Source organism: Streptomyces sp. NPDC058291 (assembly GCF_042880855.1).
In the GTDB taxonomy this organism is placed as follows: Bacteria; Actinomycetota; Actinomycetes; order Streptomycetales; family Streptomycetaceae; genus Streptomyces.
In genome coordinates, this window is record NZ_JBHVYK010000004.1 from 40,823 (window position 1) to 91,093 (window position 50,271).

General features: G+C 70.9%; 35 protein-coding genes, 2 tRNA genes and 2 pseudogenes. 32 read left to right on the top strand and 7 right to left on the bottom strand.

Going from position 1 to position 50,271, the window contains the following annotated elements; genetic code table 11:
- Positions 1 to 144 precede the first annotated feature (144 nt).
- Together ACFVYK_RS03215 and ACFVYK_RS03220 are read right to left on the bottom strand one after the other, a co-directional pair.
- A pseudogene (locus ACFVYK_RS03215) lies at positions 145 to 507 on the bottom strand (LPXTG cell wall anchor domain-containing protein); the annotation flags it as partial.
- A 134-nt stretch (positions 508 to 641) separates the two neighbouring features.
- Positions 642 to 2,213 (bottom strand): amino acid permease, encoded by a 1,572-nt coding sequence (locus ACFVYK_RS03220; RefSeq protein ID WP_389767903.1) that lies wholly within the window; start codon positions 2,211 to 2,213, stop codon positions 642 to 644.
- 215 nt (positions 2,214 to 2,428) lie between these two features.
- Between ACFVYK_RS03220 and ACFVYK_RS03225 the strand changes: the two genes are divergently transcribed.
- The 3 genes and pseudogenes from ACFVYK_RS03225 to ACFVYK_RS03235 form a co-directional block, all read left to right on the top strand.
- Positions 2,429 to 2,914, top strand: coding sequence for a ribose-5-phosphate isomerase (locus ACFVYK_RS03225; protein ID WP_389767905.1), 486 nt, complete (start codon positions 2,429 to 2,431; stop codon positions 2,912 to 2,914).
- Positions 2,915 to 3,021: 107 nt separating this feature from the next.
- Entirely contained in the window at positions 3,022 to 3,828 is an 807-nt protein-coding gene (locus ACFVYK_RS03230) for an Fpg/Nei family DNA glycosylase (protein ID WP_389767907.1), read from the top strand.
- A gap of 18 nt (positions 3,829 to 3,846) precedes the next feature.
- A pseudogene (locus tag ACFVYK_RS03235) lies at positions 3,847 to 4,005 on the top strand (PT domain-containing protein); the annotation flags it as partial.
- Here ACFVYK_RS03235 and ACFVYK_RS03240 read toward each other — a convergent pair.
- A complete protein-coding gene (locus tag ACFVYK_RS03240) occupies positions 4,002 to 5,243 on the bottom strand; it encodes a GNAT family N-acetyltransferase (protein ID WP_389767908.1) in 1,242 nt (413 codons plus the stop codon). The pseudogene ACFVYK_RS03235 and the gene ACFVYK_RS03240 overlap by 4 nt on opposite strands.
- Before the next feature lie 163 nt (positions 5,244 to 5,406).
- Between ACFVYK_RS03240 and ACFVYK_RS03245 the strand changes: the two genes are divergently transcribed.
- Positions 5,407 to 6,591, top strand: coding sequence for a PP2C family protein-serine/threonine phosphatase (locus tag ACFVYK_RS03245; RefSeq protein ID WP_389767910.1), 1,185 nt, complete (start codon positions 5,407 to 5,409; stop codon positions 6,589 to 6,591).
- Between the two features lie 41 nt (positions 6,592 to 6,632).
- Entirely contained in the window at positions 6,633 to 7,082 is a 450-nt protein-coding gene (locus ACFVYK_RS03250; RefSeq protein WP_389767912.1) for an HD domain-containing protein, read from the top strand.
- Here ACFVYK_RS03250 and ACFVYK_RS03255 read toward each other — a convergent pair.
- Positions 7,070 to 8,362 carry an acyltransferase family protein gene (locus ACFVYK_RS03255; protein ID WP_389767914.1) on the bottom strand — a complete coding sequence of 431 codons (1,293 nt, stop codon included), beginning with the start codon at positions 8,360 to 8,362 and terminating at the stop codon, positions 7,070 to 7,072. The two genes, ACFVYK_RS03250 and ACFVYK_RS03255, sit on opposite strands and share 13 nt — an antisense overlap.
- 387 nt (positions 8,363 to 8,749) lie before the next feature.
- On the opposite strand from ACFVYK_RS03255, the gene ACFVYK_RS03260 reads away from it, so the two are divergent.
- Entirely contained in the window at positions 8,750 to 8,944 is a 195-nt protein-coding gene (locus ACFVYK_RS03260) for a hypothetical protein (RefSeq protein WP_108999428.1), read from the top strand.
- 20 nt (positions 8,945 to 8,964) lie between these two features.
- Here ACFVYK_RS03260 and ACFVYK_RS03265 read toward each other — a convergent pair whose 3' ends face one another.
- Together ACFVYK_RS03265 and ACFVYK_RS03270 are read right to left on the bottom strand one after the other, a co-directional pair.
- On the bottom strand, positions 8,965 to 9,450 hold the full coding sequence (locus ACFVYK_RS03265) for a DUF6083 domain-containing protein (protein WP_389767916.1): 486 nt from the start codon (positions 9,448 to 9,450) through the stop codon (positions 8,965 to 8,967).
- A gap of 420 nt (positions 9,451 to 9,870) precedes the next feature.
- Positions 9,871 to 9,941, bottom strand: a tRNA-Gly gene (locus ACFVYK_RS03270).
- Between the two features lie 165 nt (positions 9,942 to 10,106).
- Between ACFVYK_RS03270 and ACFVYK_RS03275 the strand changes: the two genes are divergently transcribed.
- From ACFVYK_RS03275 to clpX, 5 genes are all read left to right on the top strand, one after another.
- Positions 10,107 to 10,183: transfer RNA gene (locus tag ACFVYK_RS03275), tRNA-Pro, on the top strand.
- Between the two features lie 236 nt (positions 10,184 to 10,419).
- On the top strand, positions 10,420 to 11,811 hold the full coding sequence (gene tig / locus ACFVYK_RS03280) for a trigger factor (protein ID WP_389767918.1): 1,392 nt from the start codon (positions 10,420 to 10,422) through the stop codon (positions 11,809 to 11,811).
- A 250-nt stretch (positions 11,812 to 12,061) separates the two neighbouring features.
- Positions 12,062 to 12,667, top strand: a complete 606-nt coding sequence (locus tag ACFVYK_RS03285; protein ID WP_389768103.1) for an ATP-dependent Clp protease proteolytic subunit — start codon at positions 12,062 to 12,064, stop codon at positions 12,665 to 12,667.
- 234 nt (positions 12,668 to 12,901) lie between these two features.
- Positions 12,902 to 13,582, top strand: coding sequence for an ATP-dependent Clp protease proteolytic subunit (locus ACFVYK_RS03290; protein WP_389767920.1), 681 nt, complete (start codon positions 12,902 to 12,904; stop codon positions 13,580 to 13,582).
- Positions 13,583 to 13,763: 181 nt separating this feature from the next.
- Positions 13,764 to 15,053, top strand: coding sequence for an ATP-dependent Clp protease ATP-binding subunit ClpX (gene clpX / locus ACFVYK_RS03295; RefSeq protein WP_389767922.1), 1,290 nt, complete (start codon positions 13,764 to 13,766; stop codon positions 15,051 to 15,053).
- Positions 15,054 to 15,144: 91 nt separating this feature from the next.
- On the opposite strand, the gene ACFVYK_RS03300 is transcribed toward clpX, so the two are convergent.
- Positions 15,145 to 16,134: a hypothetical protein gene (locus ACFVYK_RS03300; protein WP_389767924.1), complete on the bottom strand. Its 990-nt coding sequence runs from the start codon at positions 16,132 to 16,134 to the stop codon at positions 15,145 to 15,147.
- Positions 16,135 to 16,270: 136 nt separating this feature from the next.
- On the opposite strand from ACFVYK_RS03300, the gene ACFVYK_RS03305 reads away from it, so the two are divergent.
- The 21 genes from ACFVYK_RS03305 (at position 16,271) to ACFVYK_RS03405 (ending at position 50,199) form a co-directional block, all read left to right on the top strand.
- Positions 16,271 to 18,922, top strand: a complete 2,652-nt coding sequence (locus tag ACFVYK_RS03305) for a valine--tRNA ligase (RefSeq protein ID WP_389767926.1) — start codon at positions 16,271 to 16,273, stop codon at positions 18,920 to 18,922.
- Positions 18,923 to 19,030: 108 nt separating this feature from the next.
- Complete coding sequence (locus ACFVYK_RS03310; RefSeq protein WP_389767928.1) at positions 19,031 to 20,563, top strand: bifunctional folylpolyglutamate synthase/dihydrofolate synthase; 1,533 nt, start codon at positions 19,031 to 19,033, stop codon at positions 20,561 to 20,563.
- 7 nt (positions 20,564 to 20,570) lie between these two features.
- Positions 20,571 to 20,936, top strand: a complete 366-nt coding sequence (locus ACFVYK_RS03315; RefSeq protein ID WP_389767930.1) for a DUF4233 domain-containing protein — start codon at positions 20,571 to 20,573, stop codon at positions 20,934 to 20,936.
- A 94-nt stretch (positions 20,937 to 21,030) separates the two neighbouring features.
- Positions 21,031 to 21,444 carry a nucleoside-diphosphate kinase gene (gene ndk, locus ACFVYK_RS03320; protein ID WP_356771090.1) on the top strand — a complete coding sequence of 138 codons (414 nt, stop codon included), beginning with the start codon at positions 21,031 to 21,033 and terminating at the stop codon, positions 21,442 to 21,444.
- A gap of 234 nt (positions 21,445 to 21,678) precedes the next feature.
- Positions 21,679 to 22,698 (top strand): rod shape-determining protein, encoded by a 1,020-nt coding sequence (locus ACFVYK_RS03325; RefSeq protein ID WP_389767932.1) that lies wholly within the window; start codon positions 21,679 to 21,681, stop codon positions 22,696 to 22,698.
- 223 nt (positions 22,699 to 22,921) lie between these two features.
- Positions 22,922 to 23,860: a rod shape-determining protein MreC gene (mreC, locus tag ACFVYK_RS03330; RefSeq protein ID WP_389767934.1), complete on the top strand. Its 939-nt coding sequence runs from the start codon at positions 22,922 to 22,924 to the stop codon at positions 23,858 to 23,860.
- Between the two features lie 15 nt (positions 23,861 to 23,875).
- Entirely contained in the window at positions 23,876 to 24,547 is a 672-nt protein-coding gene (mreD, locus tag ACFVYK_RS03335) for a rod shape-determining protein MreD (protein ID WP_389767936.1), read from the top strand.
- Between the two features lie 155 nt (positions 24,548 to 24,702).
- A complete protein-coding gene (gene mrdA, locus ACFVYK_RS03340; protein ID WP_389767938.1) occupies positions 24,703 to 26,952 on the top strand; it encodes a penicillin-binding protein 2 in 2,250 nt (749 codons plus the stop codon).
- Positions 26,949 to 28,148, top strand: a complete 1,200-nt coding sequence (rodA, locus tag ACFVYK_RS03345) for a rod shape-determining protein RodA (RefSeq protein ID WP_389767940.1) — start codon at positions 26,949 to 26,951, stop codon at positions 28,146 to 28,148. The genes mrdA and rodA overlap by 4 nt, the downstream gene beginning before the upstream one ends.
- Before the next feature lie 102 nt (positions 28,149 to 28,250).
- Positions 28,251 to 29,819, top strand: a complete 1,569-nt coding sequence (locus ACFVYK_RS03350; protein ID WP_389767942.1) for a CHAD domain-containing protein — start codon at positions 28,251 to 28,253, stop codon at positions 29,817 to 29,819.
- Between the two features lie 132 nt (positions 29,820 to 29,951).
- A complete protein-coding gene (locus tag ACFVYK_RS03355) occupies positions 29,952 to 31,892 on the top strand; it encodes a TIGR03960 family B12-binding radical SAM protein (RefSeq protein ID WP_389767944.1) in 1,941 nt (646 codons plus the stop codon).
- A gap of 78 nt (positions 31,893 to 31,970) precedes the next feature.
- On the top strand, positions 31,971 to 33,197 hold the full coding sequence (locus ACFVYK_RS03360) for a hypothetical protein (protein WP_389767946.1): 1,227 nt from the start codon (positions 31,971 to 31,973) through the stop codon (positions 33,195 to 33,197).
- 48 nt (positions 33,198 to 33,245) lie between these two features.
- Complete coding sequence (locus ACFVYK_RS03365; protein ID WP_389767947.1) at positions 33,246 to 34,010, top strand: TIGR03936 family radical SAM-associated protein; 765 nt, start codon at positions 33,246 to 33,248, stop codon at positions 34,008 to 34,010.
- Between the two features lie 277 nt (positions 34,011 to 34,287).
- Entirely contained in the window at positions 34,288 to 38,508 is a 4,221-nt protein-coding gene (locus ACFVYK_RS03370; RefSeq protein ID WP_389767949.1) for an Rne/Rng family ribonuclease, read from the top strand.
- 456 nt (positions 38,509 to 38,964) lie between these two features.
- Complete coding sequence (locus tag ACFVYK_RS03375) at positions 38,965 to 40,080, top strand: DegT/DnrJ/EryC1/StrS family aminotransferase (protein WP_389767951.1); 1,116 nt, start codon at positions 38,965 to 38,967, stop codon at positions 40,078 to 40,080.
- Positions 40,077 to 41,096 (top strand): Gfo/Idh/MocA family protein, encoded by a 1,020-nt coding sequence (locus ACFVYK_RS03380; RefSeq protein WP_389767953.1) that lies wholly within the window; start codon positions 40,077 to 40,079, stop codon positions 41,094 to 41,096. The genes ACFVYK_RS03375 and ACFVYK_RS03380 overlap by 4 nt, the downstream gene beginning before the upstream one ends.
- Before the next feature lie 100 nt (positions 41,097 to 41,196).
- Complete coding sequence (locus ACFVYK_RS03385) at positions 41,197 to 43,785, top strand: glycosyltransferase family 4 protein (protein WP_389767955.1); 2,589 nt, start codon at positions 41,197 to 41,199, stop codon at positions 43,783 to 43,785.
- Between the two features lie 71 nt (positions 43,786 to 43,856).
- Positions 43,857 to 45,389: a glycosyltransferase family 4 protein gene (locus ACFVYK_RS03390; protein ID WP_389767957.1), complete on the top strand. Its 1,533-nt coding sequence runs from the start codon at positions 43,857 to 43,859 to the stop codon at positions 45,387 to 45,389.
- Positions 45,386 to 47,026: a glycosyltransferase family 2 protein gene (locus ACFVYK_RS03395; protein WP_389767959.1), complete on the top strand. Its 1,641-nt coding sequence runs from the start codon at positions 45,386 to 45,388 to the stop codon at positions 47,024 to 47,026. The genes ACFVYK_RS03390 and ACFVYK_RS03395 overlap by 4 nt, the downstream gene beginning before the upstream one ends.
- Positions 47,027 to 47,035: 9 nt before the next feature.
- The gene (locus tag ACFVYK_RS03400; RefSeq protein WP_389767961.1) at positions 47,036 to 48,319 is read left to right on the top strand and encodes a nucleotide sugar dehydrogenase; all 1,284 of its coding nucleotides are present in this window, start codon (positions 47,036 to 47,038) and stop codon (positions 48,317 to 48,319) included.
- A gap of 425 nt (positions 48,320 to 48,744) precedes the next feature.
- Positions 48,745 to 50,199 carry a glycosyltransferase family 4 protein gene (locus ACFVYK_RS03405; protein ID WP_389767963.1) on the top strand — a complete coding sequence of 485 codons (1,455 nt, stop codon included), beginning with the start codon at positions 48,745 to 48,747 and terminating at the stop codon, positions 50,197 to 50,199.
- Positions 50,200 to 50,271: the final 72 nt, after the last annotated feature.

A 50,271-nucleotide genomic window follows, 5' to 3' on the forward strand; every position in this document is an offset into this window, starting at 1 on the left:
CTTTTATGATAGATCGTTTGATCGATGAATCAGTATAAACGCCTACGTTTGCTCGAGCAGCCCCGACCGCGCCCCCCCCCCCCCTCCTCTGCGTCCGCCCGGGCCGTCGTCACGCCGCTCCCGTCGTCGAGCCGCTCCCCGTCGTCAAGTCGTGCCGTCCCGCGCGGGCCGTCGGCCCGACCACCACAGTCCGGCCGCGCCCGCCGCGAGCAACGCGACCCCGGCCGCCCCGAGCGGGAGCACGTCCCGTTCGACGCCGGTCCTGGGCAGTTCGTCGCCGTCGGGAGCCGCGGGCGTGTTGTCGGTGCCGAGGAGCAGTGGGGTGGCGGGCGTGTTCGGCGACGGGTTCGTCGTGCCGAACGGCACCGGGCCCTGCTGCCAGAACGGCTTCTCGCCGTCGCTCGTCTGGACCGGCAGACAGGTCTTCCCGGTCTTGCTCAGATCGAAGGACGCGTCGACGGCGTACGACTTCGACGCCCCGGCCGCGAGGCGGCCCACGGGGCACGAGCCCGGGGCCTCCGCGCGGTCGTCTGGGAGGGGGACGACGGAGGGGAAGAGGCCCGCCGAAGCGGACCTCTTCCCCTTTGTTCTCTCGTCTGTTCTGTGTCCTCGCGCCCCGGAGCGGCGAGTCCGGACCGGACTCAGACCTTGGTCTGCGCCGGAGCCTCGGGCCCCGCGTCCGCTCCCGTCCCGGCCCCGGTCCCGGCCCCGGTCCCGGCCCCGGTCTCGACCCCGGTCCCGGTCCCGGTCTCGACCCCGGTCCCGGCCTCAGCGGTGACGGAGCCCCGCCGGCCCTTCCCGGCTTCCTTCACGAAGGCGACGGCGACCACGATCGCCGCGACGAGCAGCGACAGCAGGACGGTCGTCCGCCCGCTGCTCTCGCCCTCGGTGTCGGTCAGCATGTAACCGAGCACGAAGACGATCAGCGCGGCGGTCGCCCAGGTCAGATAGGGGTACAGCCACATCTTCACGACCAGCTTCTCCGGCGCCTCGGCCTGGATGATCTTCCGCATCCGCAGCTGGGAGAAGCAGATCACCAGCCAGACGAACAGGGCCACGGCCCCGCTGGAGTTCACCAGGAAGAGGAAGACGGAGTCGGGGAAGCGGTAGTTGAAGAAGACCGCGACGAACCCGAAGACCACGGAGGAGACGATCGCCGCGAGCGGGACGCCCCGGTTGGTCGTCCGGGCGAAGGCCTTCGGCGCGTCGCCCCGCTGGCCGAGCGAGAAGGCCATGCGGGAGGCCGTGTAGAGCCCGGAGTTGAGGCAGGACAGCACCGACGTCAGGACGATGAAGTTCATTATCTGACCGGCGTGCGCGATGCCCAGGGAGTCGAGGGCGGCCACGTAGGAGCCCTGGTCCTTGATGGACGGGTCGTTCCAGGGGAGCAGCGTGACGACGATGAAGATCGAGCCGAGGTAGAAGACGCCGATCCGCCAGATGATGCTGTTGGTCGACTTGGTCACGGCCTGCTGCGGGTTCTCCGACTCGCCGGCCGCCAGGGTCGCGATCTCGCTGCCCATGAAGGAGAAGACGACGAGCAGCACGCCGGTCAGGATGGCGCCGGGTCCGTGGGGCAGGAAGCCGCCGTGGCCGGTGAGGTTGTTCAGGCCCGCCTTGTCGCTGTCGACGCCCGGCAGCACGCCGAACACGGCGAGTGCGCCCACGACGATGAACGCGCCGATGGCGACGACCTTGATGCCCGCGAACCAGAACTCGAACTCGCCGTAGGAGCCGACGGAGACCAGGTTGGTGGCCGTCAGCACCACCATCACGATGAGGGCCCACCCCCACTGCGGCACGGCGGGGATCCACCCCTCGAGGATCTTGGCCCCGGCGGTGGCCTCCACGGCGAGCACGACGACCCAGAAGAACCAGTACAGCCAGCCGATGGAGAACCCGGCCCAGCGGCCGAGCGCCCGGTCGGCGTGCGCGGAGAACGAGCCGGAGGTCGGATTGGCGGCGGACATCTCTCCGAGCATGCGCATCACCAGCACCACAAGCGTGCCGACGAGAGCGTAGGAGAGCAGAATGCCCGGCCCGGCGGTGGCGATGCCGGAACTGGATCCGACGAACAGTCCCGCGCCGATGACACCGCCGATGGCGATCATCGACAGATGCCGGTTCTTGAGACCGGCCTGAAGCCCGGAACCGTTCTCTCCGGGTGCTCCAGGGCCGCGTTCGGCCTTCGAAAGGGTCGGCTGCGAAGTCATGGGGAGGGTCTTCCTTTGCGCCGCGTGGGGAATCTGGTGCGTCGTACGTGGGGAGGCGTACGAGCCGGTCCAGTGAATCCGAGGCTAATGAATTCGGGAACCTTTGATTCCGGATTGTTACTTGAGGTTTACCTGAGCTTCTACGGGGCTGTTCAGGCTTTCCGGACGCGGCACCCCGCGCTGCTACCCCGCGCCGCCCGTGTCACACTCATCCCATGCGCGTGTATCTCGGCTCGGACCATGCCGGCTTCGAACTCAAGAATCACCTCGTGGAATGGCTCAGGGCGGCGGGTCACGACCCGGTCGACTGCGGGCCGCACATCTACGACGCCCAGGACGACTACCCGCCGTTCTGCCTCCGCGCCGCGGAGCGGACGGCCGCGGACCCCGAGGCCCTCGGCATCGTCATCGGCGGCTCCGGCAACGGCGAGCAGATCGCGGCGAACAAGGTGAAGGGCGTCCGTGCCGCCCTGGCCTGGAGCGAGGAGACCGCGTCGCTCGGCCGCCAGCACAACGACGCCAACGTCGTCGCGGTCGGCGCCCGCATGCACACCCAGGACGAGGCGACCAAGTTCGTCGAGACGTTCCTGGCCACCCCGTTCTCCGAGGACGAGCGGCACATCCGCCGCATCGACATGCTCGCCGCGTACGAGACCACCGGCGACCTCCCGGAGATCCCCGCCCACCACCCCCAGCAGTAACCCCCGAAGCCGGAGCCCGGCTGCCCCGCGCGGCAGCCGGCGCCCGGACGCGGGGCCGTCCGCCCGACCGGATCGGGTCAGCGGGCGGTGCGGAAAGGAACGCGCCGGTGCCAGAAGGGCACACCATCCACCGGCTGGCACAGGACTACGCCCGTTTCGTCGGCCGCCCCGTCGAGGCGACCAGCCCCCAGGGCAAGTTCGCCGACGCCGCCGCCCTCCTCACCGGCTCCCCGCTCACCCGTACCGAGGCGCACGGCAAACACCTCTTCCTCGGTTTCGGCGGCGGACGGTGGATCCACGTCCACCTCGGCCTCTTCGGCAAGGTGACCTTCGGCGACGCCCCCGCGCCCCCGCCCACCGGGACGGTCCGCCTCCGCCTGGCCGGCCCCACCGCGTACGTGGACCTCCGGGGCCCCACCACCTGCGCGCTGATCACGGACGTCGAGAAGCAGGCCGTGCACGCCCGCCTGGGTCCGGACCCGCTGCGCGACGACGCCGACCCGCTGCTCGCCTACGCGCGCGTCGCGCGCAGCCGTACGACGATCGCCGCCCTCCTCATGGACCAGAAGGTCATCGCCGGCGTGGGCAACGTCTACCGCGCCGAGGTCCTCTTCCGGCACGGCATCGACCCCTACCGGGCGGGCCGGACCATCACGCCCGCCGAATGGGATGCGATCTGGACCGACCTCGTCGCCCTCATGCGCGAGGGAGTCCGCCACAACCGCATCGACACCGTCCGCCCCCAGCACACTCCCGAGGCGATGGGCCGGGCGCCCCGCGTCGACGACCACGGCGGCGAGGTGTACGTCTACCGCCGTACCCACCAGCCCTGCCACCTCTGCGGCGACGCCGTCCGCACCGCCGACCTGGCCGCCCGCAACCTCTTCTGGTGCCCCACCTGCCAGAAGAACTGACGCCCCCGGACCGACCGACCGACCGCCCAGCCGACCGCCCAGCCGACCGCCCAGCCGACCGACCAGCCGACCGACCGGCCGACCGGCCGGCCGACCGGCCGGCCGACCGCCCGCTCGGGTTCCGCACGGACGCCGTCCCGGTTCCGCCCCGGGCCGCGCGAACCGGTCGCGCCCTAGAAGCCGTGGGGCAGCCAGGGCGCCGAGACCGATCCGAACCCCACCGCGGCCTCCGCCAGCGCACCCTGCCGCACCTCACGCACCCGGCCGGCCGCCGCCAGCGACGCGAGGCTCACTCCGCCGAGATAGGCGGCCCCCAACTCCCGTACCGACAGAGCGAGATCGGGCACGTCCGTGGTGCGCGCGCAGACCGCGCCCTTGGCGTCCCCGCTCAACCGCCAACGCCCCGTGTTCCAGGGGCAGAACGCGTCCTCCACCTCCAGCACCACGTCCACCGGCGTCTGGTACGTCCGCGCCTCCAGCGCCGCGCCGACGTCCACCAGCCGTACGTACAACGAGTCCCGCACCCGCAGTCCGCACCGCCGGACGTCGGAGACGAGATGCTGCCACGCGTCGTCCAGGGGCCGCCCGCGCAGCCTCAGCGAGGCGGTGAGGTCGATCCCGAACAGGAACCGCCACAACGCCGCCTGCGACGACGCGTCCAGCCCGGCCAGATCCTGCAGCTGCACCTGCCCGTCGTGCCCGCTGTCCGTCCACTGCGGCCGCACCCGGAAGCGGGCGTACCCGGTGACCTCACCGCCGCGCTCGGCGAGCACGCACTGCAGCGGCGACGCGCCGCCCCGCGAGCTCTCCGGGTCGAGCAGCCCCAGCCGCTCCCAGCCGGGCCGCCGCGCCAGCATGCCGGGCCTGCCGGACGCCGTCCGCGCGTACACGCCCTCGCACGCCGCGAGTTCGGCGCCCGGGTCGGCGTACCGCACCCGTACGCCGTCCGTCCCGGCCGGGACGGACAGTTCCACCCGGGTGGTGTCGATCTCGGCGTCCAGCGCGAAGGTCGCCGTGGCATACCCGAACCGACCGTAGATCGCCGGCTCGGAGGCGGTGAGCGCCGCGAGCGGCTCGCCCCACGCCCGCACGTCGTCCAGCAAGCGCCGCATCATCGAGGTCAGCATCCCGCGCCGCCGGTGCGTCGCGCTGACGGAGACCATCGTCACACCCGCCGTCGGCACCGAGGCCCCGCCCGGCACGGTCATCCGGAAGTCGTAGGCCCCGGCCGTACCCACACACATGTCGCCGTCCCACACGCCCACGGACCGCTCGTACGGCGTGAGCTCTCTGAAGAGCGCCCGCTCCTCGGCCGGTTCCCCCACCCCGCCGAAGGCCCGCAGGAGAGCGTCGTACCACTCGTCCCACTCGTCCCGTCGCAGGCCTCGCATCCGCCCTGCCGCCTCGCTCGTCATGGACTCATGCCTAGCAGCCCGATGCGGGACGGGCCAGGGAATTTCGCCCACCTTGCGGCGCGAGCGCTTTCCTTGACGTTCACTGTGAAGTTGAGCCTCGCAGGGGGGACAAGTAGGACCTCCCGTGCCAAGCGGCGGGTTCGATGGATAGGGTCCCGAACTAATGGCAGCAGGACGACAGCGGCGCGCGGAAGCCGAGACGTTCACGGCCCGGATGAAGCACTTGTGGCACCGGGTCCGCACCGGCGTGCGCAGAAGCGCCGTGGACTACTTCCGCGGCGACGGCTCGGACTGGATCGCGCTGGCCTTCCTCCTGCTCACCGTCCCGCTGATCGCCCTCACCACGCTCGCCAACTCGGTGTGGTGCTCCCCGGCCGCCCTCGTCCTGCCGATCGTCGCCGGCGGTCTGCTGCTGCGCCCGTCGAGCCTGCTCGGCCTGTACGCGGCGGCGGCCTCGGCGCTCATCGTGGAGTCGGTGCGACTGGGCCCCTACACCGAGGGCCCGTCCCGGGTCACGCCCGGCGTGGTGCTCGTGGTGGCCGCATGCGGTTTCTTCGGCCTCCTCATCGCCCAGTTCCGCAGCCGCGTCGGCGTGCCGTGGCGGCGCGGTGGCACCATGCTCTTCGACCTGCGCGAACGCATCCGCGTGCAGAGCAAGCTGCCGGGCCTGCCGACCGGCTGGCACCGCGAGATGGCGCTGAGGCCCGCGGGCGGCCAGTCCTTCTCCGGCGACTTCGTCGTCGCGGCCCGCACGAACGGCGGCCGCACCCTGGAGGTCGTCCTCACCGACGTGTCCGGCAAGGGCATGGACGCCGGCTCGCGCGCCCTGCTGCTGTCCGGCGCCTTCGGCGGGCTGCTCGGCTCCCTGCCCCCGCATGCCTTCCTCCCGGCCGCCAACGGCTATCTGCTCCGGCAGGACTGGGACGAGGGCTTCGCGACCTCCATCCATCTCGTCCTCGACCTCGACTCCGGCGACTACGAGCTCTACTCGGCCGGCCACCCGCCGGGCCTCCAGCTCAGCGCGGGCAGCGGCCGGTGGGAGGAGAAGGCCGCCGAGGGCCCCCTGCTCGGGGTGTACGACGGCGCCCAGTTCGACCCGGTGAAGGGCTCGTTGCGCCCCGGCGACGTGCTGATGCTCTTCACCGACGGCCTGGTGGAGACGTCCGAACGGGACATCGTCGAGGGCATCGACCGCCTCACCGGCGAGGCCGACCGCTATGTGGCCGGCGGCTTCCAGGGCGCCGCCTGGCACCTGATCGAGGCGGTGGCGAAGGACGTCAACGACGACCGGGCCCTGCTGCTCATCTGCCGCGAGGGCCCCACGGCCGCGTCGGCGTCGCTGTCGTGAGCCCGGCGAAGCCCGCCGGCCCGGTCCGAGGGGAACCCGCCGTGCTCACACTGTCCGAGATCGAGGCCCTGGCCCGTGCGGCCCACGCGGGGCAGACCGACAAGGCGGGCCGGCCCTATGCCGAGCACCTCCAGGCGGTCGCGGACGGCGTCCGCGCGCGGGGCGGCGACGACGACCTGATCGCGGCCGCCTGGCTGCACGACGCCGTCGAGGACGACGCCCTGTCCGAGGCCTGGCTGGACGGAGCCCGCCTGAGCGACCGCACCAAGGCGGTCGTCCTGGCGGTGACCAAGCGGGCGGGGGAGACGCCGGAGGCGTACGCGGGGCGGGTCCTGGCCACGCCGGGCGCGCTGCTGGTCAAGGAGGCCGACCTGGCGCACAACGCGGACCCGGCGCGCCTGGCGGTCCTGGACGCCCCGACCCGCACCCGGCTGACCGAGAAGTACGCACGGATGCGCGCGCTGCTCGGCCTCACGGGTCAGCGCTCCTGAACCCCGACCCGCTCGCGCCGCGCATCGCTCCGCACCTCGTCCCGCTTCCCATCCCGCTCCTGCGCCTGCCCCGGCTGCCGCCCCGGCTCCTGCCGGGCGCGTTCCCGGGCGAGTTCGGCGGCGTCCGGCCTGAAGGCCCATGCCATCTTCGGCTCCATCACGAAGCGGAAGACACGCCGGACGGGCGGGGTGCACAGCGCGGTGACGGCGAGGGCGATCGCGAGGCTGACGCCGATCTCGCCCAGCGGCCGGTGCAGCGCGGGGTGGGCGAACCAGCCGCGGTAGTCGGCGCCCTTGATCAGGAAGCCGTGCAGCAGATAGCCGTAGAGCGTGCCCGCGCCGAGCACGGTGAACCACATTTTGCGGCCCGGCACCCACGAGAAGAAGCAGGCCGTCAGCAGCAGCGAACAGCCGAACAGCGCGAGCTGCATGAGCGGACCGGCCCACCACGGCTGGCCCAACTCCTGTGCCGCGGACCGGTGGTAGAGCCACCCGGTGTCCACCTTCGACGCCGCCCACCAGCAGAAGGCCAGGGAGAGGGCGAACACCGGGACCGCCGCGATCCGCACCGAGCGTCGACGGACCATCCGGAAGTGCTCGGGCCTGAGACACAGTCCGAGCACGAAGTACGGCAGGAACTGCAGGACGCGCTGCAGGTCCAGGTCGCCGCCGAAGTCCGGGGTGAGGGACGCCAGCATCGCCATGACCAGCGCGACCGGCAGCGGGTGGCGGACCATCTTCCAGACCGGTGTCGTCAGCCGCCAGATGAACAGGGCGCACAGGAACCAGGTCAGGTAGTACGGATCGAGGAGGGTGACGGCGGCCTGGGAGTCGTGGTCGACGAGGCGCTTGAAGAGCGGATACGCGCTCTCGAACACGACGTACGGCACGGCGACCCCGGTGACCAGCCGCTTCAGCCGCGCGGGACTGCCGTCGAAACTGCGCGAGAAGAACCCGGAGATGACGATGAACGCCGGCATGTGGAACGTGTACACGAGCATGTACGCGGCCTGCAGCACCCGGCTGTCGCCCTTGAGGGGCTCCCAGGAGTGACCCAACGCCACCAGCACGATCGCCAGGTACTTGGCGTTGTCGAAGAACGCGTCACGCCGGGCGCCGGGCCGTGACGACGGCCGCTCGGCGGATCCGTCCTCGGGGCGGCCGAGCCCGGACCGGCCGGGGGACCCGTCGTCGTGATCGTCCGGTGGACCGTTGTGCTGATCGTTCCGGTTCTTGGGCGAGCGGGAGCCCGGAACGAGAGACGAGGCGGCGTGGAACATTCGATGCACCCTAGCCGCGTGCCCGCGTATGCGTAAAACACCTCTGGTCGTTCCTCGTTATTCGGCATCCGCGCCGGTGATCGACGGGTGGAGGTGACACCTGAGCGACCGTGATGTCATGATTCATCCCGAAGGAAAGGTGCATAACGTCCGTTGTGGGGCCGCAGTTGACGTGACGGCGGTCATTATTCGAATTACCTGCGCACACAGTGTGTGGATGAGGAAACCAGCCGCCCAATTCCTGTGCGGACAGGGCCCGAATTGCCGTGCGGCGCGCCCGGATCCACGGACGACCGCACGATGATGCGTCACGGGCCGCATAGGGAGGCCGCGTTGGTGGCACGATGGTCTCGGGAGTGCGGACCGACCGAGGGCGTGTGATCAGTTGTGGCCATTTCACTGTCAGTGGTGCTGCTGTTGGCGATCATTCTGGTCGTCCTGATCCGAGGGGGCTCGATCAAGGCCGGCCCGGCCATCGTCGCCATCCTGTTCGGCTTCTTCCTCGCCTCGACCGGCATGGCCCCGTCGATCAACCGCTTCCTCAACTCCCTCGCCGACACGATCAACTCGATCAGCTTCTGAGGCGCACAGAGCGCACCCGCTCATGCCGGCGCCGTGGGCTGCGGAACGCCCCACCCGGGGACGCACGTCATGCGGTGGGCCGGCACGACGGCTTCGCTCGGTAGCGGATCGGTTCCACGGACCCGTACGGCCACGATGTCCGTGGGGACGGGGGGCCGCCCCGAAAGCCTCGTCAAACGCCACCGGAAGACCTCCGGAACGTCCTTGGCGGGCAGCTCCAGCGTGGAGAGGCTCACCCACCGGTCGTAGGTGGTCGGGTACACGCGCACTGAAGCGCCGCATTCCGGACATACCGTCGGTTCGATCCACGCCACGTCGTCGGGGCCGGGATCCGCTCTGGGGGCCGCTGTCGCCCCGTCGGCCTCGGCCATCGCGTTGGCGAAGACGTGCCAGCACGGTGCGCAGGAGCTCGCCATGAGGCCGAACCGCCCGCGCCCCCGCACGCAGTGGCCTTCCTCTCCGCAGCGATGGCACGCCACCTGGTCACGTTCCCGAATCGCCCCCATGTGTTGGAGTGTGAGCGAATCGGACCGGATGCGAGTAGGGCGCGATGTGGCCGTATTCGGCGAGCGGGGGCGGACAGGCCCGTGCCCGGTGCGCACTCGCGCTGAGCGGAGGTTCCGAGGTTCGCAGGCGAGGGCCTGAGGCGGCCTGCCCACAAAGAGCCGGGCGCGCCGATCCGTGCGTCAGTGCCGTCCGTCCGGCCCGAGTCGTTTCGGCGGCCAAGACGCCGCACTCGGGTTCGACCCGATGCGGAAACCCCGGTCCGTGTCCGGGCCGTGGCCACCCTCGGCCCTCCCGGAAGGGCACGCGAGGGGCGCCGGAAGGGCACGCGAGGGACGTAGGGACGACTGACGCGCGGCGCCGGAGAACGATCAGGGCCAGGTCCGAGGAATCTTCCTCCGACCTGGCCCTGAGCCGTACAGAGCGGGCGACGGGAATCGAACCCGCGTAGCTAGTTTGGAAGACTAGTGCTCTACCATTGAGCTACGCCCGCACACGACGCGCCGCAGGTCAGCCGACCGCGGCACTGCAGGCATCGTAGCGGGTCGGCGGCCCGTGGCGCACACCGCCTTTCCCGGACCCGTCGCGGCCCGCGCGGGGCTCGGCGAATGCGGCGGTCACGGGGCCTGCGGGCATGTACCCTACGTCTCGCACCAGACGGGGTGTGGCGCAGCTTGGTAGCGCGTCCGCTTTGGGAGCGGAAGGCCGTGGGTTCAAATCCCGCCACCCCGACCACCGACCGCCGATCGCCGACCATCGAGCGGCCGCCGGGCGCGGTCGTGCCGACCGTCGCCGGGCCGGATGTGCGGACACCTCGCTTGATCGCCTTTGGGGCGTGTCGTCGCTGCCGTTACTATGCAAGCTGCACGCCCGTGTGTCCTCATTCTCTGAAGTCCTCCGGGCGGCGAATCCGCCGGAGCCGGTCTGGCTCCGGCAGAAACCAAGAAGTCAGCCCCCAAGGAGACCGAACCGTGAAGAGCGCCGTGGAGACCCTGAACCCGACCCGGGTTCGGCTCAGCATCGAGGTGCCCTTCGAGGAGCTCAAGGACAGCCTCGACGCGGCGTACAAGAAGATCAACCAGCAGGTCACGGTGAAGGGCTTCCGCAAGGGCAAGATCCCCGCCCGGGTCATCGACCAGCGCTTCGGCCGTGGCGCCGTGCTGGAGGAGGCCGTCAACGACGCGCTGCCGAAGTTCTACACGGAGGCGGTCAACGAGGCGGAGATCGACGTCCTCGGCCAGCCCGAGGTCGACATCACGGAGCTGAAGGACGGCGAGACGCTGAACTTCACCGCCGAGGTCGACGTGCGTCCCGCCCTGGAGCTCCCGGAGGACTTCTCCTCCATCGAGGTCGAGGTCGACGCCGTCGAGGTCACCGACGAGGACATCGACAAGTCGGTCGAGCAGCTCCGCGAGCGCTTCGCCTCGACCACCCCGGTCGAGCGTGCCGCCGAGGACGGCGACGTCGTGACGGTGGACCTGGAGGCCAAGGTCGACGGCGAGGTCCTGGAGGACGGCGTCGCGAGCGGCGTCTCCTACACCATCGGCTCCGGCGAGCTGCTGGAGGGCATCGACGAGGCCGTCAAGGGCCTGGAGGCCGGTGGCGAGACCACCTTCACCTCCGAGCTGAAGGGCGGCTCCGCGGCCGGCAAGGAGGCCGAGGTCACCGTCAAGGTCACCCAGGTCGCCGCCCGCGAGCTCCCCGAGCTGGACGACGAGTTCGCCCAGCTCGCCTCCGAGTTCGACACCCTCGACGAGCTGAAGGCCGACAGCCGCAAGCGCCTCGAGAACATGAAGCAGTACGACCAGGCCACGCAGGCCCAGGAGCGCGTCCTGGAGAAGCTGCTGGAGCTCGTCGAGGTGCCCGTCCCCGAGAAGCTGCTCGAGGACGAGATCAACACCCGCAAGCACAACCTGGAGCACCACCAGCTCGGTCAGATGGGCCTCGACCTCGACAAGTACCTGGAGATCCAGGGCAAGACCGCCGAGGAGTTCGAGACCGAGACCCGTGAGGCCGCGGTCAAGGGCATCAAGACCCAGTTCGTGCTCGACGAGCTGGTCAAGCGCGAGAAGCTGAACGTCAACCAGGAGGAGCTCACCGAGCACCTCATGCGCCGTGCCGCCTCCTCCGGCATGTCCCCCGACCAGTTCGCCCAGGCGGTCGTCGAGGGCGGCCAGGTCCCGCTGCTGGTCGGCGAGGTCGCCCGCGGCAAGGCGCTGGCCACGGTCGTCGAGTCCGCCACGGTGAAGGACACCAACGGCGAGGTCGTCGACCTGGACGACGAGGACGAGGAGTCCGCGGAGGCCGCTGCGGAGACGGAGTCCTCCGAGACGGAGTCCTCCGAGGAGAAGACCGAGAGCTGAAGGCCCTCGCGTCGCCTCTGACGCACGCCTGAGGGGCCCCGGAGCGGCGATCGCTCCGGGGCCCCTCTGCCGTTCGCGTCGCCGCTCGACTACGCCCCCGGCGAACACTCTCCTCTCCGGGATTCCCCGAAGGGACCCGCGCGTTAGGGTCCATGAGTACGAGGGCAGGGGAGTCCCCGAGCCCCAGGCAGTACACGTGAGACGGCCCGGCGCCGTCGTAAGACGAGCAGGTGGATACGTGACGAATCTGATGCCCTCCGCCGCCGGCGAGCCTTCCATCGGTGGCCTCGGCGACCAGGTCTACAACCGGCTGCTCGGCGAGCGGATCATCTTCCTCGGCCAGGCGGTCGACGACGACATCGCCAACAAGATCACCGCACAGTTGCTGCTCCTTGCCGCCGACCCGGACAAGGACATCTACCTCTACATCAACAGCCCCGGCGGCTCCATCACGGCCGGCATGGCGATCTACGACACCATGCAGTTCATCAAGAACGACGTGGTGACCATCGCCATGGGCCTGGCCGCCTCCATGGGCCAGTTCCTGCTCAGTGCGGGCACCCCCGGCAAGCGCTTCGCGCTGCCGAACGCCGAGATCCTGATCCACCAGCCCTCCGCGGGCCTGGCCGGATCCGCCTCGGACATCAAGATCCACGCCGAGCGGCTGCTGCACACCAAGAAGCGCATGGCGGAGCTGACCTCGCAGCACACCGGCCAGTCGATCGAGCAGATCACCCGCGACTCGGACCGCGACCGGTGGTTCGACGCGTTCGAGGCCAAGGAGTACGGCCTCATCGACGACGTCATCCCGACGGCCGCCGGCATGCCGGGCGGCGGCGGTACCGGGGCGGCCTGAGAGTCACCCCTGACGGCGCCAGGGCCGCCCAGGGCCGCTCCCCTGAGCCACCTGGGCTCTCTGTCCCTCGGAGGCCCCAGGAGCCCGCTGAGGCCTCCCGGAGGCCCGGGAAGCCCCTTGGGGCTCCCCGGCCGCTCGGAGCCTCCCAGCGGGGGCCCGAGGCCCTCGGAAGCCGTCAGAGCCCCTCTTCAGCCCCTCCAGTCCACCGCCCCAGCCCCCTCTTCAGGAGACATCGTGAACGACTTCCCCGGCAGCGGCCTCTACGCCCGCACCGAGGCCGAGTACACCGGCCCCCGCGCCGAGTCCCGCTACGTCATCCCGCGCTTCGTCGAGCGCACCTCCCAGGGCATCCGCGAGTACGACCCGTACGCGAAGCTCTTCGAGGAGCGCGTGATCTTCCTCGGCGTGCAGATCGACGACGCCTCCGCCAACGACGTCATGGCGCAGCTGCTGTGCCTGGAGTCGATGGACCCCGACCGGGACATCTCGGTCTACATCAACAGCCCCGGCGGCTCCTTCACCGCGCTGACCGCGATCTACGACACGATGCAGTTCGTGAAGCCCGACGTCCAGACGGTCTGCATGGGCCAGGCGGCGTCCGCCGCCGCGATCCTGCTGGCCGCCGGCACGCCGGGCAAGCGCATGGCGCTGCCGAACGCGCGCGTGCTGATCCACCAGCCGTACAGTGAGACCGGCCGCGGTCAGGTCTCCGACCTGGAGATCGCCGCCAACGAGATCCTCCGGATGCGCGCGCAGCTGGAGGACATGCTGGCCAAGCACTCGACCACGCCGATCGAGAAGATCCGCGAGGACATCGAGCGCGACAAGATCCTCACGGCCGAGGACGCGCTGGCGTACGGCCTGATCGACCAGATCATCTCCACCCGGAAGATGAACAACGAGTCTCTGCGTTGACGTTCGGGGTCGTCCCGTTCGAGCTCCCTCGGCACGGTGTGACACGGTCCACGTCGCAGTGAACCGTGCCAAGGGGGGCCCGAACGGGGGGCCAGGCAAGGTACCGTCGGAATAAGGCAGCACCAGGAGCCGCTGGACTCGTAAGCGTCCAGTCGTCTCCCAGGCGAAGGGGAAGCACACCGTGGCACGCATCGGTGACGGCGGCGATCTGCTCAAGTGCTCGTTCTGCGGCAAGAGCCAGAAGCAGGTCAAGAAGCTCATCGCAGGGCCCGGTGTGTACATCTGCGACGAGTGCATCGACCTCTGCAACGAGATCATCGAGGAAGAACTCGCGGAGACGAGCGAGGTCCGCTGGGAGGAACTCCCCAAGCCGCGCGAGATCTACGAGTTCCTCGAGGGCTACGTGGTGGGCCAGGAGCCCGCCAAGAAGGCCCTGTCGGTAGCGGTGTACAACCACTACAAGCGCGTCCAGGCCGGCGAGAACGCCGGCGCCCAAGGGCGCGAGGACGCCATCGAGTTGGCGAAGTCCAACATCCTCCTGCTGGGCCCCACGGGCTCGGGCAAGACGCTCCTCGCGCAGACCCTGGCGCGCATGCTGAACGTCCCGTTCGCGATCGCGGACGCCACGGCCCTCACCGAGGCGGGTTACGTCGGCGAGGACGTGGAGAACATCCTGCTGAAGCTGATCCAGGCGGCCGACTACGACGTCAAGAAGGCCGAGACCGGGATCATCTACATCGACGAGATCGACAAGGTCGCGAGGAAGAGCGAGAACCCTTCCATCACCCGCGACGTGTCGGGCGAGGGCGTCCAGCAGGCGCTGCTGAAGATCCTGGAGGGCACCACCGCCTCGGTCCCGCCGCAGGGCGGCCGCAAGCACCCGCACCAGGAGTTCATCCAGATCGACACCACGAACGTGCTGTTCATCGTGGGCGGCGCCTTCTCGGGTCTGGAGAAGATCATCGAGACCCGGGCCGGCGCCAAGGGCATCGGCTTCGGCGCGACGATCCGCTCCAAGCGCGAGCTGGAGTCCAAGGACCAGTTCGAGGCCGTCATGCCCGAGGACCTGGTCAAGTTCGGCATGATCCCGGAGTTCATCGGCCGTCTGCCGGTCATCACCTCGGTCCACAACCTGGACCGCGAGGCGCTCCTGCAGATCCTGATCGAGCCGCGCAACGCGCTGGTCAAGCAGTACCAGCGGCTCTTCGAACTCGACGGCGTGGAGCTGGACTTCGAGCGCGAGGCCCTGGAGGCCATCGCGGACCAGGCCATCCTCCGCCAGACCGGCGCCCGTGGCCTGCGCGCCATCATGGAGGAGGTCCTCCAGGCGGTGATGTACGAGGTCCCGTCCCGCAAGGACGTGGCGCGTGTCGTCATCACGGCGGACGTCGTGCTCTCCAACGTCAACCCGACGCTGATCCCCCGCGACGCCCGTGGCGGCCGCGGTCCGGGCGAGGCCAAGACCGCGTAGGCGAGGCCGACACCGCCCAGGCGGCACCCCGTACGGCGAAGGGCCCCGGTCGACCGACCGGGGCCCTTCCGCGTACGCGCGGTCCGGGTCGTCACATCGCGACACGGATCTGGTCGCGCAGCTTCGTGGCGATGTCGATCGCCACGTCCTTGGTGACGCCCTTCGTGGCGTCGCCCGGCGACACCATGGCGATCGTGCTGTAGTCCGCCCACGCGCAGAACCAGTCGGTCTTGTCCTGCTTGGTGAGGGCGTTCTTCCCCTCGGCCGCCTGGCACTTCATGACCGCGCCGTCGAGGTCGGCCGCCTCGGGCTTGCCGACCAGCTTGCCCTTGGGCTCGCCGGCAGAGCTGCTGGAGCTCTCCTCGGACGACTTCTGGAAACTGGTGAAGAACAGGTCGAGCGTCGCCTTCGGGTCGGCGATCTTGCCGTAGGCGCCGGCGAAGGTGATGGTCTTCGAGGTGGCCAGTTCGGACGCGTCGGGCGCGGTGCTCGGGTCGGCCGGGTCGTAGCCGCTCAGGTCCGCCGTCGTGTAGAGGCCGATCACGGACTTGCCGTTCTCGACGCCGGTCTTGGCCAGGTCGGCGGTCGAGTCCTTGCCGGCGCTCGCGCCGTCGTCCGTGACCCGTTTGTAGTCGGTGAGGGCGGTCCCCGGGGTGGTCAGCTTGTGCGCGCCGTCGTCCTTCAGGCCGCCCGCGCCGCCGCCTCCACCGATCACGAAGTAGGCGCCCACGCCGAGCGCGGCGACGACCGCGACCGCGCCGACGACGATGGCCGCCGTCTTCTTGCCGCGACCGCCCGCCGGCGGCTGCGGGACGCCGTAGGGAGGCTGGCCGTACGGCGGCTGCTGCCCGTACGGGGGCTGGCCGTACGGCGGCTGCTGGCCGTAGGGCGGGGCCTGCGGCGGGACGCCCTGCACGGGCTGCGCCGGGTAGCCGTAGCCGGGCTGCGGGGCGGCGGGCTGCTGGGGATACCCGTAGCCGGGCTGCGGCGCCTGCGGCGGCTGGCCGTACGGACCGGGCTGGCCGTACGGGCCCGGCTGCTGGGGCTGCCCGCCGTACGGGCCCGGCTGCTGGTGACTCATTCCTGGGTTCCCCTCCACATGCTTATGCGTTTTTCACATCCTGACCCAAAGCCCGCACCCGCACGGCGGCGGGGGCCCCACCGTTACAGAGGAAACACGTTTCGGGACGGCGCTGTGACACCCCTAAACTGGGCCCGTGACCGACAACGCTCAGCAGCAGCCATCAGCGCCCCACACCGAACTGCCGACCCAGTACGCGCCGGCCGACGTAGAGGGGCCGCTGTACGAGCGCTGGGTGGAGCGGGGCTACTTCGAGGCCGACGCCAAGAGCGACAAGCCTCCGTACACCGTCGTCATCCCCCCGCCGAACGTCACCGGCAGCCTGCACCTGGGGCACGCCTTCGAGCACACGCTCATCGACGCCCTCACCCGCCGCAAGCGCATGCAGGGCTTCGAGACGCTCTGGCAGCCCGGCATGGACCACGCCGGCATCGCCACCCAGAACGTCGTCGAGCGGGAACTGGGCAAGGAGGGCAAGTCCCGTCACGACCTGGGCCGGGAGGCCTTCGTCGAGCGGGTCTGGCAGTGGAAGGGCGAGTCCGGCGGCCAGATCAGCGGCCAGATGCGTCGCCTGGGGGACGGCGTCGCCTGGTCGCGTGAGCGCTTCACCATGGACGAGGGTCTCTCCCAGGCCGTCCAGACCATCTTCAAGCGGCTCTACGACGACGAGCTCATCTACCGCGCCGAGCGCATCATCAACTGGTGTCCCCGCTGCCTCACCGCGATCTCCGACATCGAGGTCGAGTACCAGGACGACGACGGTGAGCTCGTCTCCATGAAGTACGGCGAGGGGGACGACACCATCGTCGTCGCCACCACGCGCGCGGAGACGATGCTCGGCGACACGGCCGTCGCCGTCCACCCGGACGACGAGCGCTACAAGCACCTGGTCGGCAAGGAGATCCGCCTCCCGCTGACCGAGCGCTCCATCCCGGTCGTCGCCGACACCCATGTCGACCCCGAGTTCGGCACCGGCGCGGTCAAGGTGACCCCGGCGCACGACCCGAACGACTTCGAGATCGGCCAGCGCCACAACCTGCCGTCCCTCACGATCATGGACGAGCACGCCGTCATCACCGCCCACGGTCCTTTCCAGGGTCTGGACCGGCTGGAGGCCCGCTCCGCCATCGTCGCCGCCCTGCGCGCCGAGGGCCGGATCGTCGCCGAGAAGCGCCCGTACGTCCACTCCGTCGGCCACTGCTCGCGCTGCAAGACGACCATCGAGCCGCGCCTGTCCATGCAGTGGTGGGTCAAGGTCGGCCCGCTGGCCAAGGCCGCCGGCGACGCCGTCCGCGACGGCCGCGTCAAGATCCACCCGCAGGAGATGGAGAAGCGCTACTTCGACTGGGTCGACAACCTGCACGACTGGTGCATCTCACGCCAGTTGTGGTGGGGCCACCGCATCCCCGTCTGGTACGGCCCGAACGGCGAGGTCGTCTGCGTCGGCCCCGACGACGAGGCCCCCACCGGCGAGGGCTGGCGTCAAGACACCGACGTCCTCGACACCTGGTTCTCCTCCGGCCTGTGGCCGTTCTCCACACTCGGCTGGCCCGAACAGACCGAGTCGCTCGCGAAGTTCTACCCGAACTCCGTCCTGGTCACCGGCTACGACATCCTCTTCTTCTGGGTCGCCCGGATGATGATGTTCGGCCTGTACGCGATGGACGGCACCCCGCCGTTCCACACCATCGCCCTGCACGGCATGGTCCGCGACCAGTTCGGCAAGAAGATGTCGAAGTCCTTCGGCAACGCGGTCAACCCGCTGGACTGGATGGACGAGTACGGCTCCGACGCGCTCCGCTTCACCCTCGCGCGCGGCGCCAACCCCGGCGTCGACGTCCCGATCGGCGAGGCCTGGGTCCAGGGCTCCCGCAACTTCGCCAACAAGATCTGGAACGCGACGCGCTTCGCGCTGATGAACGGCGCCACGGTCGACGGCCCGCTGCCGGACGCCGGGAAGCTGTCGGCGACCGACCGCTGGATCCTCTCCCGTCTCAACTCGGTCGTCGCCGAAGTCGACGCGCTCTACGAGGACTTCCAGTTCGCGAAGCTCTCCGACGCTCTGTTCCACTTCGCCTGGGACGAGGTCTTCGACTGGTACGTCGAGCTGTCCAAGACGACGTTCATGGCCGGCGGCGAGCCCGCGAAGGTCTCCGGCCGTGTCCTCGGCGAGGTCCTCGACGTCACCCTGAAGCTGCTGCACCCGATCGTCCCGTTCGTCACGGAGACGCTGTGGACCACGCTCACCGGCGGCGAGTCCGTCGTCATCGCCGAGTGGCCCACGGCTGTGTCCGTCCCTGGTGCTGACGCACCGGGCGGCTTCCGGGACGCGGCGGCCGAGAAGGAGATCGAGAGCCTCCAGTCGGTCATCACCGAGGTCCGCCGCTTCCGCGCCGACCAGGGGCTGCAGCCCGGTCAGCGCGTCCCGGCCCGCCTGACGCTCGACGGCACGCCGTTCGCGGCGCACGAGGCCGCCGTCCGCCAGTTGCTGCGCCTGCAGCCGGAGGGCGAGGACTTCTCCGCGACGGCGACCCTGCCCGTCGCGGGGGCCACGGTCGCGCTGGACCTGTCCGGCACCATCGACGTGGCCGCCGAGCGCAAGCGCCTGGCGAAGGACCTGGCCGCCGCCGAGAAGGAGAAGGCCCAGGCGGGCGCCAAGCTGGGCAACGAGGCGTTCCTCGCGAAGGCCCCGGACAACGTGGTCGACAAGATCCGCGGCCGCCTCGCCAAGGCGGACGAGGACATCGCCCGCATCCAGAGCCAGCTGGAGCGCCTGCCGCAGGCGTGAGGCGCCCCAGGGCGCCACGACGACGAAGGCCCCCGGGACCGGCACGGTCGCGGGGGCCTTCGCCCACCTCCGCCCACCTCTGTCACCGGCCGTCCGTAGACTGGCCCCGTGAGCGAGCTCCCCCCGAACGGCAACCACGACGACCTGCCCGCCCCCTTCGACCCCCTCGATCCCTTCGACGAGATCATCGCCGAGGAGACCGACCGCGACCCCGATCTCGCGGTCATCGAGGCCGGCAGCCGCACCCTGCGCACCCAGGGCGGCGCACCGCAGGCCGATGTGCCCGCGCGCCCCGAGGACCCCGAGGTCGACAAGGCCCTGCGCGAGGTCGAGGCGGAGCTGGCCACCCGCTGGGGCGAGACCAAGCTGGAACCCTCCGTCGGCCGGATCGCCGCGCTGATGGACGTGCTGGGGGAGCCGCAGCGCTCCTACCCCTCCATCCACATCACCGGGACGAACGGCAAGACGTCCACGGCCCGCATGGTCGAGGCCCTCCTCGGCGCGTTCGAGCTGCGCACCGGCCGCTACACGAGCCCGCACGTGCAGTCGATCACCGAGCGGATCAGCCTCGACGGCGCCCCGATCTCCGCCGAGCGGTTCATCGAGACGTACCACGACGTCAAGCCGTACGTCGACATGGTCGACGGCATGCAGGAGTACCGGCTGTCCTTCTTCGAGGTGCTCACCGGTATGGCGTACGCCGCCTTCGCCGACGCGCCCGTCGACGTCGCCGTCGTGGAAGTGGGCATGGGCGGCTCGTGGGACGCCACCAACGTCATCGACGGTGACGTGGCCGTCGTCACCCCCATCGACCTGGACCACACGGACCGGCTGGGGGAGACGACCGCCGAGATCGCCGGCGAGAAGAGCGGGATCATCAAGCAGGGCGCCACCGTCGTCCTGGCCCAGCAGCCGGTCGACGCGGCGCAGGTGCTGCTGAAGAAGGCCGTCGAGGTGGACGCGACCGTGGCCCGCGAGGGGCTGGAGTTCGGGGTCGTCGCCCGCCAGGTCGCCGTCGGCGGACAGTTGGTCACCCTGCGCGGGCTGGGCGGCGAGTACCCCGAGGTGTACCTGCCGCTGCACGGCCCCTACCAGGCGCACAACGCGGCCGTCGCGCTCGCCGCCGTCGAGGCGTTCTTCGGCGTCGGCTCCCAGCGGCCCGAGCCGCTCGACATCGACACCGTCCGCAAGGCCTTCGCCGCCGTCTCCTCGCCGGGCCGCCTCGAGGTCGTCCGCCGGTCCCCGACCGTCGTCCTGGACGCCGCGCACAACCCGGCCGGCGCCCGGGCCACCGCGGAGGCCGTCGGTGAGGCGTTCGACTTCTCCCGGCTGATCGGCGTGGTCGGTGCCAGCGGCGACAAGAACGTGCGCGGGCTCCTGGAGGCCTTCGAGCCGATCTTCGCCGAGGTCGTGATCACGCAGAACGCCAGCCATCGCGCGATGGACGCCGACGAGCTCGCCGCGATCGCCGTCGAGGTGTTCGGCGACGACCGCGTCCAGGTCGAGCCGCGGCTGCCCGACGCCCTGGAGGCGGCGATCACCCTCTCGGAGGAGGAGGGCGAGTTCGCCGGCGGCGGCGTCCTGGTCACCGGCTCCGTCATCACCGTCGGCGAGGCGCGCCTGCTCCTCGGGAAGGGCTGAGACCGCCATGCGTACGCTCTGCTCCTCGACCCTGATCGGCGAGTTCTTCGTCATCGGCTTCGCCGGCCTGGTCGCCATGAAGGACGCCGACCTGTCCACGTCCACGGTGTGGACGGTCTGCGGCGTCGCCATGCTGCTCAGCGTGCTGCTGTGCGCGATGGTCACCCGGCCCGGCGGGGTGGCCCTCGGCTGGGCGTTGCAGATCGCCCTCGTCGCGTCCGGCTTCTTCGTCCCGATCATGTTCTTCATGGGCGTGCTCTTCGGGGCGCTGTGGTGGGCGTCGGTGCACTTCGGCAGAAAGGTCGACGAGGCCAGGGCGCGCTTCGCCGCACAGGCTTCGGCGGCCTCTGCGGATACCGCTGACGCTGCGTGACAAGCGCCAGGACGCGACCTGTAACCTCATCCCACCGCACCTGCAGGCGCCAGAGCACCGGCGCCGGAACACCCGCAGTAGAAGGAGCCCCCTCGTGAGCCAGCGCACCCTCGTCCTGCTCAAGCCCGACGCCGTCCGTCGTGGCCTGACCGGCGAGATCATCAGCCGTATCGAGCGCAAGGCCGGCTGGCAGATCACCGCGCTGGAGCTGCGCACGCTGGACCAGGACACGCTGGAGCAGCACTACGGCGAGCACAAGGGCAAGCCCTTCTACGAGCCGCTGGTGGAGTTCATGGCCTCCGGTCCGGTCGTCGCGCTGATCGTCGAGGGCGAGCGGGTCATCGAGGGCGTGCGCGCGCTGGCCGGTCCGACCGACCCGATCGCCGCCGCCCCCGGCTCCATCCGCGGCGACTACGGCGTGATCGTGCGCGAGAACCTGATCCACGCCTCCGACTCCGAAGAGTCCGCCGACCGCGAGGTGAAGATCTTCTTCCCCGGCCGAGCCTGACTCCCGAGGGGCCGTAGAAGGGTCTGAAGCGGGCGATCGAGGGAACGTGAGCCCCCGAACGCCCGTCTCCAGAAGCGAACCCACACAGCATCTGCAAACAATGGCGGAGACCGCTCCGCAGTGTTCGTGCAGGCGCGTTTACGATGGAAGCCTTCACGTCACAGCACCCACCTCGCCGACCTGATAAGCCCTCAAAGCTCATGGAAGGCCAGTCGAATCCTGATGGGGAACTCAATGTCGTTCATCGGCCGTGACATGGCTGTCGACCTCGGGACTGCCAACACGCTGGTGTACGTCAGGGGTCGCGGGATCGTACTCAACGAGCCGTCCGTCGTCGCGATCAACACCAACACCGGTGGCATCCTCGCGGTCGGCGCCGAAGCGAAGAAGATGATCGGACGCACACCCGGCAACATCGTTGCCGTGCGCCCGCTGAAGGACGGCGTGATCGCCGACTTCGAGATCACCGAGCGGATGCTCCGCTACTTCATCCTGAAGATCCACAAGCGGCGGTATCTGGCTCGGCCGCGGGTCGTCGTCTGTGTGCCCTCCGGCATCACGGGCGTCGAGCGCCGTGCCGTCATCGAGGCGTCGACCCAGGCCGGCGCCCGCCAGGTGCACATCATCGAGGAGCCCATGGCCGCGGCCATCGGCGCCGGCCTGCCGGTCCACGAGGCCACGGGCAACATGGTGGTGGACATCGGCGGCGGCACCACGGAGGTCGCGGTCATCTCGCTCGGCGGCATCGTCACCGCCCAGTCCATCCGTGTCGCCGGCGACGAACTGGACAACGCGATCATCCAGCACATCAAGAAGGAGTACAGCCTCCTCCTCGGTGAGCGGAGCGCCGAACAGATCAAGATCACGATCGGTTCGGCGTACGACCTCGACGACGACCAGCACACCGAGATCCGGGGCCGCGACCTCGTCTCCGGACTGCCCAAGACCGTCGTCATCTCGGCCGCCGAGGTGCGCAAGGCGATCGAGGAGCCGGTCAACGCGATCGTCGACGCCGTGAAGACCACCCTCGACAAGTGCCCGCCGGAGCTGTCCGGCGACATCATGGACCGAGGAATCGTTCTGACCGGCGGCGGAGCCCTGCTGCGCGGGCTGGACGAGCGGCTGCGCCGGGAGACCGGCATGCCCATCCACATCGCCGAGGACCCGCTGGACAGCGTGGCGCTCGGCTCCGGGAAGTGCGTCGAGGAGTTCGAGGCGCTGCAGCAGGTCCTCGACGCCGCGCCGCGCAGATGACGTAACGCTTCGATTCCGCCGTACGAGATGATCTCCTCTCGTGCGGCGGATCGTTGATATAGCGGCATAAGCTCGCAAAGCGCCCTTGGCCATCTTGGCCCGGGGCTACCCCAATTCCCTACCCGCTTCCCGACGACTCCTTTTCGCCACCTCCTACTGCTTCCCACTGCTTCCTGATTCCTGTTCTGGGCATTTCTCTCGAGGAAGGGCACGGCCGCCGCACGTGAGGGACACACGAGAGAGCCGGCTGCTCCTGGTGCTGCTGATCGCCGTAGCGTTCGCGCTGATCACGGTGGACATCCGGGGCGGGGAGGACTCCCCGGTCGACGGCGCCCGGCAGGCCGCGGCCGCGGCCTTCGGTCCGATCGAGAACGGCGTGTCGTCGGCGGTGGACCCCGTCGGCAACGCCGTCTCGGCCGTCCGCGACTCCGGGGAGCGCCACGACCGGCTCACCACGCTGGAGAAGGAGAACGCGGCGCTCAAGGCGAAGCTCGGCAGCGACGACCGCAACCGCAGCCGGCTGGCGCAGCTCGACAAGATGCTGAAGATCGCCGGCACCGGCCAGTACGGCATCAAGGGCGCGGAGGTCATCGCGATAGGAGCGGCCCAGGGCTTCTCCTGGACGATCACCATCGACGTCGGCGCCCACGACGGCGTCCGGCGCGACATGACGGTCCTCAACGGCGACGGACTGGTCGGACGGGTCACCACCGTCGGCCCGGACACCGCGACCGTGCTGCTGGCCAGCGACCCCGACTTCACCGTCGGCACCCGGATGGAGGCGTCCGACGAACTCGGCTTCGCCTCCGGACAGGGCGACCGCCCGCTGCGCGTCGAACTCCTCAACGGCAAGGCCGACGTCAAGAAGGGCGACCGGCTGGTCACCTTCGGCTCGCAGGCTGACAAGCCCTTCGTGCCCGGCGTCCCCGTCGGCGTCGTCTCCCGCGTCGACCCCTCCGGCGGCGACCTCACCCGCACCCTCTACGTCACGCCGTACGTCAGCTTCACCAAGCTCGACATCGTCGGCGTGGTCGTCGAGGCCCCGAAGAAGGATCCGCGCGACACCGTGCTCCCCTCCAAGCCCAAACCGGTTCCCACGCCGACGGTGACCGTCACGGTCACGCCGAACGCGAACGCACCCGTAGACGGCCAGCAGCAGTAGGAGTTGACAACCCCCATGCGCGTCAACCGGATCCTGCTCTCCGTCCCGCTGGTCGTCGTCGCCCTGGTGATCCAGGTGAGCGTCCTCGCCCGCCTCCACCTGCCGGGCGCCGTCCCCGACCTCCTCCTGCTCACCGTCCTGGGCCTGGCCATGGTGTACGGCCATGTCGGCGGCGCCCTCATCGGCTTCGGCGCCGGTCTGCTGGCCGACCTCGCACCGCCCGCCGACCACGCCGCCGGGCGCTACGCCCTCGTGCTGTGCTTGATCGGCTATCTCGCCGGGCTGATCAAGCCCGAGACCGGGCAGATCAAGTCGGCCACCGGCCCGATGGTCGTGGTCGTCGCCGCCGCCGTCGGCTCGACCCTGCTGTACGCCGGGGTCGGCGCCCTCGTCGGCGACACCGCCGCCCGTCATGTCGGCCTCACCGGCCTGCTGTTCACCTCCGCCCTGTACGACCTGCTGCTCGCGCCGTTCGTGGTGCCCGCGATCATGTTCCTGGCGCGACGCGCCGACAACGACCCGCTCGCCGAGACCAACTCCGCCGGCAAGAGTCCCGACATCTCCTCCGGCTGGATCTCCTCGGGCACCGGGCTGAGGATCGGCGGGCAGCGCGGGGGCCTCAAGCTGAAGGCGGCTCGGTCGCGGGCCACCCGGGCCGGACGCATCAAGGGGGTCAAGCGGCTGTGAACGCGGGCCCCCGCGCGCGCAGCGCGCCCGTGCAGGAATCACCCGAACGGGGAAGCCGCGGCGGAACGAGGCCGCACAGGCTGACCGTTCATCACGTGTCCGCGCACATCTGTTCGCACGCCGAGTCCGTGAGCTGAGAGGGGGAGACAGCCGCAGTGACCAACATTCCCGAGACCGGTAGGACCCCACGGGTCCAGATCCGGCTCGTCGTGATCCAGATCCTCGTCCTCTCCCTGCTCGGCACCCTCGGCGGCCGCCTGTGGTACCTGCAGATCCGGGAGGGCGCGGCCTACGCCAAGGAGGCCTCCGGAAACCACGTCCAGCAGGTCGTCGAACCCGCCGTGCGCGGTTCGATCCTGGACGCGCGCGGGGTGGCCCTGGCCGACAACGAGACGCGCCTGGTGGTCTCCGCCTCCCGCACCGACCTGCTGAAGCAGAAGGACGACGGCAAGGCGGTCCTGGCCAAGCTGGCGGGAGTCCTCGGCATGAAGCCCGACGACGTCGCCCTGAAGGTCCGGCTGTGCGACGCCAAGACGCCGCAGCCCTGCTGGAACGGCTCGCCCTACCAGCCCATCCCGATCACCGACGAAGCCACCGCCAAGCAGGCCCTGCAGATCCGCGAGCGCGCCGAGGACTTCCCCGGCATCACCGCCGAGCCCGAGGCCGTGCGCCGTTACGCGGCCCCCGGCAACGCCAACACCGCCCAGGTGCTCGGCTACCTCTCCCCGGTCACCGACGCGGAGATCACCGCGGCCCAGGACAGCGACTCGCCGTACCTGCGCTCCGACCAGGTCGGTCGCAGTGGCCTGGAGCGCCAGTACGACAAGGAGCTGCGCGGCAAGGCCGGCGTCACCCGCTACGAGGTGGACAACCTCGGCCGCGTGATCGGCCAGGCCGAGGCGGACGCGGCGCAGCCCGGCTCCAACCTGGTCACCAGCATCGACGCCCGGGTCCAGCGGGTCGCCGAGTACGAACTGAACAACGCGATGAAGATCGCCCGCCAGCAGTTCGACAAGATCACCGGCGAGAACTACAAGGCCGACTCCGGCGCCGTCGTCGTGATGGAGGCCAAGACGGGGCGGGTCGTCGCCATGGCGTCCGCGCCGGCCTACGACCCCAACGTCTGGGTCGGCGGCATCTCCGCCAAGGACTACAGGAAGCTCACCGGCAAGAACTCCGACTACCCGCTGCTCAACCGGGCCATACAGGGTCAGTCCGCGCCCGGTTCGACCTTCAAGGTGGTCTCCACGGCCGCCGCGGTCGAGGCGGGCTACGAGTGGGACGGCGGCTACCCGTGCACCAGCTCGTACTCGGTGGGCGGCCAGGTCTTCAAGAACTTCGAGGGGGAGAGCTTCGGCCCCATCTCGCTGGGCCGGGCCCTCGAGGTCTCCTGCGACACCGTCTTCTACGGCCTCGCCGACCGGGAGTGGAAGAAGGACGGCGGCATCAACCCGAAGAAGGGCGAGCCCAAGGACTACTTCTACAAGGCCGCCCACCAGTTCGGCCTCGGCAAGGAGACCGGTCTCGACCTTCCCAACGAGGTAACCGGCCGGGTCCCGGACCGTCAGTGGAAGGAGTCCTACTGGAAGGCCAACAAGGACTCCTGGTGCAAGTCCGGTAAGAAGGACGGCACTTACGTCGAGAAGATCGCGTACGAGAACTGCCTCGAAGGCAACAAGATGCGCGAGGGCGACTCGATCAACTACTCCATCGGCCAGGGCGACACGCTCGTCACCCCGATCCAGGAAGCCGTGATCTACGGGGCGCTCGCCAACGGCGGCACGATGTACACCCCGACCATCGGCAAGGCCATCGTCAGCCCCGACGGCAAGTCCGTCCACGAGATCAAGCCCAAGCCCAAGGGCAAGCTGCCCGTCACCCAGGCCACGATCAAGGGCATGGACGCAGCGCTCGAGGGCGTGGTCACCCGTGGTACCGCCGCCTGGAAGTTCGGCGGCTGGCCGCAGGAGGAGATCCCGCTGCACGCCAAGACCGGTACCGCGGAGGTCTACGGCAAGCAGACGACGTCCTGGCTCGCCACGTACAGCAAGGACTACACGGTCGTCATGACGATCGCCCAGGCCGGTACCGGATCGGGCGCCTCCGGTGAGGCCGTGCGGCACATCTACAACGCGATGTACGGCGTCTCCGACGACGGCAAGATCGAAAAGAAGAAGGCCCTGCTGCCCACCCCGCAGACCGGCCTGCCGAAGGTCCAGGCGGACGGCACGATCAAATCCCCCAAGATCTCCAAGGACCCGGCCAAGGAGCAGCGCGCCAGCCAGCAGACCGCGCCGAAGCCGGACGAGACGCAGACGGCGGGCACCGTGCAGCAGAACACCGATCCCAACCGCGACACCCGCAGACGACGGCGGAAGAGGGGAAGCCGGAGGATGTGCACATGACCGGCGCGAACAGTTTCTCCGTCTCCGGATACGGGCCCGCCCGGGCCGGCTGGACACGGGTCTTCGCCCGTGACTCGGTGGCCCGCAGGATGGACTGGCCGATACTGCTGTCGGCGATCGCGCTGTCGCTGATCGGCTCGATCCTGGTCTTCTCGGCGACCCGCAACCGCACCGAGATCAACCAGGGCGACCCGTACTACTTCCTCGTCCGGCACCTGATGAACACCGGCATCGGACTCGCCCTGATGATCGGCACGGTGTGGCTCGGCCACCGCAACCTGCGCAACGCCGTGCCGGTCCTGTACGGCCTGTCGCTGCTGGGCATCCTCGCGGTGCTCACGCCGCTCGGCTCCACGGTCAACGGCGCGCACTCCTGGATCGTGCTCGGCGGCGGCTTCTCGCTGCAGCCCTCCGAGTTCGTCAAGATCACGATCATCCTGGGCATGGCGATGCTGCTCGCGGCCCGGGTCGACGCCGGCGACAAGCCCTATCCCGACCACCGCACGGTGCTCCAGGCACTCGGTCTCGCGGCCGTCCCCATGCTGGTCGTGATGCTGATGCCCGACCTCGGGTCGGTCATGGTCATGGTCATGATCGTGCTGGGCGTGCTGCTGGCCTCCGGCGCCTCCAACCGCTGGGTCTTCGGGCTGCTCGGCGCGGGCGCGGCCGGCGCGATCGCCGTCTGGCAGCTGCACATCCTGGACGAGTACCAGATCGCCCGCTTCGCCGCCTTCGCCAACCCCAGCCTCGACCCGGCCGGCGTGGGCTACAACACCAACCAGGCGCGCATCGCGATCGGCTCCGGAGGCCTCACCGGCGCCGGCCTGTTCCACGGCTCCCAGACGACGGGCCAGTTCGTGCCCGAGCAGCAGACGGACTTCGTCTTCACCGTCGCGGGCGAGGAACTCGGCTTCATGGGGGCGGGCCTGATCATCGTCCTGCTGGGCGTGGTCCTCTGGCGCGCCTGCCGCATAGCGCGTGAGACGACGGAGCTGTACGGCACGATCGTCGCCGCGGGCATCGTGGCCTGGTTCGCCTTCCAGGCTTTCGAGAACATCGGCATGACCCTGGGGATCATGCCGGTGACCGGCCTGCCGCTGCCGTTCGTCTCCTACGGAGGCACGTCGATGTTCGCGGTCTGGGTGGCGGTGGGGCTGCTGCAGTCCATCCGGGTGCAACGGCCGATGTCGGCCTGAGCCTTCGCACCCGCCGACGACCTCGTCGTTTTCCGACCTCGGCATGTGACTCGGGTCCGGTGCGCACTGCCGCTCGGACCCGAGTGGGACTAGATTCACTTCATGGCGGAGACGAAACGCGAGATCGAGCGCAAGTACGAATCCGACGAGAGCGGGCTGCCCGACCTGACCGGTGTCGCCGGCGTCGTCACGATCATCGACAAAGGCGTCACCGAGCTGGACGCGACCTACTACGACACCTCCGACCTGCGTCTGGCGGCGGCCTCGATCACCTTGCGTCGACGCACCGGCGGCTCCGACGCAGGATGGCACCTCAAACTCCCGGTCGAGGCCGGCGTCCGGGACGAGATCAGATCGCCGCTCTCGGACACCGTGCCCGAAGAGCTCGGCCGACTGGTCCGCTCCCGGGTCCGCGAGGGCCAGCTGGTGCCGGTGGTACGGCTGCGCTCCAGCCGGGACGTCCGTGAACTCGTCGACACCCAGGGTCGGCTGCTCGCCGAGGCCAGCGTGGACGCCGTACGGGCGGACCGCCTGTTCGGCGGTGAGGGCAGCGCCCAGTGGACCGAGATCGAGGTGGAACTCGCCGACGGTGGAGACCCGGCCCTTCTCGACACGGTGGAGAAGCGGTTGCGCAAGGCGGGCGTACGGCCGTCGGCGTCGTCGTCCAAGCTGGCGAGGGCGCTGACGGAGACGGCGTCGAAGAAGAAGCGGGCCCGCGGGAAGACGCCGGGGAACGGCAAGACGGCAGGGGGCCCGGCGGGCGGGACGCCCGTGGCCGCCGATCCCACAGCCGCCGATCCCGTGACCGCCGGCGACCATGTGCTGGCATACGTGCGCGCCCAGCGCGACGCGATCGTCGCCCTCGATCCGGCCGTCCGCCAGGGCGCCGAGAACTCCGTGCACGACATGCGCGTCGCCACCCGCCGGCTGCGCAGCACCTTCCGCTCCTTCCCCAAGGTCCTCGACCGGACGGTCACCGACCCGATCGCGGACGAACTGAAGTGGCTCGCCGGCGAACTGGGCGCGGACCGCGACCACGAGGTGCTCGACGAGCGCCTGACGGCCGGCCTGCACGAACTGAACCCCGCCCTCGTCTCGGGACGGGTCGCCGAGCGGCTGCGGACCTGGGCGAAGGCCCAGCGCCAGACCTCGCACCGCCGGCTGCTCGGCGTCCTGGACTCACCGCGCTACCTGACCCTGCTCGACGCCCTGGACGCCCTGATCGCCGACCCGCCGCTGCGCAAGGCGGCCGCGGGCAAGCCGGCCAAGGTGCTCGCCAAGGCCGTGCGCAAGGACTTCGCGAAGGTCTCCGAGCTGATCGGACAGGCCCTGGAAGAGCCGCCGGGCCGAACCCGCGACGAGACCCTGCACGCGGCGCGCAAGAAGACCAAGCGGACCCGCTACGCGGCGGAGACCGCCGCCCCCGCGATCGGCGGCCCGGCCAAGGCCCTCACCAAGTCCATGAAGTCGTTGCAGAGCCTGCTCGGCGACCACCAGGACAGCGTCATGGCCCGCCGGAGTCTGCGCGAGCTGTCCGCCGTGGCGCACGCGGCGGGGGAGAGCACGTTCACCTACGGGGTGCTCTACGGCCGCGAGGAGGGACGGGGCGAGCGGACGGAGGAGGCGCTCCCCGACGCCTGGGAGAGGGCCCGCGCGCAGATGGAGGTCTGAGGGCCGGCCGCGGCGGAATCTCCGCGGCCGGGGGACGGCTCCGGCCGGGTTACGCTAGATGGTCAGCCATGGTCAGCCTCCCCCCAGCCTCCGGCCGGGGGACCCCCAGTCAGCTCACGAAGGTGCCCCGCGATGTCTGTCGAGTCGGTCTTCCCACAGCTCGAAGCCCTGCTCCCGCATGTGCAGAAGCCGATCCAGTACGTGGGCGGCGAGCTCAACTCCACGGTCAAGCCCTGGGAAGACTGTGACGTCCGCTGGGCGCTGATGTACCCGGACGCCTACGAGGTCGGCCTGCCCAACCAGGGCGTCATGATCCTCTACGAGGTGCTGAACGAGCAGGAGGGCGTCCTCGCCGAGCGCACGTACAGCGTGTGGCCCGACCTGGAGGCGCTGATGCGGGAGCACGCCGTCCCGCAGTTCACCGTGGACAGCCACCGCCCGGTGAAGGCCTTCGACGTCTTCGGCCTGTCCTTCTCCACGGAGCTGGGCTACACCAACATGCTGGCCGCCCTGGATCTGGCCGGGATCCCCCTGGCCGCCGAGGACCGCGGTCTCGACGACCCGATCGTGCTGGCCGGCGGCCACGCCGCCTTCAATCCCGAGCCGATCGCCGACTTCATCGACGCGGCGGTCATCGGCGACGGCGAGCAGGCCGTGCTCGACATGACGAAGATCATCCGCGAGTGGAAGGCCGAGGGCCGGCCCGGCGGCCGCGAGGAGGTCCTCTTCCGCCTCGCGAAGACGGGCGCGGTGTACATCCCGCGGTTCTACGACGTCGAATACCTGCCGGACGGCCGGATCGCGCGCGTGGTGCCGAACAAGTCGGGCGTGCCGTGGCGCGTGTCGAAGCACACGGTCATGGACCTCGACGAGTGGCCCTACCCCAAGCAGCCGCTGGTCCCGCTCGCCGAGACGGTCCACGAGCGCATGTCGGTGGAGATCTTCCGCGGCTGCACCCGAGGCTGCCGCTTCTGCCAGGCCGGCATGATCACCCGCCCGGTGCGCGAGCGCTCGATCACCGGCATCGGCGACATGGTGGAGAAGGGCCTGAAGGCGACCGGCTTCGAGGAGGTCGGCCTGCTCTCGCTGTCGAGCGCCGACCACAGCGAGATCGGCGAGGTCGCCAAGGGCCTCGCGGACCGCTACGAGGAGGACAAGATCGGTCTGTCCCTCCCCTCGACCCGCGTCGACGCCTTCAACGTGGACCTGGCGAACGAGCTGACCCGCAACGGCCGCCGCTCGGGCCTGACGTTCGCGCCCGAGGGCGGTTCGGAGCGCATGCGCAAGGTCATCAACAAGATGGTCTCGGAAGAGGACCTGATCAGGACCGTCTCCACCGCGTACGGCAACGGCTGGCGTCAGGTGAAGCTGTACTTCATGTGCGGTCTGCCCACGGAGACGGACGAGGACGTCCTGCAGATCGCCGACATGGCGATGAACGTGATCGCCGAGGGCCGCAAGGTCTCCGGCCAGAACGACATCCGCTGCACCGTCTCGATCGGCGGGTTCGTGCCCAAGCCGCACACCCCCTTCCAGTGGGCTCCCCAGCTCTCCGCCGAGGAGACGGACGCCCGCCTGCAGAAGCTCCGGGACAAGATCCGCGGCGACAAGAAGTACGGCCGCTCGATCGGCTTCCGCTACCACGACGGCAAGCCCGGCATCGTCGAGGGCCTCCTCTCGCGCGGCGACCGCCGTATCGGCGCGGTCATCCGGGCCGTCTACGAGGACGGCGGCCGCTTCGACGGCTGGCGCGAGCACTTCTCCTACGACCGCTGGATGGCGTGCGCGGACAAGACGCTGCCGGCCTACGGCGTGAACGTCGACTGGTACACGACGCGCGAGAAGACGTACGAGGAGGTGCTGCCCTGGGACCACCTGGACTCGGGCCTCGACAAGGACTGGCTCTGGGAGGACTGGCAGGACGCCCTCGACGAGACGGAGGTCGAGGACTGCCGCTGGACGCCCTGCTTCGACTGCGGGGTGTGCCCGGCGATGGACACGCACATCCAGATCGGCCCGACGGGCAAGAAGCTGCTGCCGCTGGAGGTCAAGCGGACGGCTTCGGCCGGTTGAGAGGGCCGGGGCCGCCTTCCGGTCCTGACGGGGCCTCAAGCGTGCATCCGCTGGGCTGGTTGTAGCGTCTACGCCCATATGGACCTGCAGAAAACGTCCGCCGCCGAACCGCCCGCGCGGCCGGTCGGCCGGGCTTCCGGGCAGGCGCCCGAAGGGTGTCTCGTCGTCGCGATCCGGCTGCCCGTGCGCGTCGTCGTGCTCGTGCTCGTCGTGCCGGTGCGCATGGTGTGGGACGGGCTCGTCGTCGGGGGGCGGCTCCTGCGGGACACGGTGCTGCGGCCGCTCGGGCGGGCCCTGTCGTGGCTGGGCAGGGCCGTGTTCGTCTGGCCCCTGATCGGGCTGTGGCGTTACCTGGTCGTCCCGACGGCCAAGGCTCTCGTCTGGCTCGGGAGGACGCTCGTGGTGACGCCGGCGGTCTGGCTCTACCGGTCCGTCCTCGCGCCGCTCGGGCACGGGCTGGTGCGGCTCGGGAGGACGCTGGTGGTGACGCCGGTGGTCTGGCTCTACCGGTCCGTTCTGACGCCGTTCGGACACGGGCTGGTGTGGCTGGTCCGGGGTGTCGGGGCCGGTCTGGCGTGGGTGTACGCGCGTGTGCTGGCGCCTGGCGGGCGGGCCCTCCTCCGGGTGCTGAAGGGAATCGGGGCCGTCATCGCCGCCGTCGGCGTCGGCGTGTACGGCGCGGTGGCCTGGCTGGTCCGGTATCTCGTCGTCGTCCCTGCCGGGTGGCTCTACCGGTGGTGTCTCGCGCCGGTAGGGCGGGCGGTGGCCTGGTGCGCGCGGGGGGCGTGGCGGCTCCTGGGACTGCTGGTCGGCGGGCTCGGCCTGGGCCTCTACTGGACCGCCCGGATCCTGTTCGTGCTGCCCGCGCTCGCCCTGTGGCGCTGGGTGCTGGTCCCCGTCGGCCGCTTCCTCGCGGTCGTCGTCCGCGAGGTGGGGGACGCCCTCGGGCACGCCTGGCGGATCGCCGGGCGTATCTCGCTCGCCGTCGGACGGTTCCTCGGGACCCTCTTCCGGTGGATCTTCGTGGAGCCCGTGCGCCGGGTGTACCGGACCGTGCTCACCCCGGTCGGGCACGTCGTCCGGGACGCCGTGCTGCGTCCCGCGGCCCAGGCCGCGCGCAGCGTGGGCCGGGTCACCCGCCAGGCGCTGGCGGCCGCCCGGGAAACGGCCCGGCAGACCCGCGCCGACGTGCGCCGCCTGCTCTTCGGGGAGCCGGCCCGGCGGGAGGCGGTCACCCGCCGGGAACCATCGGCGGGCGAGGCACGTACTCTTGGTAGCAGTACGACCGCTCTCACGAAGGACTGAACGACACTGGGCAAGCGACAGCCCGAAGGCCCGCCGCCCGCACCCGCGGTGCAGCGCATCCGACTGCGTTACACCAAGCGCGGCCGCCTCCGGTTCACCAGCCACCGTGACTTCCAGCGTGCCTTCGAGCGCGCGTTGCGCCGTGCCGAGGTGCCGATGGCGTACTCGGCGGGGTTCACGCCGCACCCGAAGGTGTCGTATGCCAATGCCGCACCCACCGGCACGGGCAGTGAGGCGGAGTACCTGGAGATCGCGCTGACCGCGGCGCGTGATCCGGAGAAGCTGAGAGTTCTGCTCGACGAGTCGCTGCCCACCGGGCTCGACATCGTCGACGCGGTCGAGGTCCGGACCTCGGGTCTGGCCGACCGGCTGACGGCCTCCGTATGGGAGCTGCGGCTGGCCGGTGTGGATCCGGCCGACGTCGACCGCGCGGTGGAGGCCTTCAACGCGGCCGACGCCGTGGAGGTCCAGCGCATGACCAAGAACGGCGTTCGTACCTTCGACACCCGTGCCGCGGTCGTACGACTTGAAACACACAGTGAACCTGCTGATAGGCCGAGCGGCCAGCCCTGTGCGATACTGCGGCTGGTTGTTCGGCACGTGACGCCTGCCGTACGACCCGACGACGTCCTGTCCGGTCTTCGCGCCGTGGCCGACCTGGCGCCGCCGGTCCCCGCTGCGGTGACCAGGCTGGCGCAGGGGCTGCTCGATGAAGAGACCGGCACGGTGACCGACCCGCTCGCGCCCGACCGCGAGGCAGTTCCGGCCCCCACAACGGCCGATCCCGCTGCCGCCGCGAAGGCGCCCGCGTAGGGAAGGTTCCGCGAAGGAACGTACGTCGTAGCGCCGCCCTCGTACTCGGGAGCCACCTGGGTCGGGCAGCGCACCGACCAGAAGACTTTCGCCAGGCCGTGCGCATTGGGTGTACGGAACCGGCGAGACAGGACACAGAGAGCTCCCGTGTGGCGCCCGCGCCCCGGACGGCGGCACCGCGCATCGCGCGAGCCGCGGACGTCAACGGTGGACGATCCTTCGTGATCGCCGCCGGGCCAGGCGCGGCGCCCGGGAGCCTGACGGGAGAAACGCCCGCATGCTCGAACCAACCGAATCCGCAGAGTCCGTGACGGACTCCGAAGCGAACACCCCCAGCGACACCCTGCCGCCGCGTCGTCGGCGCCGTGCCGCTTCCCGGCCGGCGGGGCCGCCGTCCGCGGCCGCCGAGGCCTCGGCCGAGATCACCACGCCGGCCATACCGGCCGTGGGGTCCGTCGAGGAACTGGCGCAGGACGACGCCGAGGACGAGACCGTCCAGGGCGACGCCCTCGGCGCGGACGCCAAGGCGGACGAGCCCGAGGAGGCCGTCGAGGCCGCACCTCGCGCCCGTCGTCGGGCCACCCGCCGTGCCTCCGCGCCCGCCGGCGCCCCGGCCCCCGCAGAGGCGGCCGAGACCGTCGTGCCCGTGGCCGCCGCCGAGGCGAGCGCCCCGGCCGTCGAAGAGGCCGCCGCCGAGGAGGCCCCGGCCGAGGACGCCGCTCCTCGCCGTTCCCGCCGTCGCGCCACGCGCCGCGTGACCACCGCCGCCGAGGCTCCGGCCGAGGTCGTGGAGCCCGCGGTCGAGGTGGCCGCGGCCGAGTCCGCCGCCCGGACGGCCGAGGCCGAGGAGGCGCCCGCCGAGGCGGCCCCGCGGACGCGGCGCCGCGCCACCCGGCGGGTGACCGCGCCCGCCGCCACGCCGGAGGCCGAAGCCCCCGCCGAAGCCGTCGCGACGGCCGAGACCGTCGCGGCCGAGGGGCCCCCGGCGGCCGAGGAGGCGCCCGAGGCGGCAGCCCCCCGCGCCCGTCGCCGCGCCACGCGTCGTGTCGCCACGCCTGCCGCGGAGGCCCCCGAGGTCTCCGCGCCTCAGGCGTCCCCCGCTTCCGAGGCCCCGCAGGCCGCTGAGCCGGCGGCCGAACCGGTCGTTCCGGCCGCTGCCTCTGCCTCTGCCGCTGCCGCCGTCGAGGAGCCGGAGGCTTCCGAGGCCCCCGCGGCCGACGAGGACGCCGGTCCGCGTCGCGGTCGCCGCCGGGTGGTCCGCCGGGCCGCCGGCGGTTTCTCCGCGCCCGAGCCCGTGAAGGGCGAGGACGACGCGCCGCGTCGTCCGGCGCGTCCCGCGGTCGCCGTGTTCCAGGCGCCCGTGTTCGCCGAGCCGCAGTTCCAGACCCCGCAGCGGGCCGCCGCCGAGGCCGCCGCCGAGGCGGAGACCGTCGTGGCGGAGACCGTCGTGGCGGAGGAGCCCGAAGAGGTCCAGGCCGCCCCGGAGGTCGCCGAGGAGCCCGTCGGCTCGCGTCGCCGTCGTCGCCGCAGGGCCGCCGGCGCCGGTGAGGAGACCGAGTCCGGCCGCTCCGCCGCGCCCGCCGAGACCGCGGTGCCCGCCGCCGAGGACGAGACGGAGACCGAGCCGGACGAGGACGTCGAGGACGTCGTCGAGGGCGATGACGACGGCGAGGAGACCGGGTCGCGTCGCCGTCGCCGCCGTGGCGGCCGTCGCCGTCGCCGTGGCGACGCCGCCGACGGCGAGGGGGAGTCCGGCGACGCCGACTCCGACGAGCTCGCCGCCGAGCAGGCCGCCCAGGACGCCGAGGACACCGTCGAGCAGGAGGACGAGGACGCGGAGGACGAGGACGCGGGCGGTTCCAGCGCCGGCAGCCGCCGTCGCCGTCGCCGCCGTCGCCGCGCCGGGGACGCCTCTCCCGAGGCCGAGCCCGTCGACGGGGACCCGGAGCGGACGGTCGTCAAGGTCCGTGAGCCGCGCAAGCCCTTCGAGCCGTCCGACGAGGTGCAGTCCATCAAGGGCTCCACCCGTCTGGAGGCCAAGAAGCAGCGCCGCCGCGAAGGCCGTGAGCAGGGCCGCCGACGTGTGCCGATCATCACCGAGGCCGAGTTCCTGGCCCGCCGCGAGGCCGTCGAGCGGGTGATGGTCGTCCGCCAGAGCGGCGAGCGCACCCAGATCGGCGTGCTGGAGGACAACGTGCTCGTCGAGCACTACGTCAACAAGGAGCAGGCCACCTCGTACGTCGGCAACGTGTACCTGGGCAAGGTGCAGAACGTGCTGCCGTCGATGGAGGCCGCCTTCATCGACATCGGCAAGGGGCGCAACGCCGTCCTGTACGCCGGTGAGGTCAACTTCGAGTCGCTCGGCATGGCCAACGGGCCGCGTCGCATCGAGGCCGCCCTGAAGTCGGGCCAGTCGGTCCTCGTCCAGGTGACGAAGGACCCGATCGGACACAAGGGCGCCCGTCTGACCAGCCAGGTCTCCCTCCCGGGCCGCTACCTCGTGTACGTGCCCGAGGGCTCGATGACCGGCATCAGCCGCAAACTGCCCGACACCGAGCGCGCCCGGCTGAAGACGATCCTCAAGAAGATCGTCCCCGAGGACGCGGGCGTCATCGTGCGCACCGCCGCCGAGGGCGCGAGCGAGGACGAGCTGCGCCGTGACGTCGAGCGTCTCCAGGGGCAGTGGGAGGAGATCCAGAAGAAGGCGAAGAACGGCGGCAACGCCCCGACGCTGCTGTACGGCGAGCCGGACATGACCGTCCGGGTCGTGCGCGACATCTTCAACGAGGACTTCACCAAGGTCATCGTCAGCGGCGACGAGGCGTGGTCGACGATCCACGGCTACGTCTCGCACGTCGCGCCCGATCTCGCCGAACGGCTGTCGAGGTGGACGTCCGAGGTCGACGTCTTCGCCACCTACCGGATCGACGAGCAGCTCGCCAAGGCGCTGGACCGCAAGGTCTGGCTGCCCAGCGGCGGCTCGCTGGTGATCGACCGGACCGAGGCGATGGTCGTGGTCGACGTCAACACCGGCAAGTTCACCGGGCAGGGCGGCAACCTCGAGGAGACGGTCACCAGGAACAACCTGGAGGCGGCCGAGGAGATCGTGCGCCAGCTGCGGCTGCGCGACCTCGGCGGCATCATCGTGATCGACTTCATCGACATGGTGCTGGAGTCCAACCGGGACCTGGTGCTGCGGCGTCTGCTGGAGTGCCTGGGCCGCGACCGCACGAAGCACCAGGTCGCCGAGGTCACCTCGCTGGGTCTGGTGCAGATGACCCGCAAGCGGGTCGGCCAGGGTCTGCTGGAGTCGTTCTCCGAGACCTGTGTGCACTGCAACGGGCGCGGTGTCATCGTCCACATGGAGCAGCCGACCGCCGTCGGCGGCGGCGGCAAGCGCAAGAAGCGCGGCCGCGGCGGTGACGGACCGGGCCACGACCACGAGCACGAGACGGCGGCGTACGACGTCGTCGAGCCGTACACGGGCGCCGAGGAGACGGAGAGCGAGGCCGAGGTGGCCGCCGAGGTCGCCGAGCCGGTCGCGCTGGCCGCCCCCGAGTTCGCCGTGGACGAGGAGCTGTACAGCAGCGTCGCCGAGGCGGAGGCCGCGGCCACGCGCGGTCGGGGCCGGCGTCGGTCGAGCCGTCGGGCGTCCGCTCCGGCGGGTGCGCCGAGGGGCGGCGGGTCGCGCCGTGCGGGCGGTTTCGAGGCCGCCGCGGCGCAGTCGGTGGAGACCGACGCGGAGGAGACCGTCGAGGCGCCCACCGCGCAGGACGTCACCGTCGAGGCGGAGACCGAGCGTCCGGTGCAGCCGGCCGAGACGGTCACCGCGCACACCGAGCCGGTCGCCGTCGAGGACCCGGTCGTCGAGGCGCCCGCCGCCGGGGCCCCGGCCGACGAGGCCGCGCCCAAGGGCCGCACGCGCCGCCGCGCCACCCGCAAGGTGTCCGCGCCGGCCGGGTCGCCCGCGGGGGCGGAGGCCGCCGTGGTGACGGTCGCCGAGACGCCGGTCGTGCGGACCCCGGTCGCCGAGGCCGCTCCGGTGGAGCAGCCGGCGGCGGAGCCGGCCGCCGAGTCCGTCGTCGAGAGCGCGGCTCCGGCCCGCCCGCGGCGTCGCGCCGTGCGCAAGGCCACCGCGCCGACCGCGTCCGAGGAGACGGCCGTCGTGGTCGTCCCGTCGGTCGCGTCGGAGACCCCGGTGCCGGAGACCCCCGCGGGGGGCGCGGCGTCGGCCACGTCCGAGGAGCCCGCCGCCCCCGTCGAGGACGCGGACGCGCCGGCCGCTCCGGCGAAGAAGACGGCGGCCCGCAAGACGGTGAAGAAGGCCACGGCGAAGAAGGCGGCCGCCACCAAGAAGACGGCGGCGGCCAAGACGACGGCCGCGAAGAAGACCGCCGCCAAGAAGACGACGGCCAAGAAGGCGGCCAAGTCGGTGGCGAAGAAGACCGTCGCGGCGGAGCCGGGTGTGCCGTCCGTCACGGCCTCGACGGAGGACTGACGCCGTCCGGCACGGGTGGACACGGCGCGGGCGTCCGGCACATCGGGCGCCCGTGCCGCTGTTTCACCGCCCTTGTGCGCTCGCGTCGCCGTGTGTTCACCGGGGAGTTACTCTGTGTCTCGACGGTGAGGGAGTGGACCCGTGCCGTCGGTTTCGGGGTGGTAACCCTGGGCAAGATGGTCGTCTCCAGGCTGGTAACGTGCAGTCTGGTCCCGGTGGCCAAGGACATGCACACCGTGACCACAGCCGATGAGCACATCCGGTCTTCCAGCCGGACACGGCTGACTTCCCGCAAGGAACCCTCACGGGGCGGGGTCCTGTGTACAAAGCCGTCCGCTCGCCCACAGGCGTCGGCGGACAACCAGGGATGCGGCCGTGCTGTGCATCGACACGGTCCCTTCCCGACCATGCACGACGTGGTGCGCCTTCGAGGTCGCCGTAGAGGAGGGGATGTCGATGACCGACGCCCATGTGTTCATACCGGCCGCCAAACCAGTGATCGGCGAGGAGGAGATCGAAGCCGCCGTGCGTGTTCTGCGCAGCGGCATGGTCGTCCAGGGGCCCGAGGTGGCCGCCTTCGAGGAGGAGTTCTCGGAGCTGGTCGACGGACGTCACTGCGTCGCGGTCAACTCCGGCACCTCCGCGCTGCACCTGTCGCTCCTCGCTCTGGGCCTCGGCCCGGGCGACGAGGTCATCGTGCCGTCGTTCTCCTTCGCCGCCTCCGCCAACGCGGTGCGGCTGGTCGGCGCCGACGTGGTGTTCGCCGACATCGACCCGGAGACGTACTGTCTGGACCCGGCCGCGGTGGAGGCCGCCCTGTCGCCGCGCACGGCCGCGATCATGCCGGTGCACCTGTACGGTCACCCGGCGGCCATGGACAAGATCATGGCGATCGCCGAGCAGCACGGCCTGGCCGTCGTCGAGGACGCCTGTCAGGCGCACGCGGCGGCGCTGAACGGCACCCCGGTCGGCGCGTTCGGCGCTGCCGGCACGTTCAGCTTCTACCCGACGAAGAACATGCACAGCCTCGAGGGCGGCATGATCTCCACCGGGGACGCGGAGACCGCGCGGACCCTGCGCCTGCTGCGCAACCAGGGCATGGAGAAGCGCTACGCCAACGAGATCGTCGGCGTCAACGTGCGCATGACGGACGTCTCGGCCGCCATCGGCCGCGTGCAGCGCCGCAAGCTGGACGGCTGGACCGAGCAGCGCATCGCCAACGCCGCGTACCTCAGCGAGCACATCACGGCGCCGAACGTGATCACGCCGAAGGTCGCCGAGGGCGCCCGGCACATCTACCACCAGTACACGGTGCGCATCCAGGGTGACCGCGACGCCGCCATGGCCAAGCTGACCGAGGCCGGCGTCGGCAACGCCGTGTACTACCCGACTCCGATCCACCGGCTGAAGCCGTACTGGGAGCCGGACCAGAAGGCGGGTCGCGACTGGGACCTGCCGGCGACGGAGCGGGCGGCCGCCGAGGTCGTGTCCCTGCCCGTGCACCCGGCCCTGTCGACGCAGGACCTGGAGCGCATCGTCACCGCTGTCAATGCTCTGGGGGAGCAACTGTGAGTACCGGGAAGTCGCTGCGAGCGGGACTCGTCGGCCTCGGTTCCATGGGGCGTCACCACGCCCGTGTCCTGTCCGGTCTGGACGCCGTCGACCTCGTCGGCGTCGTCGACCCGATGGGGGACAAGTTCGGCGCCGCCCAGGGCGCGCCGGTACTGAACACCGTCGAGGAGCTGATCGCCCTCGGTGTCGACTACGCCGTGGTGGCCTGCCCGACGCACCTGCACGAAGAGGTCGGTCTGGCGCTCGCCGACGCCGGCGTCTGCGCGCTGATCGAGAAGCCGGTCGCGGAGTCCGTGGAGGGCGCCCGCCGTCTCGTCGAGGCGTTCGAGTCGCGGGGTCTGGTGGCCGGCGTCGGTCACATCGAGCGGTGCAACCCCGCGCTGCTCTCGCTGCGGGCGCGGCTGGAGGCCGGCGAGCTCGGCGACGTCTACCAGGTCGTCACCCGCCGCCAGGGTCCCTTCCCGCACCGCATCGCGGACGTCGGCGTCGTCAAGGACCTCGCGACGCACGACATCGATCTCACCGGCTGGGTGACCGGACGCCAGTACGTGTCCATCGCCGCGCACACCGTCTCCAAGAGCGGTCGTGAGCACGAGGACATGGTCTCCGCGGTGGGCCGTCTCGACGACGGCACCATGGTGAACCACCTGGTGAACTGGCTCAGCCCGCTCAAGGAGCGGTTCACCTCGGTCACGGGCGAGCGCGGCTGCTTCATCGCCGACACGCTCACCGCCGACCTGACGTTCCACTCCAACGCCGCGGTGACCACCGAGTGGGAGGCCCTGCGGGCCTTCCGCGGCGTGTCCGAGGGCGACATGATCCGGTACGCCATCCCCAAGCGCGAGCCGTTGCAGGTCGAGCACGAGCTGTTCCGGGACGCGGTGCTCGGCAAGCCCGTCGACATCTGCACCCTGCGCCAGGGCATGCGCACCGTCGAGGTGGCGGCGGCGGTGCTGGAGTCGGCGGCCGAGGGCAGGACCCTGCGCTTCGACGTCGTTCCCACCGGCGCGGTCTGACACTCGGGCTACCCTCGCCCACACCGTTCGTCCCCGGTTCTGAGCAGACTATGGAACCGGGGACGCCGAACTGCTGTCTTCCACCCGGAGGAACTCACACATGGAATCCGCTGCCCGCCGACCGCGTCTGGCCGTGATTGTCGCCAACGGCATCACGGGCGACTCCCGCGTACAGAAAACCGCTGTCGCCGCGGCACGGGACGGCTGGGACGTGACCCTCATCGGCCGGAGCGACAGCAAGCGGGTCCAGCGCTCGAAGATGGGCCCGATCGAGGTGATCCGCGTCCCGGTGGGCGCGGACTACCTGCGTGAGGTGAACGCGCGCAAGGAGCACCCTCTGCGGGCGGCCGCCACCCAGTTCCATCTGCGGGACCAGGCGGCCCTGAACCGCTACAACGCGGCCTACCGGGCGTGGGTGAGGCAGAAGTCGGCCGAGACGGCCTACGCGGGAACCCCGCGCCGGGCGTCGATCAAGGCCGTCCTGCGAGCCCGCCGTTCGGTGCACCGGCTGCGGGTCAGGGCCTACAAGTGGGAGCAGCGGCAGAAGTCCAAGGACCCGGCGCCGGTCGGGGACTGGCGCCGCGACTGGCCGCAGGTGGTCGACCTGGACCTCGCCTTCGGACCGGTGATCGAGGAGGTCGAGCCGGACGTCATCCACGCCAACGACGTGACGACGATCGCCACGGCCTCGCTGAGCGCCGCACGGCTGCGCGCCCGGGGCCGCAAGTGCGTCTGGCTGTACGACGCCCACGAGTACATCAGGGGCGTGGAGTGGCCCAACGCCCGCCAGGCCTATGCGCTGCCCGCGGTGGAGGCCGACTTCATCGGCCGCGCCGACGCGGTCGTCACCGTGTCCCCGCAGTTGGCGGAGCTGCTGAAGGACGACCACAAGCTGCCGGAGCTGCCGCTGGTGGTGGGCAACTCGCCGGTGCGCGAGGTGATCGGCGGCGGCAAGTCCACCTCGTCGGTGCGCGAGGCCTGCGGTCTCGGTCCTGAGACGCCGCTCATGGTCTACTCGGGCTGGATCGGCCCGGAGCGCGGTGTGGACGCCGTCATCGAAGGCCTGCCGAACCTTCCCGGCTTCCACCTCGCCCTGGTGCACGGCCGGATGACGCCCCTGCTCGAGAAACTGCTCGCCCAGGCGGAGTCCCTCGGCGTGCGCGACCGCGTCCACCTGGCGCCGTACGTGCCGCAGCACGAGGTCGCCGACTACCTCTCCTCCGCCGACCTCGGCCTCACTCCCTTCCGCCGGGTGCCCAACTGCGAGGTGTCGCTGCCGACGAAGGTCTCCGAGTACCTTCAGGCGGGACTGCCGCTGGTCACCAGCGATGTGAAGGTCATCAAGGCGTACGTCGAGGAGCGCGGCCTGGGCGAGGTGTGGACCTGGGACGACCCGAAGACGTTCGCCGCGGCCGCCGCGCGGGCCATGGAGCGCCGCGCGGAACTCGCCGGCGCGATCACCGAGGAGGTCCGCACCGACCTCTCCTGGGAGGCGCAGAGCGGCAAGCTGCTGAAGCTGTACCGCGAGCTGTCGAAGAAGACCCCGCCCGGTCCGCGGCCCGAGGTGTCCTGGACGGTGCAGGAGACCCCCGACGCGGTGCGGAACGTGGAGATCACCGACGGCGGCGGCCAGCCGACGTGGAAGAAGCTCGGCGAGACCCGCGTCCGGCTGGGCCTCGGTCCCGCCAACTACGCGGGGCAGGGCGCCGCGTACGCCCAGGCCATCACGCGGGTCAACCCGGACGTGTCGGTCGAGGTCGTCATGAACAAGCGGCCGGAGTCCTTCGACTACCCGGCCGACGTGTACGTCGACGCGACCGCCCTGCGTGAGCTGCCTGTCCAGTTCCAGCAGGTCGAACGCATCGTCGGACGTTATACGCATCTGCTGGTCGACGCGTTCATGCCGGTCTTCGGCTACCTCAACGGAGCGTCGATCGCCGGGGACCTCAACGCGCTGAAGCAGGGGCGGGTCAAGGTGGCGCTGCTCGCCCACGGCAGCGACATCCGCCACCCCGGCAACCACATGGCCCGCCACCCGTTCTCCCTCTTCCACGACGCTCCCGAGGGCATCGCGGAGAAGCTGCAGGCCAAGGCCGAGCTGAACAAGCGGATCGCCATGGAGGCGGGTCTGCCGCTGTACGTCACCACACCGGACCTGCTGGAGGACCTGCCCTCCGCGAAGTGGGCGCCGCTGGTCGTGGACGTCGCCGCCTGGGCCACGGACCGGCCGGTGATGGAGCGCGAGCGGCCGCTGGTCCTGCACGCGCCGTCGAAGCGCTGGACCAAGGGCACCGACCGGATCATGCCGGTGATGACCGAGCTCCACGACAAGGGGCTCATCGAGTTCCGGCTCGCCGAAGGCGTTCCGTGGGCCGAGATGCGCGAGCTGGTGCAGAGCTGCGACCTGGTGCTCGACCAGTTCACCACCGGCAGCTACGGCACCTTCGCCGTCGAGGCGATGGCCGCCGGAAAGCCCGTCGTCGCCTACATCAGCGACGGTGTGAAGGCGGCCACGGACGGCGCCCTGCCCATCGTCTCCGCCACCCCCGACACCCTCGGGGAGGTCGTGCGGTCCCTCCTCGACGACCGCGAGGGCACCGCGCGGATCGGCCGGAAGTCCGTCGACTTCGCCCGTACGTACCACGACGGGGCCTGGACCGTGCAGGTCCTCAGCGATTTCCTCAAGTGACCGGTTAAGAGAGGCTGTTAATGGAAGCGCAGAGTGCCGGCGCACCCCGACCTGTCAAGGGTCGCGTCGTCATGCTGGTCGACAACAAGGTCGACGGCGACTCGCGGGTGCAGAAGGCCGCCGAGTCCGCCGCGGCCGCCGGCTGGGATGTCGTGCTGCTCGGTCTCGTCCGCTCCGGCAACGGCCGCAGCTGGAAGCTGGGTGACGCCGAGGTGCGGCTGCTGCCCCTGAAGACCCCGCTGGCCAAGCGGCACGCCGAACGCCACCGCTCGCTGCTGCGCCGTCCGTTCGCCTATCCGCCGGGTCCGATGGCCGCCTACCGCCGCCAGTGGATCAAGGCCTGGCGTGCCGACATCGCGGCCCGCCGCGCCGCCCTCAAGGTGGCGCCCAAGGCGGTCGGCTCGCCTCTGTTCCGCAAGGCCGAGAGCGCCCGGCTCCTGGTGGCCGGACCGGTTTCGAAGTTCATGCAGAAGTGGGTCGCGTTCCGCAGCCGCCAGAGCAGTCAGGCCCAGAAGGCGGGCCGCGCCCTGCGCGGTCCCGTCGACCGTGCCTTCACGGCGACCTGGAGGGCCGTCAAGGGCAAGCGCGCCTGGCGTCGCCTCGAACCGGTGCTGTGGGATTACGAGTTGACGTTCGGCAAGGAGATCGACGCCCTCGAGCCCGACCTCATCCATGCCAACGACTTCCGGATGCTGGGCGTCGGAGCTCGCGCCGCCCTCCGCGCCCGCGCCAGGAACCGCACCGTCAAGCTGGTCTGGGACGCCCACGAGTTCCTGCCCGGTGTGCGCCCGTGGGAGGACAACGCCCACTGGATCCCCGGCAACACCGCGCACGAGAGCGAGTACGCCCCGTTCGCCGACGCCGTGGTCACGGTCTCCGAGGGCCTGGCGGACCTGCTGCGCGAGCGCCACGGCCTCGCCGAGCAGCCGACCGTGGTCCTCAACGCGCCCGACCGCCCCGTCGAGCGGGATCCGGCGATCGAGGACGCCGAGCCGGAGCCGGACCTGCGCGAGCTGTGCGGGATCGGACCGGACGTCCCCCTGGTCGTCTACAGCGGATCGCCCGGCGCGCAGCGCGGCCTCGGCGACATGGTGGAGGCCCTGCCGAAGCTGGACGGCGTCCACATGGCGTTCGTGGTCCCCGCCCCGGCGGCCGGCTACATCCAGGGTCTGCTCGCACGCGCCCGGGAGCTCGGCGTCGGCGACCGGCTGCACGCCGTGCCCTACGTCAAGCACTGGCAGGTGGTCCGATTCCTGGCCGCGGCGAACGTGGGCTGCATCCCGATCCACCACTGGCCGAACCACGAGATCGCCCTGATCACGAAGTTCTTCGAGTACTCGCACGCCCGGCTGCCGCTGGTGGTGAGCGACGTCAAGACCATGTCCGAGGTCACCCGCGCCACGGGCCAGGGCGAAGTCTGCCGAGCCGAGGACGTCAACGATCTGGCCCGCGCGATCAAGGCCGTGCTGGCCGACCCCGAGAAGTACAGGGCCGCCTACGACAAGCCCGGTCTGCTCGACACGTGGACCTGGGAGGCGCAGGCCGAGGTGCTCGACGCTCTCTACACCCGGCTGGTCCCCAGAGCCTCGAAGGCGGGGTCATGAGGTCGGCTCCCGACGTCACCGTGGTCATCGCGGTGTACAACACCATGCCGTACCTGACGGAGTGCCTCAATTCCCTCCTCGGGCAGAGCATAGGCCGCGAACGCCTCGAGATCGTCGCCGTCGACGACGGCTCCACGGACGACAGCGGCGCCGAGCTGGACCGGTTCGCGGCGCTGTACCCGGACACCGTGAAGGTGCTCCACCAGGCCAATTCCGGTGGCCCGGCCGCACCCAGCAACCGCGCGCTGGACGTGGCCACCGGCCGCTACGTGTACTTCATCGGCTCCGACGACTACCTGGGCGAACAGGCCCTGGAGCGCATGGTGAAGTACGGCGACACGCACGGCTCGGACGTCGTGGTCGGCAAGATGGTCGGCACCAACGGCCGCTACGTGCACCAGGCGCTGTACAAGAAGAACGACCCGGACGTCAGCCTGTACGACTCTGCACTGCCCTTCACCCTCGCCAACACCAAGCTGTTCCGGCGGGACCTGGTCGAGAAGTACAAGCTGCGCTTCCCCGAGCACCTGCCCGTCGGCAGCGACCAGCCGTTCACCATCGAGGCGTGCGTGCGCGCCGCCAAGATCTCGGTGGTGGCCGACTACACGTGCTACTACGCGGTCAAGCGGGGTGACGCCAGCAACATCACCTACCGCGCAGACCACCTGGCCCGGCTGCGCGCCACCGCTGAGATCATGGACTTCACGGCCGGTCTCGTCGAGGCGGGTCCGCAACGCGACGCGGTCCTGCGCCGGCACTTCACCTGGGAGCTGGCCAAGCTCGTCCAGGACGACTTCCCCGCGCTCGGCCGCGAACTGCGGCGCGAGATCTGCGCGGGCATCGCCCAGCTGGCCGACCGCTACTTCACCGACGGCATACGCGATGCCATGGACGTCAAGCGCCGGGTGCGGATCGCCCTCGCACAGGCCGGCGCGATCGACGAGCTGACCGAGGCCATCACGTCGGAGACGAACCGCACGGGGCCCTCGTTCCTCCTCGAGGGCGACCGCGCCTACGCCCGGTATCCTGGCTTCCGTGCCGCGCGCACCGGCCTGGCCGACAGGGTCTTCGAGCTGTTGGGGGAGTCCGTCCCCGGGCCGCTCGCCCAGGGCACCGAGCTGCTGGCCTCCGCCTGGGAGCAGCAGGGCGAGGCGCTCACGTACACGGCGTCCGTACGGGTGCCGGTCGTCGGCGACGTCGACGGGATCGTGCTCGGGCTCGTCCGCGGGGCCATGCCGAAGTCCGCGGACAAGTCGGGCGCGCGTCGGCTGAAGCCGGGGCACAGGCTGCCCGCCCCGAGGGGTGAGATGACCTTGACGCCTGCCGAGGACGGCTCCGCCACGGTGCTGCACGCCCGGATGCCGTTGGAGCTCGTCACCGCCCGCCAGGGCGTGCGGGTGTACCTGCGCGTGGCCGGCTCCACGTACGAGATCGCGGTGCGCGGCGAGGGGCTGCCCATGCCGCTGGCCCGGCTGTGGGGTCCGGAGACGGATCCGTATCGAGCGTCGGCGCTCGTCAACCCCAAGGGACGCGTCGTCGTCGACACGGCCCAGCTCCACCCCCCGAAGAGGACGGTCGTCCGGCGGGCGCTGGGGGCCGCCGTCCGGAGACTGAAGTCCCGTTTGAAAAGGAAGTAGCGACCCTCCATGAACATCTGTGTAGTAGCGCTCGGCAAGATCGGGCTTCCGCTGGCGGTGCAGTTCGCCTCCAAGGGCCACCGGGTCATCGGCGCGGACGTCAACGAGAAGGTCGTCGAGCTGGTCAACGCCGGCGTCGAGCCGTTCCCCGGTGAGCACGACCTGGACCTCAAGCTGAAGCAGGCCGTCGACGCCGGTCTGCTGAGCGCGACGACCGACACCGCGTCCGCGGTCGCCGAGTCCGAGGCCGTCGTCGTGGTCGTCCCGCTGTTCGTGGACGCCGAGGGCACCCCGGACTTCGGCTGGATGGACGCCGCGACGAAGGCGATCGCGCAGGGTCTTCGGCCCGGCACGCTGGTCTCGTACGAGACGACCCTCCCGGTCGGCACCACCCGCACCCGCTGGGCGCCGATGCTAGCCGAGGGCTCCGGCCTGACCGCCGGCGAGGACTTCCACCTCGTGTTCTCCCCGGAGCGCGTCCTGACCGGCCGGGTCTTCGCCGACCTGCGCCGTTATCCCAAGCTGGTCGGCGGCATCGACGAGGCCTCGTCGGCCCGCGGTGTGGAGTTCTACGAGCAGGTCCTCGACTTCGACGAGCGCGAGGACCTGCCGCGGGCCAACGGCGTCTGGGACCTGGGCACCGCCGAGGCCTCCGAGCTCGCCAAGCTCGCCGAGACGACCTACCGGGACGTCAACATCGGTCTGGCGAACCAGTTCGCGCGCTTCGCCGACCAGAACGACATCGACGTCAAGAAGGTCATCGAGGCCTGCAACTCGCAGCCCTACAGCCACATCCACCAGCCGGGCATCGCCGTCGGCGGCCACTGCATCCCGATCTACCCCCGGATGTACCTGTGGAACGACCCGGCCGCGACCGTCGTGCGCTCCGCCCGTGAGGCGAACGCCGCGATGCCCGAGTACGCCGTCGACCTGCTGGCCGCCGCGTACGGCGACCTGACCGGCGTGGGCGTGCTCGTGCTGGGCGCCGCCTACCGCGGCGGCGTCAAGGAGACGGCCTTCTCGGGCGTCTTCCCGACCGTCGAGGCCCTCAAGGCGCGCGGCGCGGTCCCGTTCGTCTCGGACCCGATGTACACGGACGAGGAACTCGCCGCGCACGGTCTCACCCCGCACGCGGGAGAGAAGGTCACCGCCGCGATCCTGCAGGCCGACCACGCCGAGTACCGCACCCTGACCCCGGCCGACCTGCCGGACGTCACGGTCCTCGTCGACGGCCGCCGCACGACCGACCCGGAGGCCTGGAAGGGCGTGCGCAGGGTGGTCATCGGAGGCTGACACAGCTCGCCGTCGTACGATGCGGCCCCGGCCATTCGGCCGGGGCCGTCCGTCTGGCTTCCAGCAACCGCACACGCGTCTTCCGTCAGCTCACGCGCACCACCCTCGCCGTACGGGCCCTGGCCCGGTACGGTGCGGAACCGGGCCGACCGGCCCGCGCGGCCGGTCCCACCGGAGCCCGCCCGGTCACGGCCCGTCCACGTGGCCAGGAGCCGGAGCGTCGGGGGCTGATGTGAACGCCGGAGTCCTGGGCCAGCCATTCGTCGTCGATCGGCACCGGACCTGGCGTCCGGTGCGGGAGCTGGAGCTACGCTGTGCCGGTGTCTCGCATTCTCGCTGAGCGGTTGGTCACTCCCGCCCGTTGGCTGAGCTCAGGTCTTGGTGCTGCGGGGGCGCCGGATGTGGGGGCCCGCCTGCTGAACGTCATGGCGAAGCACTCGGCCGAGCCCAGGTCCAGGGCCGATCTGCTGGGCGAGGCGGCGGAACTGGAGCTGTCCCACGGCCTCGTCCCGCGTCGCCTCAGGGAGGCCTACGCGGCCGAACTCGCCTGTGCCGACGCCCTGTTGCAGGAAGGGCACAGGGCCGCTGCGGCCGGGTCGGCGGTCAAGGCCCTGATGCTGGCCTTCCACCGGGTCCCGCATCTGGACGGGCTGACCTCGCCGCTGGCCGAGGACCCGGCGGGATTCACCGCTCCGATGCGCCGCAGCCCGGCCCTGAAGGCGATAGCGAAGCCGCGCGGCCGCAAGGAGCCGGCTGCGCCGACCCCGGACGGTCGCCCGCTGAGGCTGCTCGTCGTCCACCGGGCCAACGCCAACTTCCTCCCGCTCATCACCGACCACTACGAGCAGCACGCCGACGTCGAGGTCCGCGTCCTGGACCTGGCGGCCGATCCCGAGCTGGCTCCCCTGGCCAGGGGCCTGCAGCGGATGGTCGGCCGCTCCCTCGGCAGCCAGGTCCCCTTCGGACACGAGGTCGAGGCGGCGCTGCGTCCCCACCTGGACTGGGCCGACACGGTCTTCGTCGAGTGGTGTGCGTTCGGCGCGGCCTTCCTGACGCTGGTGGACCCGGGCACGGCCCGCGTCGTCGTGCGGTTGCACAGCTACGAGGCCTTCACCTACTGGCCGTACCTCACGGACTTCTCGAGGGTCGACGACCTGATATTCGTCAGCGACCACGTGCGCGATCTGGTCACGGCGTCGGTGCCGCGCCTGTCGGCCGCCAACGGTCCGCGGCTGCACGTGATCCACAACGCGCTCGAGCTGTCGGCGTACCGGCGGCCCAAGCAGCCGGAGGCGCGGTTCACCCTCGGGCTGGTGGGCGTGAGCCAGGTGGCCAAGGATCCCCGCTGGGCGGTCGAGGTCCTGCGGCGGCTGCGCGAGCATGACGACCGCTACCGGCTGGTGCTCATAGGCGGCGATCTGGACCCCGAGACGGGTCCCGCCGTACGCGCCTATCACGACCAGCTCGAGAAGGAGCTGGCAGGGCTGGTGTCCTCGGGCGCGGTCCGCCGGGTCGGGCAGACCGACGACGTGCCCGCCGCTCTGCAGGAGATCGGGGTGATGCTCAACTCGTCGGTGCGGGAGGGCTTCCCCTGCGGGTTCGTCGAGGGCGCCGCCAGCGGGGCCGTCCCGGTCATCCGTGACTGGCCGTTCTTCGCCGGCCGCAGGCACGGGGCCCGCACGGTCTTTCCGCAGGAGTGGGTGGCACGCACCCCCGAGGAGGCGGCGCGTCGGGTGCTCGCCTGTACGGCGACCGAGGAAGCGTGGTCCGAGGAGGGCCGTGCGGCCGCCGAACACGCTCTCTCCTCCTGGGACTGGGCCGTCGTCCGCAAGGATTTCGACCAGTTGCTGCTCGGCAGCCGCAGGAAGGTACAGCACTGAGTCGAGCCGTGGGGGGGCGCCGCCCCGCGCGGGGCGGGCCGGCGGGGGGGCCCGCGCCCGGGCGCCGGCGGG

Coding starts and splice junctions, on each gene's coding strand:
- ACFVYK_RS03220 (WP_389767903.1), bottom strand. CDS start 2,213: ATGACTTCGCAGCCGACCCTTTCGAAGGCCGAACGCGGCCCTGGAGCA.
- ACFVYK_RS03225 (WP_389767905.1), top strand. CDS start 2,429: ATGCGCGTGTATCTCGGCTCGGACCATGCCGGCTTCGAACTCAAGAAT.
- ACFVYK_RS03240 (WP_389767908.1), bottom strand. CDS start 5,243: ATGACGAGCGAGGCGGCAGGGCGGATGCGAGGCCTGCGACGGGACGAG.
- ACFVYK_RS03245 (WP_389767910.1), top strand. CDS start 5,407: ATGGCAGCAGGACGACAGCGGCGCGCGGAAGCCGAGACGTTCACGGCC.
- ACFVYK_RS03255 (WP_389767914.1), bottom strand. CDS start 8,362: ATGTTCCACGCCGCCTCGTCTCTCGTTCCGGGCTCCCGCTCGCCCAAG.
- ACFVYK_RS03265 (WP_389767916.1), bottom strand. CDS start 9,450: ATGGGGGCGATTCGGGAACGTGACCAGGTGGCGTGCCATCGCTGCGGA.
- ACFVYK_RS03285 (WP_389768103.1), top strand. CDS start 12,062: ATGCCCTCCGCCGCCGGCGAGCCTTCCATCGGTGGCCTCGGCGACCAG.
- ACFVYK_RS03300 (WP_389767924.1), bottom strand. CDS start 16,134: ATGAGTCACCAGCAGCCGGGCCCGTACGGCGGGCAGCCCCAGCAGCCG.
- ACFVYK_RS03315 (WP_389767930.1), top strand. CDS start 20,571: ATGCGTACGCTCTGCTCCTCGACCCTGATCGGCGAGTTCTTCGTCATC.
- ACFVYK_RS03325 (WP_389767932.1), top strand. CDS start 21,679: ATGTCGTTCATCGGCCGTGACATGGCTGTCGACCTCGGGACTGCCAAC.
- mreD (WP_389767936.1), top strand. CDS start 23,876: ATGCGCGTCAACCGGATCCTGCTCTCCGTCCCGCTGGTCGTCGTCGCC.
- rodA (WP_389767940.1), top strand. CDS start 26,949: ATGACCGGCGCGAACAGTTTCTCCGTCTCCGGATACGGGCCCGCCCGG.
- ACFVYK_RS03350 (WP_389767942.1), top strand. CDS start 28,251: ATGGCGGAGACGAAACGCGAGATCGAGCGCAAGTACGAATCCGACGAG.
- ACFVYK_RS03355 (WP_389767944.1), top strand. CDS start 29,952: ATGTCTGTCGAGTCGGTCTTCCCACAGCTCGAAGCCCTGCTCCCGCAT.
- ACFVYK_RS03360 (WP_389767946.1), top strand. CDS start 31,971: ATGGACCTGCAGAAAACGTCCGCCGCCGAACCGCCCGCGCGGCCGGTC.
- ACFVYK_RS03370 (WP_389767949.1), top strand. CDS start 34,288: ATGCTCGAACCAACCGAATCCGCAGAGTCCGTGACGGACTCCGAAGCG.
- ACFVYK_RS03375 (WP_389767951.1), top strand. CDS start 38,965: ATGACCGACGCCCATGTGTTCATACCGGCCGCCAAACCAGTGATCGGC.
- ACFVYK_RS03385 (WP_389767955.1), top strand. CDS start 41,197: ATGGAATCCGCTGCCCGCCGACCGCGTCTGGCCGTGATTGTCGCCAAC.
- ACFVYK_RS03390 (WP_389767957.1), top strand. CDS start 43,857: ATGCTGGTCGACAACAAGGTCGACGGCGACTCGCGGGTGCAGAAGGCC.
- ACFVYK_RS03395 (WP_389767959.1), top strand. CDS start 45,386: ATGAGGTCGGCTCCCGACGTCACCGTGGTCATCGCGGTGTACAACACC.
- ACFVYK_RS03400 (WP_389767961.1), top strand. CDS start 47,036: ATGAACATCTGTGTAGTAGCGCTCGGCAAGATCGGGCTTCCGCTGGCG.
- ACFVYK_RS03405 (WP_389767963.1), top strand. CDS start 48,745: ATGGCGAAGCACTCGGCCGAGCCCAGGTCCAGGGCCGATCTGCTGGGC.